At 60.2% G+C, this 56,957-nt stretch carries 55 protein-coding genes and 2 pseudogenes; 25 read left to right on the forward strand and 32 right to left on the reverse strand.

The window, feature by feature from the left end; genetic code table 11:
* From ACCD05_RS11910 to ACCD05_RS11920, 3 genes are all read left to right on the forward strand, one after another.
* Positions 1-321: cupin domain-containing protein (locus ACCD05_RS11910; protein WP_413392810.1), on the forward strand; the 321-nt coding region annotated here is incomplete at its 5' end.
* Positions 318-551 (forward strand): hypothetical protein, encoded by a 234-nt coding sequence (locus ACCD05_RS11915; RefSeq protein ID WP_413392812.1) that lies wholly within the window; start codon positions 318-320, stop codon positions 549-551. The genes ACCD05_RS11910 and ACCD05_RS11915, both read left to right, overlap by 4 nt.
* 50 nt (positions 552-601) lie before the next feature.
* A complete protein-coding gene (locus ACCD05_RS11920) occupies positions 602-1,723 on the forward strand; it encodes an acyltransferase family protein (protein ID WP_413392814.1) in 1,122 nt (373 codons plus the stop codon).
* A 39-nt stretch (positions 1,724-1,762) separates the two neighbouring features.
* Here the strand turns inward: ACCD05_RS11920 and galE are convergent, their stop codons facing one another.
* The 3 genes from galE to ACCD05_RS11935 form a co-directional block, all read right to left on the reverse strand.
* Positions 1,763-2,746 carry a UDP-glucose 4-epimerase GalE gene (galE, locus tag ACCD05_RS11925; RefSeq protein WP_413392816.1) on the reverse strand — a complete coding sequence of 328 codons (984 nt, stop codon included), beginning with the start codon at positions 2,744-2,746 and terminating at the stop codon, positions 1,763-1,765.
* 131 nt (positions 2,747-2,877) lie between these two features.
* Positions 2,878-3,216: a hypothetical protein gene (locus tag ACCD05_RS11930; RefSeq protein ID WP_413392817.1), complete on the reverse strand. Its 339-nt coding sequence runs from the start codon at positions 3,214-3,216 to the stop codon at positions 2,878-2,880.
* A 272-nt stretch (positions 3,217-3,488) separates the two neighbouring features.
* Positions 3,489-3,677, reverse strand: a complete 189-nt coding sequence (locus tag ACCD05_RS11935) for a hypothetical protein (protein ID WP_413392819.1) — start codon at positions 3,675-3,677, stop codon at positions 3,489-3,491.
* A gap of 325 nt (positions 3,678-4,002) precedes the next feature.
* Between ACCD05_RS11935 and ACCD05_RS11940 the strand changes: the two genes are divergently transcribed.
* A complete protein-coding gene (locus tag ACCD05_RS11940; protein ID WP_413392821.1) occupies positions 4,003-4,533 on the forward strand; it encodes a hypothetical protein in 531 nt (176 codons plus the stop codon).
* A gap of 109 nt (positions 4,534-4,642) precedes the next feature.
* Here ACCD05_RS11940 and ACCD05_RS11945 read toward each other — a convergent pair whose 3' ends face one another.
* Positions 4,643-6,349, reverse strand: a complete 1,707-nt coding sequence (locus ACCD05_RS11945) for an adenylate/guanylate cyclase domain-containing protein (protein ID WP_413392823.1) — start codon at positions 6,347-6,349, stop codon at positions 4,643-4,645.
* Positions 6,350-7,062: 713 nt separating this feature from the next.
* Here ACCD05_RS11945 and ACCD05_RS11950 point away from each other — a divergent pair.
* From ACCD05_RS11950 to ACCD05_RS11960, 3 genes are all read left to right on the forward strand, one after another.
* Positions 7,063-8,649 carry a Re/Si-specific NAD(P)(+) transhydrogenase subunit alpha gene (locus ACCD05_RS11950; RefSeq protein ID WP_413393067.1) on the forward strand — a complete coding sequence of 529 codons (1,587 nt, stop codon included), beginning with the start codon at positions 7,063-7,065 and terminating at the stop codon, positions 8,647-8,649.
* A 30-nt stretch (positions 8,650-8,679) separates the two neighbouring features.
* A complete protein-coding gene (locus ACCD05_RS11955; protein ID WP_413392825.1) occupies positions 8,680-10,113 on the forward strand; it encodes an NAD(P)(+) transhydrogenase (Re/Si-specific) subunit beta in 1,434 nt (477 codons plus the stop codon).
* Between the two features lie 257 nt (positions 10,114-10,370).
* Positions 10,371-10,610, forward strand: coding sequence for a hypothetical protein (locus tag ACCD05_RS11960; protein ID WP_413392827.1), 240 nt, complete (start codon positions 10,371-10,373; stop codon positions 10,608-10,610).
* A gap of 490 nt (positions 10,611-11,100) precedes the next feature.
* On the opposite strand, the gene ACCD05_RS11965 is transcribed toward ACCD05_RS11960, so the two are convergent.
* From ACCD05_RS11965 to ACCD05_RS11995, 7 genes are all read right to left on the reverse strand, one after another.
* Positions 11,101-11,877, reverse strand: a complete 777-nt coding sequence (locus tag ACCD05_RS11965; protein WP_413392829.1) for an SDR family oxidoreductase — start codon at positions 11,875-11,877, stop codon at positions 11,101-11,103.
* A gap of 14 nt (positions 11,878-11,891) precedes the next feature.
* A complete protein-coding gene (gene dgoD, locus ACCD05_RS11970) occupies positions 11,892-13,040 on the reverse strand; it encodes a galactonate dehydratase (protein WP_413392831.1) in 1,149 nt (382 codons plus the stop codon).
* A gap of 13 nt (positions 13,041-13,053) precedes the next feature.
* A complete protein-coding gene (locus tag ACCD05_RS11975; protein ID WP_413392833.1) occupies positions 13,054-14,682 on the reverse strand; it encodes a GMC family oxidoreductase in 1,629 nt (542 codons plus the stop codon).
* Between the two features lie 26 nt (positions 14,683-14,708).
* Entirely contained in the window at positions 14,709-15,599 is an 891-nt protein-coding gene (locus ACCD05_RS11980; RefSeq protein WP_413392835.1) for an aldose 1-epimerase, read from the reverse strand.
* 9 nt (positions 15,600-15,608) lie between these two features.
* Complete coding sequence (locus ACCD05_RS11985) at positions 15,609-16,616, reverse strand: ABC transporter permease (protein ID WP_113200980.1); 1,008 nt, start codon at positions 16,614-16,616, stop codon at positions 15,609-15,611.
* A 12-nt stretch (positions 16,617-16,628) separates the two neighbouring features.
* Positions 16,629-18,155, reverse strand: a complete 1,527-nt coding sequence (locus ACCD05_RS11990; RefSeq protein ID WP_413392838.1) for a sugar ABC transporter ATP-binding protein — start codon at positions 18,153-18,155, stop codon at positions 16,629-16,631.
* Between the two features lie 77 nt (positions 18,156-18,232).
* The gene (locus ACCD05_RS11995) at positions 18,233-19,213 is read right to left on the reverse strand and encodes a substrate-binding domain-containing protein (protein ID WP_111564576.1); all 981 of its coding nucleotides are present in this window, start codon (positions 19,211-19,213) and stop codon (positions 18,233-18,235) included.
* Positions 19,214-19,486: 273 nt separating this feature from the next.
* On the opposite strand from ACCD05_RS11995, the gene ACCD05_RS12000 reads away from it, so the two are divergent.
* Positions 19,487-20,251 carry a FadR/GntR family transcriptional regulator gene (locus tag ACCD05_RS12000; RefSeq protein WP_111564575.1) on the forward strand — a complete coding sequence of 255 codons (765 nt, stop codon included), beginning with the start codon at positions 19,487-19,489 and terminating at the stop codon, positions 20,249-20,251.
* Between the two features lie 252 nt (positions 20,252-20,503).
* Here ACCD05_RS12000 and ACCD05_RS12005 read toward each other — a convergent pair whose 3' ends face one another.
* The 8 genes from ACCD05_RS12005 to ACCD05_RS12040 form a co-directional block, all read right to left on the reverse strand.
* The gene (locus tag ACCD05_RS12005; protein ID WP_111564574.1) at positions 20,504-21,343 is read right to left on the reverse strand and encodes an HpcH/HpaI aldolase/citrate lyase family protein; all 840 of its coding nucleotides are present in this window, start codon (positions 21,341-21,343) and stop codon (positions 20,504-20,506) included.
* Positions 21,340-21,792, reverse strand: coding sequence for a MaoC family dehydratase (locus ACCD05_RS12010; RefSeq protein WP_413393069.1), 453 nt, complete (start codon positions 21,790-21,792; stop codon positions 21,340-21,342). Before ACCD05_RS12010 ends, ACCD05_RS12005 begins: the two co-directional genes overlap by 4 nt.
* Complete coding sequence (locus tag ACCD05_RS12015) at positions 21,792-23,651, reverse strand: acetyl/propionyl/methylcrotonyl-CoA carboxylase subunit alpha (RefSeq protein ID WP_413392841.1); 1,860 nt, start codon at positions 23,649-23,651, stop codon at positions 21,792-21,794. The genes ACCD05_RS12010 and ACCD05_RS12015 overlap by 1 nt, the downstream gene beginning before the upstream one ends.
* Positions 23,652-23,677: 26 nt before the next feature.
* Positions 23,678-25,273, reverse strand: a complete 1,596-nt coding sequence (locus ACCD05_RS12020; protein ID WP_413392843.1) for a carboxyl transferase domain-containing protein — start codon at positions 25,271-25,273, stop codon at positions 23,678-23,680.
* Complete coding sequence (locus ACCD05_RS12025; RefSeq protein WP_413392845.1) at positions 25,273-26,436, reverse strand: isovaleryl-CoA dehydrogenase; 1,164 nt, start codon at positions 26,434-26,436, stop codon at positions 25,273-25,275. The genes ACCD05_RS12020 and ACCD05_RS12025 overlap by 1 nt, the downstream gene beginning before the upstream one ends.
* A gap of 105 nt (positions 26,437-26,541) precedes the next feature.
* Entirely contained in the window at positions 26,542-27,219 is a 678-nt protein-coding gene (locus ACCD05_RS12030; RefSeq protein ID WP_413393071.1) for a gamma-glutamylcyclotransferase, read from the reverse strand.
* A gap of 78 nt (positions 27,220-27,297) precedes the next feature.
* Positions 27,298-28,134 carry an alpha/beta fold hydrolase gene (locus ACCD05_RS12035; RefSeq protein ID WP_413392847.1) on the reverse strand — a complete coding sequence of 279 codons (837 nt, stop codon included), beginning with the start codon at positions 28,132-28,134 and terminating at the stop codon, positions 27,298-27,300.
* A gap of 511 nt (positions 28,135-28,645) precedes the next feature.
* The gene (locus ACCD05_RS12040; RefSeq protein ID WP_413392849.1) at positions 28,646-28,843 is read right to left on the reverse strand and encodes a hypothetical protein; all 198 of its coding nucleotides are present in this window, start codon (positions 28,841-28,843) and stop codon (positions 28,646-28,648) included.
* 340 nt (positions 28,844-29,183) lie between these two features.
* Here ACCD05_RS12040 and ACCD05_RS12045 point away from each other — a divergent pair, with 340 nt between their 5' ends.
* Entirely contained in the window at positions 29,184-29,363 is a 180-nt protein-coding gene (locus tag ACCD05_RS12045) for a toprim domain-containing protein (protein ID WP_413392851.1), read from the forward strand.
* 40 nt (positions 29,364-29,403) lie between these two features.
* Here the strand turns inward: ACCD05_RS12045 and ACCD05_RS12050 are convergent, their stop codons facing one another.
* A complete protein-coding gene (locus ACCD05_RS12050; protein ID WP_413392853.1) occupies positions 29,404-30,003 on the reverse strand; it encodes a hypothetical protein in 600 nt (199 codons plus the stop codon).
* A 372-nt stretch (positions 30,004-30,375) separates the two neighbouring features.
* On the opposite strand from ACCD05_RS12050, the pseudogene ACCD05_RS12055 reads away from it, so the two are divergent.
* A pseudogene (locus ACCD05_RS12055) lies at positions 30,376-30,534 on the forward strand (pyrimidine utilization transport protein G); the annotation flags it as partial.
* A gap of 193 nt (positions 30,535-30,727) precedes the next feature.
* Here ACCD05_RS12055 and ACCD05_RS12060 read toward each other — a convergent pair.
* Entirely contained in the window at positions 30,728-31,669 is a 942-nt protein-coding gene (locus ACCD05_RS12060; protein ID WP_413392855.1) for a helix-turn-helix domain-containing protein, read from the reverse strand.
* A gap of 14 nt (positions 31,670-31,683) precedes the next feature.
* Here ACCD05_RS12060 and ACCD05_RS12065 point away from each other — a divergent pair, with 14 nt between their 5' ends.
* The 9 genes from ACCD05_RS12065 (at position 31,684) to ACCD05_RS12105 (ending at position 41,351) form a co-directional block, all read left to right on the forward strand.
* Complete coding sequence (locus ACCD05_RS12065) at positions 31,684-33,000, forward strand: alpha-glucosidase/alpha-galactosidase (protein WP_413392857.1); 1,317 nt, start codon at positions 31,684-31,686, stop codon at positions 32,998-33,000.
* A 153-nt stretch (positions 33,001-33,153) separates the two neighbouring features.
* On the forward strand, positions 33,154-33,948 hold the full coding sequence (locus tag ACCD05_RS12070; protein WP_413392859.1) for a DeoR/GlpR family DNA-binding transcription regulator: 795 nt from the start codon (positions 33,154-33,156) through the stop codon (positions 33,946-33,948).
* Entirely contained in the window at positions 33,945-34,895 is a 951-nt protein-coding gene (locus ACCD05_RS12075; protein ID WP_413392861.1) for an N-acetylglucosamine kinase, read from the forward strand. Before ACCD05_RS12070 ends, ACCD05_RS12075 begins: the two co-directional genes overlap by 4 nt.
* Before the next feature lie 38 nt (positions 34,896-34,933).
* Positions 34,934-36,187: an ABC transporter substrate-binding protein gene (locus ACCD05_RS12080; RefSeq protein WP_413392863.1), complete on the forward strand. Its 1,254-nt coding sequence runs from the start codon at positions 34,934-34,936 to the stop codon at positions 36,185-36,187.
* Positions 36,184-37,101 carry a carbohydrate ABC transporter permease gene (locus tag ACCD05_RS12085; RefSeq protein WP_111564561.1) on the forward strand — a complete coding sequence of 306 codons (918 nt, stop codon included), beginning with the start codon at positions 36,184-36,186 and terminating at the stop codon, positions 37,099-37,101. The genes ACCD05_RS12080 and ACCD05_RS12085 overlap by 4 nt, the downstream gene beginning before the upstream one ends.
* The gene (locus ACCD05_RS12090) at positions 37,101-37,958 is read left to right on the forward strand and encodes a carbohydrate ABC transporter permease (RefSeq protein WP_111564560.1); all 858 of its coding nucleotides are present in this window, start codon (positions 37,101-37,103) and stop codon (positions 37,956-37,958) included. Before ACCD05_RS12085 ends, ACCD05_RS12090 begins: the two co-directional genes overlap by 1 nt.
* 11 nt (positions 37,959-37,969) lie before the next feature.
* Entirely contained in the window at positions 37,970-38,923 is a 954-nt protein-coding gene (locus ACCD05_RS12095) for an SIS domain-containing protein (protein WP_413392866.1), read from the forward strand.
* On the forward strand, positions 38,920-40,215 hold the full coding sequence (locus tag ACCD05_RS12100; RefSeq protein WP_413392868.1) for a D-tagatose-bisphosphate aldolase, class II, non-catalytic subunit: 1,296 nt from the start codon (positions 38,920-38,922) through the stop codon (positions 40,213-40,215). The genes ACCD05_RS12095 and ACCD05_RS12100 overlap by 4 nt, the downstream gene beginning before the upstream one ends.
* Before the next feature lie 68 nt (positions 40,216-40,283).
* Positions 40,284-41,351: an ABC transporter ATP-binding protein gene (locus ACCD05_RS12105; protein ID WP_413392871.1), complete on the forward strand. Its 1,068-nt coding sequence runs from the start codon at positions 40,284-40,286 to the stop codon at positions 41,349-41,351.
* A 55-nt stretch (positions 41,352-41,406) separates the two neighbouring features.
* Here the strand turns inward: ACCD05_RS12105 and ACCD05_RS12110 are convergent, their stop codons facing one another.
* On the reverse strand, positions 41,407-41,904 hold the full coding sequence (locus ACCD05_RS12110; RefSeq protein ID WP_413392873.1) for an RES family NAD+ phosphorylase: 498 nt from the start codon (positions 41,902-41,904) through the stop codon (positions 41,407-41,409).
* Between the two features lie 8 nt (positions 41,905-41,912).
* On the reverse strand, positions 41,913-42,263 hold the full coding sequence (locus tag ACCD05_RS12115; RefSeq protein ID WP_413392875.1) for a hypothetical protein: 351 nt from the start codon (positions 42,261-42,263) through the stop codon (positions 41,913-41,915).
* 487 nt (positions 42,264-42,750) lie between these two features.
* On the opposite strand from ACCD05_RS12115, the gene ACCD05_RS12120 reads away from it, so the two are divergent.
* Positions 42,751-42,993: a type II toxin-antitoxin system ParD family antitoxin gene (locus ACCD05_RS12120; protein ID WP_413393073.1), complete on the forward strand. Its 243-nt coding sequence runs from the start codon at positions 42,751-42,753 to the stop codon at positions 42,991-42,993.
* Between the two features lie 147 nt (positions 42,994-43,140).
* Here ACCD05_RS12120 and ACCD05_RS12125 read toward each other — a convergent pair whose 3' ends face one another.
* The 3 genes from ACCD05_RS12125 to ACCD05_RS12135 all read right to left on the reverse strand — a co-directional run bounded on the left by ACCD05_RS12125 (position 43,141) and on the right by ACCD05_RS12135 (position 45,050).
* Complete coding sequence (locus tag ACCD05_RS12125) at positions 43,141-43,338, reverse strand: hypothetical protein (protein WP_413392877.1); 198 nt, start codon at positions 43,336-43,338, stop codon at positions 43,141-43,143.
* Positions 43,339-43,759: 421 nt separating this feature from the next.
* A complete protein-coding gene (locus tag ACCD05_RS12130; protein WP_413392879.1) occupies positions 43,760-44,056 on the reverse strand; it encodes a hypothetical protein in 297 nt (98 codons plus the stop codon).
* 103 nt (positions 44,057-44,159) lie between these two features.
* Positions 44,160-45,050, reverse strand: a complete 891-nt coding sequence (locus ACCD05_RS12135; RefSeq protein ID WP_413392881.1) for a LysR family transcriptional regulator — start codon at positions 45,048-45,050, stop codon at positions 44,160-44,162.
* Positions 45,051-45,192: 142 nt separating this feature from the next.
* Here ACCD05_RS12135 and ACCD05_RS12140 point away from each other — a divergent pair, with 142 nt between their 5' ends.
* The 3 genes from ACCD05_RS12140 (at position 45,193) to ACCD05_RS12150 (ending at position 47,920) form a co-directional block, all read left to right on the forward strand.
* Entirely contained in the window at positions 45,193-45,990 is a 798-nt protein-coding gene (locus ACCD05_RS12140) for an SDR family oxidoreductase (RefSeq protein ID WP_413392883.1), read from the forward strand.
* Between the two features lie 129 nt (positions 45,991-46,119).
* The gene (locus tag ACCD05_RS12145) at positions 46,120-47,319 is read left to right on the forward strand and encodes a carboxymuconolactone decarboxylase family protein (RefSeq protein WP_413392885.1); all 1,200 of its coding nucleotides are present in this window, start codon (positions 46,120-46,122) and stop codon (positions 47,317-47,319) included.
* A gap of 31 nt (positions 47,320-47,350) precedes the next feature.
* Positions 47,351-47,920 carry a flavodoxin gene (locus ACCD05_RS12150; protein ID WP_413392887.1) on the forward strand — a complete coding sequence of 190 codons (570 nt, stop codon included), beginning with the start codon at positions 47,351-47,353 and terminating at the stop codon, positions 47,918-47,920.
* Between the two features lie 57 nt (positions 47,921-47,977).
* Here the strand turns inward: ACCD05_RS12150 and nadC are convergent, their stop codons facing one another.
* The 5 genes from nadC to ACCD05_RS12175 form a co-directional block, all read right to left on the reverse strand.
* Positions 47,978-48,829 (reverse strand): carboxylating nicotinate-nucleotide diphosphorylase, encoded by an 852-nt coding sequence (gene nadC, locus ACCD05_RS12155; RefSeq protein WP_413392889.1) that lies wholly within the window; start codon positions 48,827-48,829, stop codon positions 47,978-47,980.
* Between the two features lies 1 nt (position 48,830).
* Entirely contained in the window at positions 48,831-50,369 is a 1,539-nt protein-coding gene (locus ACCD05_RS12160; protein WP_413392891.1) for an L-aspartate oxidase, read from the reverse strand.
* Complete coding sequence (nadA, locus tag ACCD05_RS12165; RefSeq protein ID WP_413392893.1) at positions 50,366-51,337, reverse strand: quinolinate synthase NadA; 972 nt, start codon at positions 51,335-51,337, stop codon at positions 50,366-50,368. Before nadA ends, ACCD05_RS12160 begins: the two co-directional genes overlap by 4 nt.
* A 67-nt stretch (positions 51,338-51,404) precedes the next feature.
* Positions 51,405-52,304 carry an NUDIX hydrolase gene (locus ACCD05_RS12170; RefSeq protein ID WP_413392895.1) on the reverse strand — a complete coding sequence of 300 codons (900 nt, stop codon included), beginning with the start codon at positions 52,302-52,304 and terminating at the stop codon, positions 51,405-51,407.
* A gap of 45 nt (positions 52,305-52,349) precedes the next feature.
* Positions 52,350-53,360, reverse strand: a complete 1,011-nt coding sequence (locus tag ACCD05_RS12175; RefSeq protein WP_413392897.1) for a type I glyceraldehyde-3-phosphate dehydrogenase — start codon at positions 53,358-53,360, stop codon at positions 52,350-52,352.
* Between the two features lie 627 nt (positions 53,361-53,987).
* Here ACCD05_RS12175 and ACCD05_RS12180 point away from each other — a divergent pair.
* On the forward strand, positions 53,988-54,476 hold the full coding sequence (locus tag ACCD05_RS12180; protein WP_413392899.1) for a hypothetical protein: 489 nt from the start codon (positions 53,988-53,990) through the stop codon (positions 54,474-54,476).
* 229 nt (positions 54,477-54,705) lie between these two features.
* Here ACCD05_RS12180 and ACCD05_RS12185 read toward each other — a convergent pair whose 3' ends face one another.
* Positions 54,706-56,205: a L,D-transpeptidase family protein gene (locus ACCD05_RS12185; protein WP_413392901.1), complete on the reverse strand. Its 1,500-nt coding sequence runs from the start codon at positions 56,203-56,205 to the stop codon at positions 54,706-54,708.
* Positions 56,206-56,481: 276 nt separating this feature from the next.
* On the opposite strand from ACCD05_RS12185, the pseudogene ACCD05_RS12190 reads away from it, so the two are divergent.
* Positions 56,482-56,741, forward strand: a pseudogene (locus tag ACCD05_RS12190) (WGR domain-containing protein).
* Positions 56,742-56,957: the final 216 nt, after the last annotated feature.

The raw sequence follows: 56,957 nt of genomic DNA on the forward strand, positions 1-56,957 counted from the left end.
TGGGGCGGCTACACCTCGATCTTCAACGGCGACCGCTTCCAGGTGAAGCGCATCTTCGTCACGCCGGGCAAGAAGCTGTCGCTGCAGAAGCACCACCACCGCTCCGAGCACTGGATCGTCGTCAAGGGCACGGCGGAAGTGACGATCGGCGAGAACGTACAGATGCTGCGCGAAAACGAATCGGTCTACATCCCGCTTGGCGAAGTGCATCGTCTCGCCAATCCGGGCAAGATCCTGCTCGAACTCATCGAAGTCCAGACGGGCTCCTACCTCGGCGAAGACGACATCATCCGCATCGTCGACGAGTTCGGCCGTAGATGACGACGAAGATTGACATCCAGAAACTTGGAGGCGCGCAAATGGGTAACAGCCTGACGGAACATTCATCCCAGACGAGGCAACAACCCGCCCTTGTCGGATTCAGTCGACTCCAGCGTGAAAGCCGGTTCTTTCAAGAAGATTTGGACTGCGGATCGGCTTGCGGCGGCGACAATGCCATCCCTGAATTTGAACCGTTACGACGGCTCAGAATTGGAAGGGTGGATTTTTGAGCGCTTGGCGGTGGCTCAAGCGCCGATCCTCATAGACCGGAGATCAACCGATGCAATCACTCATCAAAACGCAATGGCTCAGACTGCGTGGCGAAATCGAGCGAGGCGACTCGAAAGGACATCGATATGAAGGTTTGGACATACTAAGGGGCGTCGCCGCGCTCGCTGTCCTTTTCAAACACTTCCACTCTCGTCTCGATCTTCCCTATCTCGCTCCAAACGGCTACCTCGCGGTCGATTTCTTTTTTGTTCTGAGCGGCTTCGTCATCGCCAACGCGTACGGGAAACAGCTCGAGGATGGAACGCTATCCACAGGCACCTTCTTTTGGAAGCGATGGATCAGGCTCATGCCGCTGATTGTCGTGGGTATGATGATTTCTGTGATCGCGCAGCTTGGGCGACCCGATCCCGATCAGACGCGGCATTTGAGCGATGTAGCAATTGCGCTAATCTTTGGTCTGAGCTTGATGCCGATCCTTCAGACGTCGTTTTTCAAGACGCCGACACTTGAGCAATCGATATTCCCGCTGAACACACCGATGTGGTCCTTGTTCTTTGAGGTTTTCGCCAACATTGCTTTCGCGGTCTATATAAGGCTTCGACTGCCGCCGTGGTCTGTTTTCGTGATCGTTGTGGTAAGCGGTCTTTGGCTATTGATTGGGATCAGCAGTAGAGGTGACGTAAACTTTGGTTTCAATACAAGTGGCTTTTGGTTCGGCTTTCCGCGGGTGATCTGGTCATTTTCCATCGGCATGCTGATCTATCGGTATCGTTCATTCGCCCCCAGGAACATGTTTTTCCCGGCGATGGTCGTCCTGGTCGCCATTCTCCTAACGCCCACGCTTGGCCTCTCCAGGGTGGCAGCCGATATGATCGTCGTGATGATTGTAATGCCGGCAATTGTCTTTGCATGCTTGAATGCCGATCTCGGCAGCCGCGCTCGGCTGTGCGCGACCTGGGGCGGTAACCTCTCCTACCCGCTGTATGCGCTCCACTATCCGATCGTCCAAGTCTTGGGCTACGTGGCAAAAGCGCAGAACTTGCCATGGATAATGCAGGCTGGTGTCGTGATCGGAGGAACGGCCTTCCTTGTTGGCCTGTCTGCGGTCGTCTACACAATGGTAGATGTTCCGCTGAGAAGACGCATATCGATGCTAGTGCGGCGCGCTTGAGCGCTTCTTCGATCGCTCTGGGAGCCGTGTCACAGCAAATCAGTGATGGTTGGATTTCGAATGCCAGTTCCAGGCCGAGCGGATGATCTGGGAGAGATCATGCTGCGGCACCCAGCCGAGCACTTCGCGTGCCTTGTCGTTGTTGGCGACCAGCGTATGCGAATCGCCTTCGCGGCGGCCGACATATTCGACGGGGAATGGCTTGGCGGAGACGTCTTCGATCGCGCCGAGCAGTTCCTTCACCGTCGTGCCGGTTCCGGTGCCGAGATTGAGCGCAACCGATTCACCGCCACGCAGCAGATGCTCGACGGCACGGACATGCGCATCGGCAAGATCGAGCACGTGGATATAGTCACGTACGCAGGTGCCGTCGCGGGTCTCGTAATCGCTGCCGAACACCTTGAAGCCGTCGCGCCGGCCAAGGGCCGCATCGATCGCGAGCGGGATGGCGTGGGTTTCCGGCTGATGCCACTCGCCGATACGGCCTTCGAAATCGGCGCCGGCGGCGTTGAAGTAACGCAGCACGACCGAGCGGAAGCCGGTGTACTTGTCGTAATCGGCAAGCGCCTGTTCGACGATGTATTTCGTCTGGCCGTAGGGATTGATCGGCACCTGGCGGTGGGTTTCATCCAGCGGCACGCTCTGCGGCAGGCCATAGGTCGCGCAGGTGGAGGAGAAGACGAAAGCCTTGATGCCGGCTGCCTGGGCCGCTGCCAGCAAGGTCAGCGTGCCGATGACGTTGTTTTCGTAGAAGGCGACCGGGTCCTTGACGGATTCACCGACCTCGATCAGGGCGGCAAAATGCAGGATGGCTGCGGGCTTGTGCTTGGCCAGAACCTCGTCGAGGCGCGCGCGATCCCTGATATCGCCTTCTTCGGCTGGACCCCATTTGACGAACTCGCGGTGCCCGTTGGAGAAGTTGTCGTAAACGACGGGCTTGAAACCCTTGTTGGCGAGATCGAGACATGTGTGGGAGCCGATATAGCCTGCACCGCCAACGACCAAAACTGTTTCATCTGCCATGCACCACCTTCTACAGTGCCACCATCACAGGGTAATGGCCACGTTCTTCTCATCTGGCAAGGGTCATCCGGGTGCCATCATCTCGAAAGCAAGCGCAACAAAGGCCGCAATTAAACACTTACCGCCCATCCTCAGGCATTCATCAAGCGGTCTTGAGCGGCTAGCTTCGCGTAACGGGGAACATTGACGTTCTCGAAGGCAGTAAAAAGAAACAGTTTTAACGCAGTGACCTCTATTTCCATCGCAGCCGCCTGTGCTGGATCAGAAGCAGTCCATTGCCGCACGGTTGAGATCGACCTGCTCAGTGCGCCTGGAGAGGTAAGGTTGGCTGCGTCAAACTTCCCGCTATCCGTTACATACCAAACGAACAGGCGGATCGCGACATAGGCTGGATTGTAGTAACCCTCCGCGCAAATATTTTCATGCTCCTTGCGCAGCATAGCGGATGTTTCGCGTTTTAGTCCACGCATGTCCAACCCGAGCTCGCAAAGCTTATCGGCGACACTTTCCGACTGAGTTTCAGGCCTAAGCCTTGCGAGTATGGGTCTCATTTCCATACGCACAGCGTAACGCGAGATTGGCGAGTTGAGAACGGTGCTTACATAAGCAATTTGGCTAATGTAGTGCAGCAAAAATACAGACCGCGATCTTCTATCCAGATCTCGCGGAATTCGCATCGGACATACCGATCAAGTATGGTTAATGTCTCTCGAAATCCGCTGGGCCTTTGAGGCGCTTTGTTCTATTGAACTTTCCTGGACCCTTGGTCGGTGTCAACCACGATCCCGTGCTTTAGGGCTTCGTCCACAATTTCCTCGATCGCTTGCCTTACGCGGTAAACTGCGATGTCAAATCCGGGGTCTTCCCTAGGGGCTATGTCACCGGCGATAATAAGTGTTAAAATCAACTGTGCAATACTGGATTCGTTCATGAATATCGCCAACATTTAATCGTCGAGTCTAGCGGCAATACTCCTATGCTGCAATGCACAATACCAGAATGCGCTTGCGAAATTGCAGTGGCGATGTCTCCGAGGTCAGACTGCGATCCGTTCAAGCGGCCCCACAGTCCTCACTCCCATCACTGTACCGGATATGCGGACTCCTCGCTGTTGACTTGCACCGAGAAATGACCCGGCATTGCCGGGGATGCAGACCTAAAACTTAGATCACCGAGCGGTAGCGCAATCCTATCTTCCGGGGCCTCGAGGAGACCAACATGGTCCCATTCGGCGGCTTCCTTCCCACACGGTTGAAGTGGATGCATCGACCGAGGTGCTGGCAACCTACATTTCGGACTTCCCGATCTTTCCGCCGGAAACGTCTTGGATGCGAGAACCAAAATCAAACACTCCGGCCATCACCATCAAAACCACGTCCAACGGCGGCAAGCTCATTTGGTTCGTGGCCGACTTGGACCGTTGCTATGGGCGTGACGCCAATCCCGACCACGCGCTGATCATTGCGAACGCAGTGAATTACGCGATCGGCGACGAACGAAAGGTGGCGCTGTCGGGCACCCACGGTGTTATCATTGCTGAGCTCTACCGTCAGGGAGGCCGCAAGATCCTTCACCTGAACAACAGGCTTCTGCTCTCGAACGTCCCAGGAAGACAATATGACCTCGTTCCGATCGGTCCGGTCACTGTCCGCCTTCGCATCGAGAAGGCGCCCGCGAAGATCGACCTGCGTGTTGGTGGGAAGACCGTGGAAGGAAAGACCGACGGTAACTACGTGACCTTCGTTGTCGACGCCATCGCCGACCATGAAGTTGTCGTGGTGAACTGACGAGGCTAGCCAAGCGATGGGGGCGGTGTGCTTCCATCGCTACCCCAGTCTGTCGGCAGTGGCTTTGCTTGCTGAAATCCGCGATCCCACCCCCGACGATCTGGCGCGTTCACCTCTCCGGCAAGCCAGCTTTCCGGAAGCCATCGATGAAGTGGTCCCGCACATCTATGTCGCGCAGCGGCTGGGAGTTTAACCAGTGGTCGATCGTGAAATGAGGGTGGGCGATCAGGAACAATTCCGCTTCTCGGTGCGCTTCCTCATGGTCGCCCAACTGCGCAAGCGTAGCGGCCAGGAATTTGCGTGAGTTGGTGCGATATGTCTCCTCCCTGCGGAGTGTGGCTTTCGCCGCCTGATAGTCGTGCGCGGCGTATTGCGCCTGTCCAAGATGGCAAAGGTACCAGCAGGCTGGATAGGGATTAAGCCGCAGGGCCTTTTCGATCTGCGCCAAGCCGGCGGCAATCTTGCCATCCAGCACGGACATGTCCGACATGGCAGCCCAGGTGTCGGCGTGGTTGGGGTCCAGCTCCAGGGCCTTTGCGAAGGCTGTCTCGGATTCCTCCCATCGCCGCTCATAAGCCATGATGGTCCCCAGAATGTAACGGCAGTCGGCATCGTTGGGATCCATGTCGACCGCTTCCTGCGCCAGCGTCACTGCCATCGCCCGGTTTGGATCTTCCGGCTCGCCGAAATGAGTCCAGGCAAGCCAACGATTATATGCGAGCAGACCGAGCGCCTCGGCATATGATGGTTCGAGCTGAACCGCGCGCTGGAGCAACATGTAAGCCTCGCGCTCGGTTTGCGGCGACTCTTCCGTCAGGAGGCGGGCGCGGACACACAAATCGTATGCCTCGACGTTCTTCGGACGATTGCGTTGCGCCGGAGCGGTCAGCCGGCCGACGAGGGCTTCGACGATCTTGGCGTTGACTTCGTCCTGCAGCTCGAAAACATCTTCGACCGTCCTGTCAAACCGGTCGGCCCACAGGTGCTTGCCGCCAAGCGCGTCGAACAATTGCGCGTTGATGCGCACACGCCCCATCGTGCGTCTGGCGCTCCCCTCAAGAACGTAGCGGACGCCGAGTTCCTGGGCGACCAGCCGTACGTCGACCGCTTTGCCCTTGTAAACATAGACGGAATTGCGCGCGATAACGAACAGGCCGGCCGTACGGGACAGGTCGGTGATCAAGTCTTCCGTCAAGCCGTCGACAAAATGCGCGTCAGCATCATCTCCGCTCATATTGGTGAACGGCAATACGGCGATCGAGGGCCCTTCGGGGAGCTGCAATATGCTCTGCAGCGCATCCGGCCAATGCCACACGTGGACCGGGCGGGTCAGGTTCTTCAGGTAGCGTTCGCCCGCATCGAAGAACCGCTCGTTGATCTTGCCGACGATTTCGCCGTGGACGCCGGCTGAAATGCAGATGCCTCCCGATGCGGCCTGCGTCTGAAGGCGCGCGGCGACGTTTACGCCGTCACCGAGGATGTCCGAGCCGTCGCCGATGACATCTCCCACATTGACGCCTATGCGCAAAGGCAGGCGGCGGTCTCCAACCAGTTCAACAGCGGCAGTGGCCCGCTGTATCTCCAACGCCGCGGCGACCGCGTCCAACGCGCTCGCGAATTCGATGAAAAATCCGTCGCCCATGACCTTGAAAATGCGACCGTTGTGGCGCATCGTGGCCGGTTCAATAGCGCCGGAACGGAGTACCCTGAGGTTCTCCACCGTCGCGACTTCATCAGCCTCCATCAGGCGAGAATATCCCACCACATCGGCAACGACGATGGCGGCAAGGCGCCGCTGAAGAGATAGATCCGTCATCTGAGGACAAGCCTAACGACTGAGCTCGCAGGTTATTGTTCAGCCGTATGTGAGTCAACAAGTCGTGAGAGGTGCAATATCTACTGTCGGCATGAAGTCGCCATGGGGGCTCCCGCGCTTCCCATTGGCGCTTCCATGATCATCCATCCAAACATGCCGAATAAGCCTTCAACTTTCGAAGCTCGGTCGATATGAATCGAGTGGATGTCAGTCGAGGTCACCGACCTATGGCAAGTAGAAAATGAGTTGCTGCAGCTTTGATAACAAATCGGAAACAGGGTCGCTTCCGGATCGCGCGACTGTGGTCCAGCCCGCTACGTCTTCTCCACCATGCGATGTCAAGGAGATCCCAGGCGGTCGTGTTCACGTCGGGACAGCTAAGTTGCTTCTTACCTTTGTCGGCGAAGGGCCGCCACGCGTGAAAGCCCCAGGTTACTGACTTCAATCTCGATGGGGCCGATCCGCTGCGGCCTTGGGATTGCAATTGTTTTTGAGTGAGATGCCACACTCTCGCTATCTTTTGTCGCACCTGCATCCAGTGGCAATTAAAATTAAAATCGATTAGCAGATTCATGAAACGACAGAAATGCCCGGATTCGCGTTTTCCGGTACTGGACAGGTATTGACGTCTTTGGTTGATCAGCCTCGGCCATAAACGCCGTTCAATGAATAAGCGCGACCCGGTCGCCGTTAGGGGTACAATAAACATGACATTGAAAATTGGAGCTCCCAAGGAGCTTATAGCCGGCGAATCGCGCGTGGCGATGACACCGGAATCGGCGTTGCAACTGCAGAAGCTGGGTTATATCTGTCTGATCGAGGCTAGCGCCGGCTCTCTGGCCGGCTTTTCCGACAAAGCCTATCGCGCAGCGGGCGTGGAGGTTGTCGAAACAGCCGAGGCCCTGTTTGAACAAGCCGATATCATCGCCAAGGTGCGCCCTCCCGAACCGCGGGAACTGGAGCGCCTGCGTGCCGGTCAGACGCTGATTTCGTTCTTTTATCCGGGGCAAAACGCCACGCTGCTGGAGCAGGCCAAGGCAACCGGTGCCAACGTCATCGCCATGGACATGGTGCCGCGCATTTCGCGCGCGCAGAAGATGGACGCGCTTTCGTCGATGGCCAACATCGCCGGTTACCGCGCCGTCATCGAGGCGGGCAACAATTTCGGCCGCTTCTTCACCGGCCAGGTCACCGCCGCCGGCAAGGTTCCGCCGGCCAAGGTGCTGATCATCGGCGCCGGTGTCGCCGGACTTGCCGCGATCGGCACGGCCACTTCGCTCGGCGCCATCACATACGCCTTCGACGTCCGCCCGGAAGTGGCCGAGCAGATCGAAAGCATGGGGGCCGAATTCGTCTTCCTCGACTTCAAGGGCGGTCAGCAGGCCGAGGGGCAAGACGGCGCGGCGACCGGCGGCTATGCAGCACCGTCCTCGCCGGAGTTCCGCGAAAAGCAGCTGGAGAAGTTCCGCGAGCTGGCGCCCGAGATCGATATCGTCATCACCACGGCGCTGATCCCGGGGCGTGATGCGCCAAAGCTGTGGCTGGCCGATATGGTCGCCGCCATGAAGCCGGGTTCCGTTATCGTCGACCTCGCTGCCGAGCGCGGTGGTAACTGTGAGCTTACCGTTGCCGACCAGCGTATCGTCTCTGACAACGGCGTCGTCATCATCGGCTACACGGATTTTCCGAGCCGCATGGCCGCGCAGGCATCGACGCTCTATTCGACCAATATCCGCCACATGATGACGGACCTGACGCCCGCCAAGGATGGCAAGCTCGTCCACAACATGGAAGACGACGTCATCCGTGGCGCAACCGTCGCCTTCGAGGGCGCGGTGACCTATCCACCACCGCCGCCGAAGATCCAGGCGATCGCCGCCCAGAAGCCAAGGGAAAAGACCAAGGAGCCGACGGCTGAGGAAAAGAAGGCCCGCGAGGCGGCCGCCTTCAAGGCGCAGACCAAGAGCCAGGGCTTCCTGCTTTTGATCGGCACCGCGCTGCTGCTCCTGGTCGGCGCTTATGCCCCGGCGAGCTTCATGAACCATTTCGTGGTCTTCATGCTCGCCTGCTTCATCGGTTTCCAGGTGATCTGGAACGTCTCGCACTCGCTGCATACGCCGCTGATGGCGGTGACCAACGCGATCTCGGGCATCGTCATTCTCGGCGCGCTGCTGCAGGTCGGTTCGGGCAACTGGCTGGTCGTCATCCTGGCCGCTCTGTCGGTTCTGGTCGCGACGATCAACATCGTGGGCGGTTTTCTTGTCACGCGGCGCATGCTCGCCATGTTCCAGAAGTCCTGATCGGGCCAGGGATATCAAGGGATTTTCAATATGACGATTGGTATCGTTTCGGCCGCCTATATCTCCGCGGCTGTGCTTTTCATCCTCTCGCTCGGCGGCCTGTCGGGCCAGGAAAGCGCCAAGCGCGCCGCTTGGTACGGCATTGTCGGCATGGCGCTCGCCATTGTCGCGACCATTTTCGGCCCTGGTGTCAGCAACTGGTTCATCATTCTCCCGATGATCCTGGCCGGCTCCATCGCAGGCTACTACGTGGCCAACCGCGTGCAGATGACCGAGATGCCGCAGCTCGTGGCGGCACTTCACTCCTTCGTCGGCCTCGCCGCCGTCTTCATCGGCTACAACGCCCACATCGAAGCATGGCGCGTTGCCGGCATGGATGAGGCGGCACGCGCTGCACTCGATGGCTTCGCCGGTATTCTCGCGCACAAGACCCCGGTCGAGCTCGCGATCATGAAGGTCGAGGTCTTCCTCGGCGTCTTCATCGGTGCGATCACCTTCACCGGCTCGGTCGTCGCCTTCGGCAAGCTGGCCGGCAAGGTCGACGGCAAGGCCAGGAAGCTGCCCGGCGGGCATTTTCTCAATGCCGCCGCCGCGATCCTGTCGCTGATCCTGCTCCTGATGTACGCCAACGATGCTGGTGTCTGGACGCTGATCCTGATGACGTTGCTCGCCTTCTTCATCGGCTACCACCTGATCATGGGCATCGGCGGCGCCGACATGCCGGTCGTGGTGTCGATGCTGAACAGCTATTCCGGCTGGGCGGCCGCCGCCATCGGCTTCACGCTCGGCAACGATCTCCTGATCGTCACCGGCGCGCTGGTCGGCTCCTCGGGCGCGATCCTCTCCTACATCATGTGCAAGGCGATGAACCGCTCGTTCGTCTCGGTCATTCTCGGCGGCTTCGGCACGACGACCGGTCCTGCCATGGAAATCGAGGGCGAACAGGTCGCCATCGACGCCGAAGGCGTGGCGTCCGCGCTCAACGATGCCGATAGCGTCGTCATCGTGCCGGGCTACGGCATGGCGGTGGCGCAGGCGCAGCAGGCCGTCTCCGAACTCACCCGCAAGCTGCGGGCCGGCGGCAAGACCGTGCGCTTCGCGATCCATCCGGTCGCAGGACGTCTGCCGGGCCACATGAACGTGCTGCTCGCCGAAGCCAAGGTGCCCTACGACATCGTGCTTGAGATGGACGAGATCAACGACGACTTCCCCGAGACCGATGTCGTCATCGTCATCGGCTCAAACGACATCGTCAATCCGGCTGCCCAGGAAGATCCGAACTCGCCGATCGCGGGCATGCCGGTTCTCGAAGTCTGGAAGGCCAAGCAGGTCTTCGTCTCCAAGCGTGGACAGGGCACCGGTTATTCCGGCATTGAGAACCCGCTCTTTTACAAGGACAACACACGGATGTTCTATGGGGACGCAAAGGCGAGCGTTGGAGCGCTGGTGCCTCTTCTCGCATAGTTAGGTGACGAGAGGCAGCCTACCGTGACTTCCAACACTTCGTGAATAGACTATGCCGGGCGATCTAAAAGCGTCCGGCATTTTCCCGTCGGGTTGCGTTTTGGCGGACGTTTCTGGCGGCCCACGGCCGCCAGAACATCATTCTCAATGTAGCGGTTTTGAAAAATCCTGCGACAAACTTCCTACAGACCCGGCAAACCCCCGCGACAACTCTAAAGTAACTTCCGCTTACCGATAGTCCTAAAAGGGAGACGGATATGCGTGGAGAACTTTGGCAGGTGATCATTATGCGGCAGGTGCTCAACGAGTTCCGCGCTCAGCATGATCTGTCCGTCAAGGATCGCCCCGCGATCGAAGCGGCTGAACTGCTCATGCGGTTTGTGGCGGAAGGTGAATTGGATCCCGACGAACCGCGGACGCGTCTCGATGACGTGATGGTGGATTACCCTTTCGGCAAGCGGCCCCAGCCCGCAGCGCAAGACGGCGCCGACGCCTAAAGCCTTTTCGCGTTCACAGTTATAAAATAACGAAGGCGGAGCGACCTGAAGGATGGCTCTGGTATCCGCGTTGAAATTCATTGATGGAAAATTCAGGCGTCAGCCTTCCGTCCGCTTTCCAGGCTATCAACGAGTTGTCATGGAATTGTGCCGGATAGTATGAAAAGTGTAACGGGATTGTCTCAACTGGCTGTACGATGCGATCGTAATTCATTGCGTCCGCTGCCACTTTACCGCATCAACGCGCGGCCATGGAACGCGTGACGCTGTCGCGTCAGAGAGCGGGTGCTGACCGCGAAGGGTGGTCGGCGATGTCGTGCTGATCTGGCGCTTCAGACGTGAATAAGTAAGCCTGACGTTTTCATGATCGATCTGCTCGGACGAGACGCCTAAGATAGGCGCTCCGTCACTGTGCGCGGTTGTCGGAGCAAGGCAGTGGCGGCGCATTCGTGCGGCCCGCTACTGCTATCTATACCGCACCAGGCAATGGCTATGGATGCTGTTGCACGCTCAGACCGCCATCGATGGTCAGGCAGGTCGCATTCATGAATGGGCATTCGTCCGAGATCATGAAGACCGCGGCCAGCGCGATCTCCTCGGGCGTCGCTATGCGCCCGCCCGGGTGCAGCTTCATCGTCTCGGCCTTGGCGGCGACGGGATCTGGGAAGCTGTCCCAGTAATCGATGACCTTCTGCGTCGCCACGTAGCCCGGTGCCAGGGCGTTTACCCTGACATTGTGGGCCGCATATTCGAGCCCGAGCGACTTTGTCATTCCGAGCAGTGCGTGCTTGGCCAGCGGATAGGGGAATGTGTGGGGTATGATGGTGAAGGCGTGGGTCGATGCGATGTTGAGGATGACGCCACCCCGCATCGCAATCATGTCAGGAAGCACAGCCTTGCAGCAATTCCAGGCACCCTTCAGGTTGATGTCGAAACACCGATCCCACTCCTGATCGGTGGTCTCCAAGGGATGCGAGAAGACGTTGACGCCGGCGTTGTTGACCAGGGCGTTTATCGCGCCGATTTCATCTGCTGCCTGCTTGACCGCGGCGGTGACAGCCGTTGCATCGGTAATATCAACCGAGCAGTAGCCCACCTTTCCGCCAAGCTGCTTGAGACGCTCGGCTTGTTCGGCCAGGAGCGCTGCATCCCTGTCGATCAGGAACAGCGAGGCATCCTGCCGGAGAAACTCCTTCGCGATAGCCAGGCCGATGCCCTGCGCCGCGCCGGTGACAAAGATTTTCTTTCCACTTAATCGACCGGACATATTCTCGCTCCAACCTACCATTCGGCAAAGCTGCCGTCGCTATGGCGCCACACTGGGTTGCGCCAACGGTGGCCTTCCTTGGCCTTCTCGATAACGTATTCCTCGTTGACTTCCACCCCAAGCCCCGGCCCTTGAGGGATGCTGACGAAACCGTCCGCATAGTGGAAGACCTCCTTGTTGGAGATGTAGTCGAGGATGTCGTTGCCCTTGTTGTAATGGATGCCGAGGCTCTGTTCCTGGATGAAGGCGTTGTAGCTGACAGCATCGACCTGCAGGCAGGCGGCGAGCGCGATCGGCCCGAGAGGGCAATGCGGGGCGAGCGCCACGTCATAGGCTTCCGCCATGGTGGCGATCTTGCGGCATTCGGTGATACCACCGGCATGGCTGAGATCGGGTTGAAGGATATCCACATAGCCCTCGGCCAGGATGCGCTTGAAATCCCAGCGCGAGTACAGCCGCTCGCCGAGCGCGATGGGCGTCGAGGAGTGATTGGCGATTTCCTTCAGCGCCTCATGGTTCTCGGAAAGCACCGGTTCTTCAATGAAGAGCAGCTTGTAGGGCTCGAGTTCCTTGGCCAGCACCTTGGCCATCGGCCGATGAACGCGGCCATGGAAATCGACGCCGATACCAACATGCGGCCCGATGGCCTCACGAATGGTCGCTATGGTCTCGACCGCTTTTTCCACCTTGTCATAGGTATCGACGATCTGCATCTCTTCGCAGCCATTGAGCTTGATGGCCTGGAACCCACGGGCCACCACCTCCCGGGCGTTGTTTGCGACATCCGCGGGGCGATCACCACCGATCCAGGAATAGACCTTGATCCGGTCTCGCACCTGGCCTCCGAGCAGCGAGTGTACCGGCTGGCCGAGTGCTTTGCCTTTGATATCCCAGAGTGCCTGGTCGATGCCGGAGATCGCGCTCATGTGGATTGCGCCGCCGCGGTAGAAGCCGCCGCGATACATGACATTCCAATGGTCTTCGATCAGAAACGGGTCCTTGCCGATCAGGTAATCCTCAAGCTCGTGCACGGCGGCCTGAACCGTGAGCGCGCGCCCTTCGACGATTGGCTCGCCCCAACCGACAATCCCCTCGTCCGTTTCGACCTTCAGGAAAAGCCAGCGCGGCGGAACGATGTAGGTGGTCAGCTTGGTAATATTCATGGCGTGGGTCCGATCAAGCGAGAATGAGGTCGGCCGCCTTGGCGGCGGCGGCAAGGACAGCGGCATTGGTGTTGCCGCTAACGATGGTCGGCATGAGCGAGGCGTCGATCACGCGCAGGCCGCGTGTTCCATAGACGTTCAGGCTTGCATCCAAGACGGCCTCGGGATCGCTGTCGCGGCCCATTTTGCAGGTGCCGACAGGGTGGTAGCCGGTTTTTACGGTGCGTTTGCAGTGGGCGGCGACGGCCTCGTCGCTCGAGACATCCGGGCCCGGGAAAATTTCCTTGTCGATCAGATCACGCAGCGGCGAGGCTTGGAGGACCGTTCGAGCGAAGCGAAAGCTTGCCATCGTCAGCCGCAGGTCGTCGGGGTCGGAAAAGATCTGCGTGTCGACAACCGGATCGGCAAATGGATCCGCCGACGAAAGCGTTACGGATCCGCGTGCCTTGGGGCGCAGCAGCAGCGAATTGATGGTGACGCCGTCTCCCGGCTCCGTGCCCATCACGTCGCGATCGAGGTAGACCGTGGGCACGCAGAACATCTGGATCGTCGGTCGGTCGTTGTTGCCGTCGGGGTCATAGAAGGCGCAGGTCTCGACGCCGGTGGTGGAAACGGGGCCGGACTTGAACAGCAGATATTGCAGCCCTGCCTTGATCATCGGCCAACCCCGGTCGGCGCCGTAATATCCGAACGATCCGCGGGTCGTGGCGACGACCGGGCACTCATAGTGGTCCTGCAGGTTCTTGCCGACACCGGGGAGCGCCAGCCTCGTCTTTATTCCGTGCCTTGAAAGTTCATCTTCCGGTCCGATGCCTGAGATCATCATCAGCTTCGGTGTCTGATAAGCGCCGGCGGCCAGAATGACCTCGGCGCCGGCTGTCGCCGTTTTGCTGCTCCCGCCTTTCATGTAGTCGACGCCTGTCGCGCGGTCGCCTTCCATGCGAATGGCGGTTACGGTCGCACCAGTCTCGATCTTCAGCAACGGATTGTCCATCACCGGCTTCAGGAAGGCATCGACCGCGCTTGAACGCTTGCGCGTCGCCCAATCGATCGTGTGTTGCATGAAGCCGACGCCGAACTGATGCTCGCCGTTGAAATCCGGGTTGTAGGGAATGCCCATGCCCTGCAGCGTTTTCACATAGGTGCGCGTCATCGGGCTTGTGTGGCCCAGATGCGATATTTTCAGCGGACCGCCGAAGCCATGATACACACCCGCCAGATGATCGTTGTCCTCCTGGCCTTTGAAGTAGCCAAGCATGTCCTGATAGGACCAGGCGCCATCGTTATCGGCACCGGCCGGTGTCACGAGTTCGTTCCAATGATCGAAATCCGCTGCCTGGCCGCGCATGTAAACCATGGCGTTGACCGTGCTGCCGCCGCCGAGAACGCGACCCTGCGGTACGATCGGACCACGACCGCCCAACTGTGGTTGCGGTTTGGTCTTGTGCATGGCGAGGTACGTATCCTTCGCCAGGAATTTCATGTATCCGGCGGGGAAATTCATGATTGGGTTGGGTTTGGCGGGGCCGCGCTCGAGGATGAGCACGCGCGCCTTGCCATCGGCCACAAGTCTCGCGGCAACGACGCAGGCGGAACTGCCTCCGCCAACAATGATGTAGTCGAACTGACCGGTACCGGGCATGCGATTCTCCAGCTATGCGCGACGTATTAAATGTCTTGTGGCCGAAGCCGAATGGATCCCGAGAGCGTCTCGCCGGGTTCCAGCCGCCTGAGATCACCGAGACTGGGAAGATTATGCCCGTTCGCCAGATGCGACATTGGCTCGAAGCAGAAATAATCCCGCTTGAATGAAGGATCGAACGCCGTATCGGAAACGAAGACGAAGGCGTGCTTGAACACGGGGTCCGCCGTCAGATGAAGAGCGGTGTGGCGCTCTGGCCATGATACGATCGCCTCGCCGCACCAGTCCTCGAATCCGTTGTTTACCCACCGATGCGGAAGTTCGGACGGCCTGCTGAAATCGAGGTCCTCGGGAATGTTCGTCGCCTCTCCGGGCAGCCAGCCCTCGACCTCGGTCCAGAACTTCGAAGCCGGGGCGAAGAGCGTTGTCTCAGCTGTCATCGGAAAGTATGGATGCCAGCCGATGCCGAACGGCAAGGCCACTTTTCCGCGGTTCTCCACGGCCAATGTCAAAACCAGTGCGCCATCCTTCAACGCGAAGGACTGCGTCGCATGATATGCATAGGGCGTATGGCCACCTCGGTGCGTGAAGCCGAGCTCGAGGTGATCATTGCCCTGGCCATCGATCGCCCATTCCGACTGCCATCCCTCGCCATGGAGGTAATGCTCATCCCATGAGGTGTTTGGCGTGAATTGATACGCCCTACCCTCGTACACGAAGCGGTTTTGCCGAACGCGATTTCCGAAGGGCACCAGGGGATAGCATCCTGATGATAGCGCGTCGGCATCATCAGACCGAGCCGGGCGCAACAGCGGCACCTTGCCCATGTCACTGTCTTGCCAGAAGCCGAGCACAAGGCCGCCCGTGGTCGATACCTTCAGTGACAGCGAGCCTGACGTCAGTTCAATTGCGGACATGATATGCGCTCAGCCCTTGTTTCGCGACATGCTGCGCTTAATCGCCTGGATGTTTGCCAGCACGGCGATGACGATAATGAGACCACGCACGACCTGCTGGAAGAACGGGTTGATACCGAGCAGCACGAGGCCATTACCGATCAGTGTGATGACGAGCACACCAAGAAGCGTTCCCAGCATGGACCCGCGGCCGCCGGACAGCGATGTGCCGCCGACCACTACCGCCGCGATCACGTCGAATTCCAAGCCGGTGGCAGCCGTTGCATTGCCCGATCCCAGACGCGAGACGAGCAGGATGCCGGAGATTGCCGCCATGGCGCCGGCAATGGCAAACAACGCGACCCGAATTTTCGATACGCTGATGCCGCTCAGGAACGCGGCATGCGCATTGCCGCCGATCGCGAATACCGACCGACCGAAGGCTGTCTTTCTGCTGATGAACGCGAAGGCCGCAAACAGCACCAGCATGATGATTGCTGCCGGCGGAACGCCGAACAGCGAGCGATCAAGCGCGTCCAGCATGTCGTTGCGACCGATGGAGACAGGCAGCGCATCCGTGACGAAGAGGGCCGTACCGCGCAGCGCGCTCCACAAGCCGAGTGTGGCAACGAAGGATGGCACGTCGCAATAGGCGCGCAGGGCGCCTGCGATGGATCCCAGCAAAGCACCGACCACGATCGCGAGCGCAAAGGCCAGCGGTGTCGGAGCACCCCACTGCAGGAAGAAAGCCAATACGACGGAAATGAACGCCACCATCGGTCCGACGCTGACGTCAATTTCGCCGGCGATGATGATCAGCGTGGCCGCCCAGGCAGCGATGCCGATCGTGGCGGCATCGCGCAGGATGTTGATCTGGTTGTTGAACGACAGAAAGCCGTTCGCGGACGAGGTAAACACGACGTAGAGAACGATGATGGCGACGAAGAGGCTCAACTCGTTCATGTGTTGCGACAGACCAAAGCCCGACTTGCTGGATTTTGATCTTGAGGACGGCTTGGCCGTCTGTTCGAGTGACATCTGGTGCCTCCCTCAATGTCCGCTGATGCAGGCGGCCATCACGGCATCCTGATCGATGTTGGGTGATATGAACTCGTCTTTTAGCGTGCCGTCTCTGAGGACGAGGACGCGATCGCACACAAGCGGGAGTTCCTCGATTTCGCTGGAGACAAAGATCACGCTCCGGCCCTCGGCCGCGAGTTGACGGATGATTGCATAGATTTGCGCCTTGGCCTCTACATCGACGCCACGCGTGGGTTCGTCGAGAAGCAGGATACGGCTGTTGGCATAGACCCAGCGGCCGATGACGACCTTCTGCTGGTTGCCTCCGGAGAGCGTGCCGATCGGCGTGTCGGTGCGCGCTGCCTTGATATACAGCCGATCGATCACGCGCCGTGTTGCTTCCGCCATCATCCGGCTCGACAGGACACCTGTCTTGCTGACACCGGAGAAGTTGGTCGAGAGCGTATTCTCATCGACACCCAGCAACGGGACGATGCCTTCTTCCTTGCGGCTCTCCGGTGTGTAGCCGAAGCCACGGCGCAGCATCTCCTTGTAGCGGCCAGGCTTCACGGTCGCGCCATCGACAAGCAACTGGCCGGCATCAAAACGACGCACACCGGCGATCGACTGCAGCAGCTCCGTTCGCCCGGAGCCGAGAAGGCCGGCAATGCCGAGCACCTCGCCTTTCCTGAGTGCGAAGGAAACGGAGTTCAGCTTAGGCGCAAGCGCCAGATCCCGCACCTCAAGGACGACCTTGTCACTGCCGGTGTTTTCAAGAGCGGCCGCCCGCGAAGCTTCCGATCCCAGCATGAGCCGAACGATCTCGCGCGTGTCGGCGCCCTTGACGTCAACCGTGTCGATGATGCGCCCGTCACGCATCACGGTCGCCGAATGCGCGATCTGGCGGATCTCGTTCATGCGATGGCTAACATAGATCACGGCTATGCCCTCGGAAGCGATGCGCGTCACCGCGGCCATCACTTTTTCCGCTTCGGCCGCTGCAAGCGAGCTTGTGGGCTCGTCCAGAATGACGATCGTCGGCTTGCCGACGAGAACACGGGCAATCTCCAGAAGCTGCCGTTCGGCGGGGCTGAGGCCAGCAACCAGTCTGTTGGGAGGCAGGTCGAGGCCCAGCCGTCCCATCGCTTCGGCTGCCGCGGCTTCCATCTCCGCATATTGGATAACGCCGCCCTTGCGCGGCCAGCGGCCGAGGAACAGGTTCTCGGCAAGCGTCATTCCTGGTACCAGGCTGAGTTCCTGATAGACAACCCGAACACCCTTTTCGAATGACTCCTGAGCGCGCCCCGATCCGGCATGCGACAGTTCCGCGCCGTTGATCGAAACCGATCCGCTGTCCGGGATTTCGGCACCGGTCAGCATGCGGATGAGCGTCGATTTTCCGGCGCCGTTTTTTCCGAGCAGCGCCCGGACTTCACCGGCCGCCACCTGGAACGTGGCGTTGTCGAGCGCAAGCACGCCAGGGTAGCGACGCGTACAGCCGATGACGGATGCAACGATGGGCGATGACGCTGGCTGAAGATTGGTGGCTTGTGTCATAGGTCTTTCCACTCATGGAGCGATGCCGCCGGTGGGCCGGCGGCCTCTTTCTTCAAGGCAAGCGAGAGGATCCGCGATCAGGGGATGCCGTCCGCGTGTGCCTTCAGCCAAGCCTTTCCGTCGTCGGAAGACTTGTAGAGGTCGATGTCGTAGGCAACCTTGATGTCGGCCGGAGCCTGCCCGTCAATGGACTTGATCGCCTGGGCCAGAGCCAACTTGCCCAACCCCTGGCCGGAGATGTCGACCACGGCCTTGATGACCGTGAAGTCTGAAAGTTCTTGTGCGATTTCAGTGGTCATGTCGCCACCGAAGACGACAACCTTGCCGGTCTTGCCCTGGCTCTTGACCGCGCGAGCGGCGCCGAGCGTGGCGCCACCGGCCTCGCCGAAGAACGCATCGATATCCGGGTTCGAGGAAAGCATGGTGCTGGCGACGGATACCGCCTTGTCCAGAACGGCACCTTCCTGGTTCGCGACGATCTGGGCGCCGGGAACCTTGGCTTTCAGGGCATCTTCAAAGCCCTTGCGGCGCGTGACGCACACTTCGACAAATTCACAATTGAGGACCGCGATCTTCGGCGCATCCTTTTTCTCGGCGATGAAGTAATCGGCCGCTGCCTCGCCGAGCTTGTGTCCAAAGTCGTAGGGGTCTCCGACGGCATAGGCGGAGATATATTCCTTCATGTCGGCGTCGTTGAGGCAGGTATTATAGCAGACCACCGGGATGCCGGCGTCATGCGCGCGGCGGATCGCGCGGTAGGAGCCGTCGGCGGAAACGGGCGAGACGATGATCGCTTGAACGCCGGCGGAGATCAGTGAATCGATGAACGACGATTCCTTGCTGACATCGCCCTGCGCATTGGTTTCCACCACGTCCAGTTTGCGCCCGGCGTCGTTGGCGCCAGTCTGGATACCCTTGCGGACGCCGGCATAGAAGCCCTGGGCATCCATGTAGATCGCGCCGACCTTCAGGTCCTTGTCCTGCGCAAAGGCAGGGGCTGCGCTTGACGCAGCAAGGGCGCTAATCGCCGCCAATGCGACGCGGCTGAAACGTTTCATTTTTTCCTCCCAACAAAATTGACCACCGGCGAAGGCCAAGGCTCATCTGCCGCCCTCTCCACGACGACTGGAAACTATTCATCATCGTACAAATGTCAATATAAATACGATTTATTTTCGGAGTTTTGCCTGGATTTGACGCTGGGTCGCCGAAAAGACCCGAGTTCTCGTCAAATTCACGTATAATAAATCGTATTTATTTGACGGTTTATCGGCGATTGACTACTGCTGCATGTTGCGGGCATTTGCAGGAGATGAATCGGGAGGACACGAGTGGCAGGCGCAAGGACGGCACGCAATCTGACGGAAGACGGCGACCCAATCGCAGCACGCGGAAAGCGCAGTGTCCGCGAGGCACTTCTGCATCACTTCGTCGAGAAGATCGTTTCCGGCGAGATGGCGGAGGGCTCCACCTTGCCCAACGAGGCTGAGCTTACCGAGCGATTTGGCGTCAGCCGCACGAGCTTGCGCGAGGCGATGCAGTATTTGTCCGCGCTCGGGCTTGTGCGGTCGCGTACGCGGGCGGGAACAACGGTGCTGCCACGCGAGAACTGGAACTATCTCGATCCGCTGGTTCTGGATGTGCTGCTGTCCATCGGCACCGACGAGAACTTCTACATGTCACTGATCGACGCCCGCCAGTTGCTTGAGCCCGCGGCCGCCGCGCATGCGGCCGCGAATGCAACCGCACGCCAACTCTACCAGATCTCCAAGGCCTTCGAGGACATGGTCGAGGCCAATTCACGTGACAACGAGGCCTGGAGTCGCGCCGACCTCGAGTTCCATACCGCCATTATCGATGCGAGCGGCAACTGGGTCTATCGCCAGTTCGCCAGCGCAATCCGCGCCGCGCTTCTGGCGAGCTTCCGTCTGACGAACCGCGCCAGCCAGTCACACGAGCAGGCGATCCTGAAGCACCAGGACGTGCTTGAAGCAATCAGAATGCGCAGGCCGGAGGCCGCTCGGCACGCGATGGAGCAGCTGATCGGTGTCGCCCGAAGCGAGATCACCGATGCGCTTCGCAAGGTTCGCGTGTGACTACAAGGCTGTTGTCGCGGAGGCTTCATTCTTCCGGCCGGTGACGTCTCATTGATTTGACCGCGCTATCGCTCGTGTCCAGCAGTGGCGACACGATTGGCAACCCCGCTTCGGCAAGCGACCGGTTGGCAACGACCGGATGCTCAGATGAAAGGATGAGCGTCCCCTCACCGTTCCGCCGGAATGTCAGCGCGGCGGCCTGGCGGCGTCGGATAGCCACTCGAAACCGACAGCGGCTTCGTTCGCAAGCATTTACGCTGGTTCCGTCGCAAGCTCCAGTATGCGCCGCGCCTGCCGCAGGTGCGGTGCATCGATCATCCGGCCATCGAGTTGAAGCACGCCTTTTCCCGGATTCGCTTCGAATGCCGCGACGATGGCTCGGGCCTTTTCGACGTCGGCCCGCGTCGGCGAGAAGGCCTCGTTGATAACGGGGATCTGAGAGGGATGAATTGCCATCATCCCGGTAAAGCCATCGCAGCGCGCCCGGTGCGCGTAGCGCCGCAGGCCCTCTAGGTCGCCGAGTGCCGGGTAGATGGTCTCGATGGCAGCGGCGCCGGCGGCGTGACCGGCAAACAATGTCAGGGAGCGCAGCATTTCATAGGGATGGGTATAGCTGCCATCCTCATTTCGCGACCGTGTCGCACCGATCGCCGCTGGCAGATCTTCCGCCCCCCAGGTCAATCCCAGGATCAGGTGACGAACGGCCGCATAGCTTCCGAGCTGGAAGATTGCCGCGGGCGTCTCCGTCGCGATCGGCATGATTGGCACACCGGGGGCGAGCGCCGCCAAGACCTCGACACTTGTGCTGCCCTCGGCCTTCGGCAAGACAAGCGCGTCGGGCCGGGCATCGAGAATGGTCGCGAGATCCTGCTCCAGAAGGCCACTCCCCAGTGAGTTCACCCGCACAAAGAGCTTGGTCCGCCGTTCGGCCGATCGCAGGAACGTCGCGACAGCCTCTCTTGCCGCGAGTTTCTCGACAAGCGCAACGGCATCTTCCAGATCGAGAATGAGGGCATCGGCGGAAAGCGCGAGCGCCTTCCACATGCGATCCGGACGATCTCCTGGCACAAAGAGCAGTGAGCGCAACCTCATGTCGGTCTCCTTTGCACCAGTGCGGTGCGCAGGCATCTGCAAACCACTTCGCCGCGCTGATTGATCAACTCGTGCTGGAAGGTAACGATGCCGGCCGTCGGCCTAGATCGGCTGTCCCTCAGATCGGCGATTTCGGTTTCGGCGCGCATCGTATCACCGATGAAAACGGGTTTCGGCATCACGAGCTTATCATAACCCAAATTCGCAACCAGCGTCCCCAGGGTCGTATCACCGACCGAAAGACCGATCATCAGCGCGAAGGTGAAGGTGCCGTTGACCAGTATCTGGCCGAATTCGCTGGCCTTGGCCGCTTCCACATCGATGTGCAGCGGCTGCGGATTGTGGGTCATGGTGGAAAAGAGGAGATTGTCTGTCTCGGTGACCGTGCGACGTATCTCGTGCGCAATTCTGTCGCCGATGGTCCAGTCCTCCAAATGACGCCCGGCCATCACTGGTCTCCTTCCAGCTGCATGAGGACACTGCCTTCGACGACCTGGGCGTCGGCAAGGACCTTCATCTCCGAAACGACGCCATCGAAGGGCGCGCTCAGCGTCTGCTCCATCTTCATTGCCTCGATGACGACAAGGGGCTGCCCTCTGGTCACCCGATCTCCCTTGTCGACCATCAACGCGGTCACCCTGCCCGGCATCGGCGCAACGATCGCGCCATCGAAATGGCCGGCGCTACCGCCGGCATGACCGGCGCGTGGCGGCCCGAAAGCCCAGGCTTCGCCGTCCAGAAACAGCACGCCGGCGTGGGTCGCGGCCGGCTCGCCACCATCATCGCGCAGTTCCACCCGATATGCCGCACCGCCGACCTCGACGCCGATTTCCCGCGACGCCGGCGCGTTCATCCGCAAGCCGCTTGCCATCGTCCATATATCGCCGCCCAATTTCGGCAGGATCGCCCGTGCCGCCGCTTGCAGCACGCGCTCGCTGGGTTCGGTCGGCGGGATGAGATCGGTCGCGTGTCTTTCGATGAAGCCGGTATCGACCGTGCCGGCCTTAAAATCGGGATGGTCAAGCGTGCGCGCGAGGAAGGCTGCGTTGGTGCGCACGGGCCAGACCTCCACGGAACCGGCCGCGCGGGCCAATCGCCGCGCCGCGTCTTGGCGTGCTGCGCCGTGGCTGATCAGCTTGGCAATCATCGGATCGTAATAGGAGCTGATCTCATTGCCTTCCTCGATACCGCTATCGACCCTGACGCCCTCGGGAAACCTCAGATGGGTCAGCCGCCCGATCGACGGCAGAAAGCCGGTGGACGGGTTCTCGGCATAGAGCCTCGCTTCCATCGCCCATCCGTTGATCGATAATTGCTCCTGGCGCAGAGGCAGCGGCTCGCCGGATGCCACCAGGATTTGCCACTCCACCAAATCCTGGTCGGTGATGGCCTCGGTCACAGGATGTTCGACCTGAAGCCGGGTATTCATCTCCATGAACCAGATGCGATCGGCGCGAAGCCCGTCTGACGCATCCGCGATGAACTCGATCGTTCCCGCGCCGACATAATCGACCGCGCGCGCTGCCTGGACCGCGGCCTTGCAGACAGCCTCTCGCGTCGACGCATCCATGCCCGGCGCCGGCGCTTCCTCTATGACTTTCTGATGGCGTCGCTGCAGCGAACAATCACGCTCGAACAGGTGGACGAAATTTCCGTGCGTGTCGCCGAACACCTGGACCTCGATGTGCCGAGGCGAGAGGATATATTTCTCGATCAGCACCCGGTCATCGCCGAAGGCGGCAACGGCTTCACGCCGGCAGCTGGCAAGCGCCGCTGGAAATTCCGCTGCGCTATCGACCCGACGCATCCCCTTACCGCCGCCACCGGCGACAGCCTTGATGAGGACAGGATAGCCGATCGCTTCCGCCTCGCGCCGCAGTCGTTCGTCCGTTTGGTCCTCGCCGAGATAGCCTGGCGTGACCGGGACGCCCGCCGCGATCATCCGCTTCTTGGCTGCATCCTTCAGGCCCATGGCCCGGATCGAAGCCGCCGGCGCGCCGACCCAGATCAGACCGGAGGCCGTGACCCGCTCTGCGAACTTGGCATTTTCCGACAGAAAGCCGTATCCCGGATGGATCGCCTTCGCGCCAGTCCTGATGGCGGCCTCGATGATCCTGTCGGCATTGAGATAGCTCTCCTTGGCCGATGCCGGGCCGATGCATACCGCCTCGTCCGCCTCGCGAACGAAGGGCATGTCGCCATCGATCTCGGAGTGCACGGCGATCGTGCGGATCCCGAGCCGTTTCGCCGTTTTTATGATCCTCCTCGCGATCTCGCCGCGATTGGCGATCAGCAGGCTGTCTATCACGGTCTCTCCTCTCCCTGCCTTCGCGACTACATGCGAAACAGGCCGAACTGGGCGCGCTCTGGTATCGGCGCATTCAGCGTCGCCGCGAAGGCGAGACCGAGTACGTCGCGTGTCTGCGCCGGGTCGATGATGCCGTCGTCCCATAGCCGCGCGGTTGCGTAGTAGGGGTTGCCCTCGTCCTCGTATTTCCGCCGGATCGGCGCCTTGAACGCTTCGGCCTCATCGGCGCTCCAGCGTTCGGCATCGCGATGCACGGTCGCCAGAACCGAGGCCGCCTGCTCACCGCCCATGACGGAAATGCGCGCATTCGGCCAAGTAAACAGAAAGCGCGGCTGATAGGCTCGGCCGCACATGCCGTAATTGCCCGCGCCGAAGCTGCCGCCGATCAGCACCGTTACCTTCGGCACCGATGCCGTTGCCACCGCTGTCACCAGTTTCGCGCCGTTCTTGGCAATCCCCTCGGCTTCATATTTTCCGCCGACCATGAAGCCCGAGATGTTTTGCAGGAAGAGCAGCGGGATGCGCCGCTGGCAAGCAAGCTGGATGAAATGGGCGCCCTTCAGCGCACTCTCGGAGAAAAGCACGCCATTATTGGCGAGAATGGCGACCGGGATACCCCAGATACGCGCGAAACCGCAGACCAGCGTGGTGCCATAGAGCGCCTTGAACTCCTGCAACTCCGATCCGTCGACGATACGGGCGATGACCTCACGGACGTCGTATGGCGTGCGCACGTCTCGCGGAACAATGCCATAAAGCTCCTCCGGATCGAGCTTAGGCGGCTGTGGCTCGGCCACCTCGATATCCACCCGCTTCGGCCGATTGAGCGTGGCGACGATGTCGCGGACGATCAGGAGCGCGTGCTCGTCGTTTTCGGCGACATGGTCGACGACGCCGGATTTCCGGCCGTGCGTATCGGCGCCGCCGAGTTCTTCGGCGGATATGATCTCACCCGTCGCCGCCTTCACCAGCGGCGGGCCGGCGAGAAAGATCGTTCCCTGGTTGCGCACGATGACGGTTTCATCGGACATCGCCGGCACGTAAGCCCCACCCGCCGTGCAGCTCCCCATGACGCAGGCGATCTGGGCGATGCCCGCCGCCGACATCTGCGCCTGATTGTAGAAGATGCGCCCGAAATGATCGCGATCTGGAAAGACCTCGGCCTGATGCGGCAGATTGGCTCCGCCCGAGTCCACCAGATAGATGCAGGGCAGTCGGTTTTCCCAGGCGATCTCCTGCGCCCGCAGGTGCTTCTTCACCGTCATCGGAAAATAGGCGCCGCCCTTTACGGTCGGGTCATGCGCCACGATCATGCATTCGACGCCCGAGACCCGACCAATGCCGGCGATCATGCCCGCGCCGGGCGCCTCGTCGTCATACATGCCATTGGCGGCAAGCTGGCCGATCTCGAGAAACGGCGAGCCGGGATCAAGCAGGCGCTGGACCCGGTCGCGTGGAAGCAACTTGCCGCGTTCGACATGCCGCTCGCGATGCTTTTCGGAGCCGCCGAGCGCGGCGGTTGCCACCTTGGATCGGAGCGCCTCCACGAGAGCCAGATTGTGCGCATGATTGGCGGCGAAGGTTTGCGAGCTGGAATCGAGCATCGTCTGCAGCTCCGGCATCAGCCCCTCCCCTCAGCACCTATGACTTCGCGCCCGATCAGCATGCGGCGCACTTCATTGGTGCCGGCGCCGATGTCGAGCAGCTTGGAATCCCGCCAGTAGCGCTCGACCGGCCAGTCCTTGGTATATCCCGCGCCGCCCAGCGCTTGGATCGCCTGTTCCGCCACTTTGACCGCACTCTCCGAGGCGTAGAGAATGGCCCCGGCCGCATCATGCCGCGTCGTCTTGCCAGCATCGCAGGCTCTTGCCACCGCATAGACGTAGGCGCGAGCCGAATTCAGCGCCACGACCATGTCCGCCACCTTCGCCTGGATCAGCTGGAAACTGCCGATCGGCGCGCCGAACTGCTTGCGCTCCCTGATGTAGGGAAGCACCACATCCAGGCAGGCCTGCATGATGCCGAGCTGAATACCTGAGAGCACGACGCGCTCGTAGTCGAGCCCGGACATCAGCACTTTAACCCCGCCGTTCAGCGGCCCCATGATGTTTTCTTCCGGAACGAAGCAGTCGTCGAAAACCAGTTCCGCCGTCGGCGATCCGCGCATGCCGACCTTGTTGATCTTCTGGCCGATCGAAAAACCCTCAAAGCCCTTCTCAATCAAAAAGGCGGTAATGCCTTTGGAGCCGCCATCGGGCACGGTCTTGGCGTATACGACCAGCGTCTCGGCATAGGGCGCGTTGGTGATCCAGAATTTGGTGCCGTTCAGGCGGTAACCGCCATCGACCCTATCGGCGCGCAGGCGCATCGAGACGACGTCCGAACCGGCGCCCGCTTCCGACATGGCAAGGCTGCCGACATGCGCGCCTGATATCAGCGGAGGGAGATATCGCTGTTTCTGTTCGGCCGAGCCCCAGCGCGAAATCTGGTTGATGCAGAGATTGGAGTGCGCGCCATAGGACAGGCCGACCGATGCCGAGGCGCGGCTGATTTCCTCGCACGCAATAACGTGTTCGAGATAGCCAAGCCCAAGGCCGCCATGCTCTTCGGGCACTGTAATGCCGTGAAGGCCAAGTGCGCCCATCTCGGGCCAGATTTCGACCGGGAACAAGTCTTCCTCGTCAATCCTCGCGGCAAGCGGGGCAATACGCTCTGTCGCAAACCGATGCGTCGTCTCACGGATAGCCTCCGCCATTTCGGATAACCCGAAATCCAACTCCAGCATGTCGCCAGTCCTCCCAGACCGCGATCATGCTACCGCGACCAATGCGATTAGTAAAATCGTATCAACGCCATCGCCTCCTGGCAGGTTGCCGGTAAGCACAATGGGCTACGCGTTCCGCCGCGCCAAAATCTCGGCTGCGACCAGCGCCTGCAGGCGCCATAGGTTACGGTCGCGGATGCCCTCCGCCTGAAGATCGACGATCGTGTTGTGTAGATACTCGGCGCAGGAGCCGCCCTGACCGCAGGCTGCCGCGATCAGCGAGGAAGCTTCCGCCGCCGGCAGCGGTTTCGTCAGTCCGGCCCGCTTGGTGCTGGCCCAGAATGTCAGGGCTTTTTTGGCGCCGCGTTCAGTTCTGACCGGAAGCCAGCGCACCATGTCGATCACTTCACTATACTTGATCTCGCGCGCGACGAGCGCGCGCAGATCCTGGCGGCGGCGATCGGCTGAAAGCTCGAAGGCGATACCATCGCACTGGCCGCCGCGCTCAAGCGCCATCATCAGCCCGGGCTGGTCGCTGGTTGCGCGCCAGCGCTGAATTTTCAAGGAGAACGACCTGTGCCAGCCATAAGCGGTTGCTCGTTCGCGGCTGGCGGGTTCGAACTCCGGGTTCCAGATCAGGGACCCATAGGCAAAGACGAGAAGAGGCTCACCTGCCGCTTCGCGTTCAATCCTATCGACGAGATCGTCAAGCTCAGCTTCCGAAAGCGGCGTCCAGCCCGGCTCCGGTCCGTCATCACGAACATCTCGGATGGTCAGGGCAACAAGTTCGGGCGTCAGCTGCATGGTGGTATCGATCTGTATCAGGTCAAGGAAATGGAGCAACTGGCCGTGGCGGGTGTCCGCCACGGCCAGGTCTTTTCGTTAGGACTGCACGAAAGCGAGCAAGTCGGCGTTCAGCACATCGGCATTGACAGTCAGCATGCCGTGCGAGAAGCCCGGGTAGGTCTTCAGCGAACCGTTCTTCAGAAGCTTGGCCGACTTCAGCGCGGAGTCCGCGATCGGTACGATCTGGTCGTCTTCGCCGTGCAGGACAAGCGTCGGAACGGTGATCGCCTTCAGGTCTTGCGTCTGGTCCGTTTCGGAGAAGGCCTTGATGCCGTCATAGTGCGCCTTGGCGCCGCCCATCATGCCCTGGCGCCACCAATTCTGGATCACGCCTTCCTGAACCTTGGCGCCATCACGGTTGAAACCGTAGAAGGGGCCGGCCGGCACATCGCGGAAGAACTGCGCGCGGTTGGCGGCAAGCGCGGCACGGAAGCCATCGAACACTTCGATCGGCAGACCCTCGGGGTTGCTTTCGGTCTTCAGCATCAGCGGCGGAACGGCCGATACCAGAACAGCCTTGGCGACACGGCCGGCCGGCTGGCCGAACTTCGCGACATAGCGAGCAACTTCACCGCCGCCGGTGGAATGGCCGATATGGACGGCGTTCTTCAGGTCGAGCGCCTGGACGACGGCAAATGCGTCGGCTGCGTAGTGGTCCATGTCGTGTCCGTCGGCAACCTGGGCGGAGCGGCCGTGACCGCGGCGATCATGGGCAACGACGCGGTAACCCTTCGACAGGAAGAACAGCATCTGCGCGTCCCAGTCATCCGACGACAGCGGCCAGCCGTGGTGGAAGACGATTGGCTGTGCGTCCTTCGGACCCCAATCCTTGTAGAAGATTTCGACGCCGTCCTTGGTGGTGATGGTAGCCATTTCAGTATTTCCTTCTGTTTTAGTGTTTGCGGGCGCAGCGCTCGCTGCGAATGTAAAGGCGGGTGAGATTGCCATGGTCGTTGCGGCCGCGCCGGCGGAGAGCAGTGCGCCGCGACGCGTCATGGAAGAAAAAATCTCGGTCATTTCATATCCCGTAATCTTGTCGTTTCAAGCTTCAGACGACGCTGTTGCTCGGCTGATGACTGGAAATTGCCACGGATCGAGGGACGCAAACAATTGCACTAATGCTTTCGATTTAGTTGCCTAATTTGCAACAATGGAGAGGAAGGTTTCGGGTGACCGGCGATGAGAGACTTTCTGGTCGGTCACGAGCCGATCGCGCGTCGATCCCGCGAGCCGGTCGATCAAGGCAGGCGCTTCTGCCCCACCTATGCTTTGCTTACCTCAATTGCGTCAACTCTCTCACGCGATGTGGCAAGTTGTTTGGTTTGCCAGCTCGAACGGATCATCAGTCCTCAACGCCGGAAAGGCCCGGCTGCGAGCAAGCGTCTCAGCCGAAATCGGCCAATTCTTCGTGGATGGCCGAAATGATTTCGGCGCGCTGCTGCGCGGATCGACCGGTGTGAGCAGCGTAGGTCGGTGCCAGAAGTCTTACCGTGCTGAGGATTGTCGTATGCGAAGGACCGAGGGCGAAGCTCGCGACATGGCAGGACAGAACGACATTGGAATAACGCTGAGCCTCCAGCATCGAGGTGCGGTCGGTGATGGTGATGACATTGAGACGGCTCGTCGCGGCAGCTGAGAATCGGCCGCGAAATCGGCTGATGTGGCGGCAGCGTCACCAGGATCAGCACGTCCTTCGGGCCGGTCATGGCAAGGGTCCTCGGCCCACGATCCCTGATTGATGCCGAGGTTCATCACATTGTGACGAAGCCGCGCCGATCAGTTCGGCGGCCTGGCGTACTTTGTCGGAGCGCATCTCCTCGAAGGTCTTGGTCAAATTCCTCAGCTCAAGTTCCAAAAGGGCGCCGATCGTGCGGCCAAGCGCAACCTGTTCGGGCTGGGTGACGGAATAGCCATAAGGTTCGGTGCTTGGCGAGCGCCCCGATACTCAATTGGTCGCAGCGAGCGATAACAATTCTCAGGGTGACGTTTTCGCAGATCGACTGCGCGCTCTGGCGCAGGATGTCGGCTGCTCATATCGTCGATTGCGACAGGCCGCCGAGGACTGGAACGACGTGGTGAAACAGTCCGGAAGGTTCGCTTGACCTCCCTTTATCCTGCGGCATAGACGAGCCGTTTCGACGGTTAGTGTCTGTTCGGGTCGTTTTGAGACTGCTTCAATGGAAGATCGTTGGGGTCGGTGCTACGGACCACCCGTACGCTGCCGCGGATTGCGAGCCAGATGCAGCTCAGCATGGCAGCCGGCATTCCCCATTCGAAGATCACTCCGGCATAGGTCGGCCACGGTTGCCCGGCGCTCAAGCCGTCGATCAGATATCGGTATCCACCAAGAATGAACGACAGCAGGGTTGCCCAACCGATAAGCAGGAGGAGCAGGTTGAGCGCCTTCAATTGGAACAGCTTGGATGGTCCGCGCAGGGGGATGTAGCCGCGTTCCCTAGTGCGATCGATGAAGACTGCAACTCGCCGAGCGTCGTTGAAAAATCGATGGTCGGGACCCACGATCCAGCTGCAAAGCACGTGACGAGCAATTGCCAGTATGAAAAAAATGGATGTGATCGCAAAGACCGTGGATGCAAATCCCTTGCCGTGAGTAGGGAACAAATCCACCAGCGGGACGCCGATAATCCAGATCGGCAGGGTTGCGCCCACCACACGCAACGTCCCGAGATTGGCTTCGATGTTTCGAAGCCGACGAAGCTCGAAGATTGACTGTTGGGTCATTGAGGGCTCCCCCGGTTTGGATTTCGGTGATCCATATCATTGCCACAGTCTATGGGTTGTGGATGACCCCGGCAACCGGCAACTTCCTTCATGTGGACATTAAAATGCGTCGCCTCATATCGTCGCCCGCCATTGCCCTCGCGGCCACTGCATAGCTGCATTGCACAATAAATGTTTTCCAGGTGGTCAATATTCAGGCATAACGCCTACAGCTAATGCATATGACGGTTTCCTCCCAGTTCCGTCGCATTGGCTGTTCCCCTCTGGAGGTTTTTTGACCTTCAAACTTTATGGGCCGCGGCTTTCGCCGTCGGCCCTTTTTCTTCCCGCGACCCTGGCATCATTCTGATACGATCAGTTGCTCAAGAGGCGTCGGTCGGCGTCGTGCTCGTGCTTGGCGCCGGCAACTTCAAGCTTGAAGTCGCAGGATTCATGCTCGACGGCATCGGCACCGAAGCGATCGGTGCGATCGTGCTCTATCACGCCTTGGGCTGGTCGAAAGTCTCGGGTCGCACGAACAACAATGCGTAGTAGCGATTGCTCTGTGCACGAGCACAAGAGATCGAGGCCGCCTTCGTGAGAGGCGGCCTTTCTGCTCGTTTCTACCGTCATCTAGCCGGAAGACTGATTTCGGAAATTGATATGGATCTATCTGCGCCTAGACGATCAATGGTTCGCTTCCGACGGCCGAAAGGGAGTTGGCTCAACAAATCGAACACATAGCTTAGCCCGCTCTCATCCGCATCATCATGCGAAAGTTGCGAGGGGTGTCTTCCGTATGGTGTTTGAAAACAGCGTAGAAACGCGCGGGGGAACCGAAACCACAGTCATGTGCGATCTCAAGGATCGGGTCGTCAGTCTCCGCCAGCCGTTGCATGGCACGCGACAACCGAAACCGCGTCAGGTACTCCATGACAGATATCCCTAGCACGTTGCGAAACGCCCTGTTGGCGGTTGTGGGATGCACGCGAGCTAGCTTTGCGATCGATGCGAGGGTCAGTGGTTCACGGTAGCGCTTACTGATTATTTGCGTGAGAGCCTGCGTATAGCGTATACCCGGACCGGCGAGCGCCGTCGCTTCGCGGCGGGTGATGCCAGCGTCTGCATGGTCAAGGATAAGCCGGCGCACACGAAGAGCAACCTCATCGCTGACCAGTTGCCGCCGCGCCTGATCGCCAATGGACCATTCACGGACCCACCGGGCGCCTGAAAGCGTCGCGCCTTCGGCGGGATTGGGCTCCTGTATGAACGCCCCTTGCAGGATGGCCTGTCTGGCGGTTGCCTCGATCGGCATTGCCAGAAAGTCCGCGAGCGGAAGATAGGCGCAGACGAGTGGTGATTGTGGCGTCACGACAATCGTCTGATGGGGGATCGCCGCCCAGAACAAGACCAGACGCCCCGCCTCGACATGTTCCTGCTTTCCGTTGAAAAGGTAGGTCATCGAGCCTTCGCGAAGCAGATTGATCTCGATGTGATCGTGCCAATGCGCTGACGTCATCGTATCCGCCATATGCTCTTCAACGAGAAAGTCGCGTGGTGAGCCGAGCCACTTGCCTTGCGTACCAGCTTCTTCTCCGTTCACCGTTGTCTGCTCCGATCCGAGAATAATTTCCCTATTATCGAGAAGAAAGTCCCAATTAAAAGGGGCATGAAAGGTCGATCTCATCAAAGGAGAACCTTATGCCAAAGATTTGCCTCGTCGGAGCCGGAAGCACAGTCTTTGCCCAGAACATTCTGGGCGACGTGCTATCGACCTCGTCCGACCATGATTATGTAATCAGCCTTTTCGACATAGATCCGGAGCGTCTGAAGACGTCTGAGATTGTCGCGCGACGCATATGTGAGGCGCTGAAGTTGCCCTCGGTGCGGATTAAGGCGACGCTCAATCGTCGCGAGGCACTCAAGGGCTCGGACTTCGTTATCTTGATGATGCAGGTCGGTGGCTACAAGCCAGCAACGGTCACGGATTTCGAGGTGCCGAAGAAATACGGCTTGCGACAGACGATTGCCGATACCCTCGGCATCGGCGGTATCTTCCGGGGTCTCAGAACAATCCCGGTACTCGAGGCCATTTGCCACGACATGGAGGAGGTGTGCCCGAATGCGTTGTTGATGCAGTATGTCAACCCGATGGCGATCAACTGCTGGGCCATCAAGGAGATCGCTCCGACCATCCGCAATGTAGGCCTGTGCCATAGCGTGCAACACACCGCCGGCCACCTTGCAAAGTGCCTTGGAGAGAATGTCGACGACATCAACTACGTCTCCGCCGGTATCAATCACATCGCGTTCTTTCTCAAATACGAGAAGATCGGAGCGAATGGTGGCCGCGAAGATCTCTATCCGAGGCTGAAGGCGCTGGCGGATGAGGGCAAGGTTCCCGCCGACGATCGTGTCCGTTTCGATGCCCTGAAACGGCTCGGCCATTTCGTCACCGAATCCAGCGAGCACTTCTCGGAATATACGTCCTGGTACATCAAGGATCGCCGGCCGGAACTGGTGGAGCAACTCAACATACCGCTCGATGAGTATATCCGCCGATGCGAGGTGCAGATCGGCGAATGGCATGCGTTGCGCAAGGACCTCGAGGGTGGCAAGCCGATCGAGGTGTGCCGCAGCAACGAGTATGCCGCCGGCATCATCCACGCGGTCGTGACCGGAAAGCCGGCGCTGATCTATGGCAATGTTCCGAACAACGGCCTGATCGAGAATCTTTCGCCGGAATGCATCGTCGAGGTGCCCTGCCATGTCGACCGCAATGGCATCCAGCCGACGCGGATCGGCAGGATTCCATCGCAGCTCGCGGCCGTCATGCGATTAAGCATTTCGGTGCAGGAACTGACCGTAGAGGCCGCACTGACCGGTAAGCGGGACCGGATCTACCAGGCCGCGCTGCTCGATCCGCACACATCCGCCGAGCTGTCGCCCGATGAAATCTGGCACATGGTGGACGATCTCATAGACCAACACGGCGACCTGCTGCCAAAGTATCACTGAGCACACCCCTACCGTTTTCAGCGGCGCCTTGTTTAAGGCGCCGTTTTCTTTGTGCGCAAGGAAAACGATCATAAAAAATCATAATAGTGATTGACATTGATCTTTTCAAATGAAAACCTGATTGAAATTATAAAGCCAAAAAGGGAGCATGCCTTGAACCAGAGCGGCGGCCTCAAGACCGATCGGCAAGACCTCATCCGCAGTCATCTGTATGCGAACGGATTTTCCACGATCCAGGACATCGCGGATGCGGTCGGCGCCTCGCTCGCGACCGTGCGGCGCGATCTGCAGCTTTTGCAGGAGGCTGGTGCGATCGATCGGGTACACGGCGGTGCCCGCATCGCCGAAGGGTCCTCGGTGGAACTCGCGTTTCAGGAGCGCGAGAAGCGTCAATTGGCGGCCAAGCGCGCTATTGCCAATGCGGCCTACGAGCGGCTTCACCCCCGCACCGCAATCTTCCTCGATGCCGGCACGACGGTGCTCCAACTGGCCAAGCTGATCCGCATCAATCCCATGCCGCTGCGCATCTTCACCAACGGCCTGATCGTGGCGCAGGAGTTCATGAACGTCCCGAACCTCGACGTCGTCCTGCTCGGCGGGCAGTTGCGCAGCGAAAATGCATCGCTCGTCGGCCCCCAGGCCGAAGCCATGCTGGAAACGATCTGGTTCGACCAGCTGTTTCTCGGCGCGAGCGCGGTGAGCAATGATGGCGCGATCTATAGCGTGGACAGCGCCGAAGCGAGCCTCAATCGGAAGATGCTCACCCGATCCAGCCATCGCTTCGTACTCGCGGACTCCTCGAAATTCGGCACGACGGCAACCTACAAGGTGGCGCCGCTGAACAGTGCCAAGCTGATCACCGATGCCGATCTGTCGAAGGACTGGCGCGCGCAGCTTGGCGACCTTGCCGTCGAGACAATTTTCGCCGACCAGGGAGCGAAGTCTTGAGCACCGACCTGATCCTCGGCATCGACGGCGGCGGCACAAAGGTGATGGTGGCGCTTGCCGATCGCAGCGGACGCATCCTTCGTACCGGTTTGGGTGGTGGCGTCAACGCCATGGACAATCCAGCCTGGCGGATCGAACTCGAGGCGCGGATCGAACCGTTTCGCGGCGAAAGGCGATTGACCGCCGTGGCGGCCGCGTTGCCTGTTTACGGAGAGGTCGCCCATCTTTCCCAACAGTTGGAAGAAACCATCGCGCAAGCCTTCCCGAATGCGCGGACACGCGTTCTCAACGATGTCGATGCCGCCCATCTCGGCGCGCTCGCCGGCAAGTCGGGTATTCTCGTACTCTCTGGAACCGGTTCCATGGCCTGGGCGCGCAATGCAGGGGGCGAAGCCGCCCGGACCGGCGGCTGGGGCGACATCATCGGCGACGAAGGCAGCAGCTACTGGATCGGCAGGCTGGCGCTCAATCTTGTCAGCCAGAGCCTGGATGGACGTCTGCCGCCGACCGCCTTGGCAAAGGCTGTCTTTGATCACCTTCAACTCGACCCAACCAACCCGATGGACAGCCTCGGTGCCTGGGCGACGTCTGATGCGAAACGGTCAAGCATCGCTGCGCTGTCCGCCGTGGTCGACAAGGCCGCACTAAACGGCGACACGGCCGCCATTGTTCTCCTCGACCTCGCGGCGGACGAGCTCGCCAAGCACCACCGTGCGATCGCCGGCCACTGTGAACCGGGAGCCGACTGGACATTTGCCGGCGGCACGTTCCGAAGCACGATCCTTTTGAAAGCCCTCGAGCGACGCATCGGTCGCCCCCCGATTGCTCCGAAACTACCCCCGATCGGCGGAGCGCTCTTCGCTGCCGCCCAACTTCTCGACTGGCCCATGGACGAAGGCTGGATCGGGCACGTCGTCGCATCGGCAAATGCGGCGTTTGCGCAATAAAATCACGTAAATTCTTGATAACAAAGAAGGATGGGAACATGCGTAAAACAATCTTATCACTGCTCGCTTCAGCCGCCCTGGCCGTCGCTCTTCCGGCGGCCGCGCAAGACAAGCCGCTTGCCGGTGAATCGATCACCGTATTGATGCCGTCGCCGCAGGGGCCAGATATCGCCGCCGCGTTCGAAGCCGAAACTGGCATCCACGTCGACCTGCAGACGCTTTCCTGGGACGACATCCGCCCGAAGCTGGTGACGGCACTGGTTGCCGGCACGGCGCCGGCCGACGTGACCGAGTTCGACTGGTCCTGGACGGGCCAGTTCGCGGCAGCCGACTGGTATATGCCGCTTAACGATGTGATAGACGCGGACTCCACCAAGGACATCGGCGTTGCCAAGATCTTCACGGTCGATGGAAAGCTGCTTGGCGTCCCCTATTCGAACGACTTCCGCGTGATGCTCATCAACAAGAAGCATTTCGCGGATGCCGGCATCACCGAGACCCCGAAGACGCTCGACCAGCTGGTGGCAGCGGCCAAGAAAATCAAGGAAAAGGGCATTGCCACCTATCCGATCGGCCTGCCGGTGTCCGCGACAGAGGGTGCCTCAACGAGCTGGTACTTGCTGACCAAGGCATTTGGCGGCGAGCTGTTCGACAAGGATTTCAACCCGCTCTTCACCAAGCCCGGTTCCGCCGGCTACAAGGCGCTGGCATTCGAACTGATGCTTTTGAAGGAAGGCCTGGTCGATCCGGCTTCCACCGGTCTCAAGGATAGCCAGATCAACGAGGGTATGTTCTCTCAGGGTCTGACCAGCATCATGATCTCGGGCGAACCCGGCCGTCTTGGACAGATGAACGATCCCAAGCAGTCCAAGGTCGCCGGTCAGGTCGAGGCGATCCTGGTTCCGACCGAAAGTGGCGAGACTCGCAGCTTCGGCCTGCCGGAGGCGCTTGCGATCCCGAACGTCTCGCCCAACAAGGAAGCGGCTGTTGCCTTCGTCAAGTGGTTCACGAGCCGCGAATTCCAGAAGAAGAACATGGCGAACGGCTTCCTGCCGACCCGCACGTCGGCACTGGCCGAGCTCAACTCGGAAGGCAAGCTGAACAGCGGCGATGCGCTCGTGGCGCAGTCTAAGACGGTCGAGGCGCTGTTCCCGCAGGGCACGCCCCCTTGGTACCCGCAGTTCTCCAGCGGCGTGAACACCGCGATCAACAGCGCTGCCAAGGGTCAGATGAGCGTTGACCAGGCTGTCGAAAGCATCGCCTACGCCGCCAAGCAGGCGATGGCGCAATGACTGCTGTCGCCTATAAGGAGACCGCGGCCAAGAAGGGTGTCGGCTTGAATGCCGACACCATTCTCGGCGTGCTGCTGGTGTCGCCCATTCTCATCACCATGACGGCGCTCGTCTTCTATCCTATGGCGCGAACGCTTTGGGACAGCCTTCACCGGGTCAATCCGATGCAGGCCGGCACGCCCTTCGTCGGCCTGGAAAACTACACGCGCATGTTGTCGGACGCGCAGCTCGGCACGACCTGGGTCAACACGCTCATCTATGTCGTGCTCGCAGTGCTCGCGGAAACGGTCTTCGGCGTGCTCGCCGCCTCGCTGATCAATCAGTTGAAGGTCGGCCGGCAGTGGGTTCTCGCGGCGGTCATTCTTCCCTGGGCGCTTCCCGGTGTCGTCAACTCCGTGATCTGGCTATGGATCTATCAGCCTGGCGCGGGCCTGCTGAACGGCATCCTCACCTCGCTCGGCCTTCCCTTCGAAAACCACGTCTGGTTCAACGACCGGACGAGCGCGATCATTGCCGTCACCGTCGTGCATGTCTGGCGCATGATGCCGCTGACGATCGTCATCGTTCTCGCGGCGATGCAGAGCATTCCCTCGCATCTTTATGAAGCGGCACGCATCGATGGCGCGACACGCCCGCAGATGTTCGCGCTTGTCACGCTTCCGCTTGTTCGTAGCGCGATCGCGGTTGCCATGACCAACGCCACGGTTAACGCCTTCAATCTTTTCGACGAGGCCTGGGTTCTTGCCGGCTCCAGTCTCGAGACGCGACCGATCCTCGTGCAGATTTATCTGGAGACCTTCCAGAACTTGCGGTTCTCATACGGCATGGCGCTTTCCGTCGTCATCACCTTCGTCTCGCTTCTCGTCTCGCTCATTTACGTCCTTCGGGTCTATCGCAACACACGGTTCGACTGATGAAACCCACCCTTCTTTATCGCCTGATGATATGGATCGGCGTCGCCGTGCTATTGATCTGGTCGCTCGGTCCGATCTACTGGACGGTCGCCAGTTCGGTGACGCCGACGGACGACTTCTCCGTCCGGCCAATCAACTTCTTCCCTCAACATTTCACGCTAGATCACTACTCTCGGCTGCTCGGCATCAACGTCGATCGTATCGGCGGCGTTGAGGTGTGGCGGCAGTTTCGCGCGGCGCTCTTGAACAGCGTCGTCACCTCGGCGGCCGCGACGCTCCTTTGCGTGGCCATTTCCGCGCTGGGCGCCTACGCCTTCACCCGCATACGCTTCCCCGGCCGCAACGCGCTCTTCGGCCTTGTGGTCGCGACGCTGGCGATCCCGGCCTATGCGGTGCTGATCCCGCTCTACCAGATCATGATCAAGATGCATCTCGTCGATACCTATGTCGGCGTCGCCCTGATCTATGTCTCGGCCTACCTGCCGCTCTCGCTCTGGCTACTGCGCAGCGTCTTCGAGGCCCTGCCCCTGGCGCTGGAGGAAGCCGCGCAGCTCGATGGCGCGGGACGTCTCTACATCTTCTTCAACATCGTGCTGCCGCTGGCCGGTCCCGGCCTGACCGCTGCCGCGATCCTCACCTTCCTCGGCGCCTGGGGGCAATATCTCGTGCCCCTCATATTCTCGCCGCAGGCGACCAAGCCACTGACTGTTCTCATTCCCGAGTTCGTCACGAAAAACTTCATCGATTACGGGCTGATCACGGCTAGCGGTTCCATCGCGATCGTCATCCCCGCCCTCGTCGTCATCTTCCTCAACCGATACCTCGTCAGCGGTCTGCTGGCCGGCTCGGTCAAGTAATCGGAGCCACCATGAACACGACCGAAAAAGTCATCCGCGAGCAGTTCCCCTTCTGGGAGAAGGCACTGGGCTCTAACACCGCGACCACGCGCGACGACGTGCTCGTCTATGTCGGCTGCGGAACATCCTACTACCTCGCCATGTCGCTGGCGGCCCATGCGAACAATGCCGGTCGTCGTGCGATCGCCGTGCCTGGCGCTGAATGGCTCAATCGTCCATCATTCTTCTGGCCGGACTGGAAGAACACGCATGTCGTCGCGATCTCGCGCAGCGGTGAAACGACCGAGACGGTCGCTGCCGCCAAGAAGAGCCGGGAAAACGGCGCCTTCGTCACCGCGCTGACCGTCGAGGCCGAGAGCTCGCTTGCAAAATGCAGCGACGACGTCGTCGCCTCGCCGACCCACAGCGAGGAAGGCATCGTCATGTCGGTCTCGGCCAGCCTCATGCTGCTGCTTGGCTTGCAGATGATCGGCCATGAGATCCCCGCATCGGCCGTGGCATCCGCAAAAGAGCTCGCTGATGCGCTCGACGCTTCGCTCAGCAAACAGGTTCTCGATCGCAGCCATTTCGTTTTTCTTGGCGGCGGTCCGCTTTTCGGCCTGGCCGCCGAAGGCGCGCTGAAGCTGATGGAAATGAGCCAGGTCCTGACCCAGCCCTTCCATCCGCTTGAATATCGCCATGGCCCAATCAGCCTTGTGGACGAGAAAACCGCGACCGTCATGCTCTACAGCACCGACCAGAAGGATGCCGAAGCCAAACTCGTCGAAGAGCTGCGGGAAAAGGGCGCTATCGTCATCGGCCTGGGCGGACCTGGCGATATCGAACTCACTGTCGACGCCGATCTTTCGCTCGCCGCACTCGTCATTCTCCCTGCCCTGCAGATGCTCGGTGAGCGTGTCGCGCAATCGAGAGGCATAGACACGGTATCGCCGCGACACCTGACCAAGGTTGTAACGCTGGTATGAGCGACGCCCTCGATCAAAATCGTGAGCGCGCGCTCTCCAAGCTTTTTGGCGCGCGCCAACAAGCCTTGCCGCGCGGCATAACGTCAGTGTGCTCGGCCCATCCACTCGTGATCGAGGCCGCCTTGCGGCGGGCGGCACGGGAAGGCACCGTGGTCCTCATCGAGGCCACCTGCAACCAGGTCAACCAGGAAGGCGGTTATACGGGCATGACCCCGGCAGCCTTCCGGCGGTTCATTGAGCGGATCGCCACGGAGGTCGGTTTCCCACTGGAGAGGATCATCCTCGGCGGCGATCATCTTGGTCCCAATCCCTGGAAGAAGCTGGGTGCGGACGAAGCCATGGCTCGAGCCGAGGCAATGGTCGCGGCTTATGTCGAGGCGGGATTCGAAAAGCTGCATCTTGACACGTCGATGGGATGCGCTGGGGAACCGCCGGCGCTCGACGACGAGGTAACCGCCGAAAGGGCGGCACGTCTGGCACGGGTCGCGGAGGAAACGGCACGCCGGATTTGGCAACGGCCTCCGGTGTATATCATCGGCACCGAGGTCCCTCCACCCGGCGGCGCGACGCATGCGATCAAGGAGCTTGAGGTCACCTCTCCCGATGCCGCCCTGAAGACGCTCGCCATCCACGCATCGGCTTTCGAGAAGGCTGGCGCCGGAGCGGCCATGGACCGCGTGATCGGGATCGTCGTCCAGCCAGGCGTCGAGTTTGGGAATGCGAATGTCGTCCTTTACAAGCCGGACCGCGCCCGGGGATTGGCGTCGTCGCTTTCCCGGATGCCGGGACTCCTCTTCGAGGCCCATTCGACGGACTACCAGACCGTTGCCGAGCTTTCGGCTCTCGTCGATGACGGTTTCGCCATCCTGAAAGTCGGTCCCGGCTTGACCTTCGCACTGCGCGAGGCGCTCTACGGGCTTGATGCCATCAGGCACGTACTTGATGGCGGGTCGGATAGCCTGCATGCCGAGATGGACGCGATCATGTTGAGCCAGCCGCGACATTGGGCGGGTCACTACACAGGGTCGGCCGAGGAACTGAGGCTGCAGCGTCACTTCAGCTACAGCGACCGTATCCGCTACTATTGGCCCGACAGGCAGGCTGCCGGCGCGGTGGAAACGCTGATGAAAGCGCTTCCCGATCCGATCCCGGAAACGCTGATCAGCCAGTATCTCGCTCGTGTTTATCCTGACGTCGTGACAGGACGCGTGGCGCCACGAGCTCGCGATCTTTGCCTCGCCGCAATCGATGCGGCGCTCGGGCCCTATTCCACGGCCACGGCCAGCCAGTAAATTTCAAGTGGTGCGGCAGGCTGCAGGTACGGCGGCCGCACGTCACACAGTTTCAGTCGGAGAGAATTATGGCGTCAGTCAGCGTCGCGAATGCCCGCAAGAACTACGGTCACCTGGAAATCCTTCATGGGGTCGATATCGACATTCAGGACGGCGAGTTCGTCATTCTTGTCGGTCCCTCGGGCTGCGGAAAATCCACCCTTCTGCGGATGATCGCGGGCCTGGAGGAGATTTCCGGCGGACGCATCTCGATCGGTGGGCGTGTCGTCAACGACGTCGCGCCTAAGGAGCGCGACATCGCCATGGTGTTCCAGTCTTATGCTCTTTATCCGCATATGACGGTGGAGGCCAACATGGGCTTTTCCCTGAGGTTGGCGAAGGCACCGAAAGAAGAGATCAAGGCACGCGTGCGTGAAGCAGCTCAAATTCTCGGGCTGGAAAAACTGCTCGACCGCCATCCAAGAAACCTGTCCGGCGGCCAGCGCCAACGCGTTGCCATGGGGCGCGCTATCGTTCGCCAGCCGCAGGTCTTCCTGTTTGACGAGCCATTGTCCAACCTGGATGCCAAGCTGCGCGTCCAGATGCGCTCGGAAATCAAGCAACTGCACCAGCGCCTCAAAACCACCACCATCTACGTTACGCACGACCAGATCGAGGCGATGACCATGGCGGACAAGATCGTCGTCATGCGCGATGGTCATGTCGAGCAGATCGGATCGCCGCTCGACCTCTACGACAGCCCGGCCAACCTCTTCGTTGCCGGCTTCATCGGTTCGCCGGGGATGAATTTCATCAAGGGCCAGATCAGTGCCGACGGTCCTATCGAGTTCGTCGCCAACGGAGGTGCGAGGCTGCCCATCCCCGCCCACGTTCCATTCACCCGCGGCCAGCAGGTTATCTATGGCATCCGCCCGGAACATCTGACGATCAACCAGGGTGGCGCGCAGGCTGACGTCACCTTGATCGAACCAACCGGCGCTGAAACGCAGATCACGGCCGGCCTTGGCAACGTGCAGATCGTGGCAACCGTCCGGGACCGTCTTGCGCTGCGAGCCGGCGACTTAATTTCGATCGCACCAGACCTGACGAAAGTGCAACTGTTCGATGCAGTTTCCGAGAAGGCGTTGAGAGGGTGACGGGACCGTCTGACTGTGGCCAATGATAAGCCGTGCCGCGGCGGACGCTGCTAGACTAGCGCGACAGTCGCCCCTCATCGTCGATAAGAGTGATACGGCTGGGCATCGCACCACTCCATTTCCATAGCACCAGGTTGAGATCCTTTTTCGTCGCGCCATGCGCGAAGCTCGGAACGAGGAGGGCCCGATAGCCGCTGTCGGCCAGCTTTCGTGCGAAAATCTGCGTCTCGGCCGCGCCATTCGCCCTCATCTGCTCTCGCCATGCGGGACCGGCAAGCACGGCCTCATCAATCCCTTCAGCGAGCAGAGCTTGCGCGTCCCTGCAATCAAACACCCTGTCTATTTCGGCACTGTAAGATACGAGTGTCGTTGGCTGCAGCGATCCAACCTGATTGGCCTGCCGTAAAGCAGTCATCACCGACAACGAGGTATAGAGCGCCGGTGTTCCTTTCAGATTGAAGCGCCCACCATAAAGTTGCGCGCCACGACCAGACAGTGGTTCTCGTGCGTGGAATGGATTGAGCGCTCGATAAAGTGTTCCCCCAAACTGCATTTAAGAGTTCATGCGTGAATGCCAGCATCGACGGCGTCGATGTAGTCGAGAACATCCTCAGCACGACCGTCTCTCCCCAATTGCATGGCAGTGAAACCGGAGAATCCAGGCAAGGGCTCTGAGCGATACCAGGCATAGGCCATCAACGCCGAGCCGAAACGTGGCTCGACCTTGTTCATGATTTCCGCGACTTCACGCAGGCGGCGCTGCGTCTTGTCGGATCGAATGCGATCCTTGCGTTGGATGGCATCGCGCCCAAGCCCTGCCGTGCGTGCGATTTCCTCGCTCGTCGTGCGTAAGGTTTCTGCAAATTTACGTGGCGAGAATATGCCATCGTCTGCATATTGTGCCAGGCTCATCAAGCCATCTCCCCAAAATGCCGTGCATTCTGACGCAATATAACGTCACATTCTTGGCTTTATGGGAAAGGCATGACCCTTGTACCGGCTGGGTTTTGACGGAAGCGCGGAATTGCCTTTGTCTCTGAGCATGGGCAGGCTCTCCCCGTTGGCTTGGATCACCCAGATGTTCTGGTTGTCATGCTTAACGGGATTGGTGCAAGACGGCTTGGATCGTGGCAAGCCAGAACTGGTCAACAACGAACATGCAATCTGTGCTGGTATTGTTCACCGCGAAGAGATATGCGGCAATTCGCACAATGCGCGGGTCGATTGGGCGCGGAGACTGGCTGGCCGCTTTATTAAAGGGCCGGATCGCTCGCCGCGACACCCTTCCTCCGTCAAGGTAGCTGTATTTGACCGCCCTTCTTCATTTAGCAGCCAACCCTTAGATTTTGACAAGGTTTGCCAAGATCAGTTATGTAGATCGGATAGACGGAGGCTAGCTATGGCGACGATGAACGTCTCTCTCCCTGACCCGATGAAGGACTGGGTCGAGGCGCAAACCAAAACTGGGCGATACTCCAATGCCAGCGACTACGTGCGGGATCTGATCAGGCGGGACCAGTCGCGCAATGACAAGATTGCCGCAATGCAGCGCCTCGTCGACGACGGGCTTGAAAGTGGCGTCGGTACTCGATCCAAGGAACAACGCTTTGCCGAAGCCATGGTTCGCGCCAGCAACTCATGAGTTTCAAGCTCTCAGTCGAGGCAGAAGAAGATATACGTTTGATGCGTGAAGCAAAGGCGGCCGGGGTTCGGCGCGAAGAAAGCGGTTCGGCTCTACTCGGCGCCGCCGCCCGGTAACCCGGAGGATGGCGATGCACCTAACCCGGCTCTACTTGCTATCGATCCGTCGGATCAGCTCAAGAATTATCGGCGCAATCTCCCCGAACGCCTCAAGCTTTTCGTCGGCATCTTCGAGCTCATCAGAGAGGCGAGCCTCCTCTTCGCCGTCCTCGTTCGCCATATAGGCAGCGTGGGCTTTGGTGCATCGCTCCGCGGCGATCCTGAGTGCCTCGATGTCAAAAGTCATGCTGTTGCCCTCATTGATGATCGATTGAAGATACTATGGAACCATTTCTGTGAGAACATCAGTCGTTCGTGTGCCATCGCCCGTACAGATCGGAGGTGCCGAACTGGCGACATCATCACACAACTCCGTCGTCCGGCATAAGTATGTTTCATGGACTGCTATCGCAGCAGGGATCTCGCGGAGGACGCGGGCAAAGAGATAGAGCGCCTTCGCCCGACTATGCAAAAGGTGCGCAAATTACCGACGACAATGTCACCACGGAATGAAGCTCGTTCACCAAGCTCAACTCTGGTGTAGTCGTTGTTTTCTTTGCGCGGACTTTGGGAATCGAACGGCCCTACTGCGGACGCCGCCGCCTTTGGTGAAATCCCGCTCTTTGCTGTCCCTTGTGACGCGCTTGCCGCACTGGCGTCGATCTACGTTAGTCCATCCAGGGCAAGGTTGTCCGTGATATATGCAATCCGCCGAGCGGATCGAGCACCGCCATATCTCGAGAGGCGGTCAGCCAAGGCGCCGGCCCGACGTCGGCCAGATATTTCCCCGCAAGCTCGGCGTTCCCCTGGCAGGCGATGATCAGGAAGCCGTTCAGATCGCCGCGCAGTTGGATCGAGACGCCGGTTGCGAGCCGGTTGTCGTCGGAAACCTGTTGGCAGGTCGAAAGTTTTAGCGGGGTGCACCCGGCGTCCGCGCCAACACGACCGCTGCCGATCTTCGCCAACGGCTGGACCTGCCCCCAGGCTGGATCCGCTCATCGGGAAGCGCGTGAAAGCTGTGTCAGATCGCAACCAAGCCTGCGATCTGACCGGCAGCCGGATCATCCGTCAACGGTAGCGCAATGCATCGACAAGCAAGGCGAATGCAGGCGATGAGAGGCGGCGGCTTGGGTAGTAAAGATGATAGCCGGGAAAAAGCGGGCACCAATCCTCGAGAACCGAGATAAGTTTTCCCTTCTTCACCCACGGACCAAGGTGATCATCCGGCAGGCAGGCGAGCCCAAGGCCGCTTAGCGCCGCATCGACGATCATCGGCACATCATTGCAGATGAACTGGCCGTCGACGCGTACGTTGAGCGGACGCTTGTTTTGTTCGAATTCCCAGGTGTAGAGGCCGCCCAGTGTTGGCAGGCGCAGGTTGATACAGCGATGCTGCGTCAAATCATGTGGTGTCAGCGGCTCGCGATGGCTCTTGAAATACTCTGGCGACCCGGCCACGACCATGCGCAGTTCAGGACCGATCTTGACAGCGATCATGTCTTTCTCGACCTGTTCGCCAAGCCGAACTCCTGCGTCGAAACGTTCGGCGACAAGGTCGACAAACCGCTGCTCGATCGAGATCTCGATATTGATATCAGGATAGTCCCTCATCAACTTCTTTGCCGCCGGCATGACAATGCTCTCGGCTGCCTGACGGCTCGATGTTATGCGTAGCTGCCCGCCTGGGCTCTGACGCATGGAACTTAGCGACGCGACACGATCCCGAATATCGCTGAAAGCCGGCCGCAAGGTCTCTATCAGTTGCTCGCCAGCGTCGGTCGGGCTGACATTGCGGGTCGTTCTCGTCAGCAGCCGAAGGCCCATGCGCTCTTCCAGCCGTCTGACAGTGTGGCTGAGCGCGGACTGGGAGGTTCCGAGATGGGCCGCGGCGCGGGTGAAGCTGCGCTCTTCGGCAACGGTCAGGAAGGCGACAAGGTCGCCCAGTTCGTCTCTTCTCATTGATGAATCCGCAACATAGGTTCGTGCCGAACCTAGCATCTAATAGAGTAGGATCGCCAGCGCTAAATTGCCGCTGCGGTGGTACGGCTCCCGTCAGATGTTCACTTTAGAGCCGCCTGTCGCAATCGAGAAGGAACGGATCATGCAGGACAAGCCCTTCAACATTCTCGTCATTGGCGCCACTGGCAGCGTAGGAAGATATGTCGTTTCGGAAGCGATAAGCCAGGGCCACACCGTGCGCGCGCTCGTGCGCGACACACGCAAGGGGAGATTGCTGGGCGATGATGTCGAGCTATTAGTTGGTGACCTGACCGAGGCGGAATCGCTCAGCCGTGCGGTCCAGGACATCGATGCGGTGGTCTTCACGCATGGTTCCGACGGCGCCCGCAAGGTCGGCTCCGAGCGTGTCGACTACGGTGGCGTTCGCAATCTGCTTTTCGCCCTTGGTGGCAACAAGGCGCGCATCGCCCTGATGACATCGATCGGTGTGACCAACCGCACCGGTAGCTACAACCAGTCCACCGAGGCGCATGACTGGAAGCGCCGTGGTGAACGGTTGGTTCGCGCCAGCGGGATGCCATATACGATCGTAAGGCCAGGCTGGTTCGACTATAATGGACAGGATCAGCACAAGATCGTCTTTCTTCAGGGCGACAAGCGCCAGTCCGGCACGCCAAGCGATGGCGTAGTCGCCAGGAAACAGATCGCCAAGGTTCTGGTTGACAGCCTGACGTGCGATGATGCCCGCGGAAAGAAATTCGAACTGGTTGCCGAGGTCGGTGCGGGCCAGAGTGACCTGACGCCCTTGTTCGCATCGCTTGCCGCCGACGAAGCCGGCCTCTTGGATGGCGTGCGCGATACCGACAACATGCCGCTCGGCGATGAGCCCAGCCGGGTGACGGACGACCTGCACGCCGTACAACAACACGCGATGGCCTGACAAGATCGCGGGATGCCCCCACTCATGAATCGAACATATAGCCCTTTGCGGAATCCGGGGCCTAATCTCGCGTGGCCCACTCCCCATTTCCATCAGTGGGTCCCAACGCCGACTTGAGAGGAAAATCTTATGAAGAACATCGCAGCGAGTATTGCCATGACCGCGCTGGCGGCAACTGGTGCCGAAGCGCAGGAAGAACGTCGCCGCGTCGCTCCCGCCGCCGTTTACGAGGTCGCACCCGGTCTGGGCCATTTCACTGACGACGTTCTTTTTGGCGAGGTTTGGGAGCGCACCGAGCTTGCACCGCGCGACCGTAGTCTGGTGACCGTGTCGGCAATCGTGTCGACGGGCAAGACGGCGCAGATTGGCGGCCATGTCCGCCGCGCATTGGACAATGGCGTCAAGCCTGAAGAGATCGGCGAACTCATCACTCACCTTGCCTTTTATTCCGGCTGGCCAAACGCGATCTCCGCAGTCTTCGAGGTAAAGAAGGTATTCGAGGAGCGCAAGATCGCGCCGCTTGCCCACAGCGACGCGGCTCGTGTTGAATTGGAGGCGGCCGCCGAAGCGGCCCGTGCCGGCATGGTCAACAGCGCCGTGGCCCCGACTGCTCCCGTGCTCGCGAAGCTGACAAACCGCGTTCTCTTCGGCGACCTCTGGCAACGGCCGGACCTCGCCGCGCGTGACCGCAGCCTTGTGACGATGTCGGCGCTGGTCGCCATCGGCCAACCTGAACAGCTTCCCTTCCACGCCAACCGCGCGATGGACAATGGACTGACGCGTGCGGAAGCCTCCGAGGTGGTCGCCCATGTCGCCTTCTACGCCGGCTGGCCTCGCGCCATGTCGGCGGTCCCCGTCATGAAGAAGGTGTTCGAGACGCGTGAAAGCGCCGCTCAGCCCGCATCGCCTGCCACCGCGGACCTGAAGATCACCCGTGCCGGCGAAGGCAAGGCCACGGCGCCGCAGGAGAATTTCACGGGCAATGTCGAGACCTCCGGCTTCTATCGCGGCGATGCCCCTGCGCGCGTCGGCGGCGCAACCGTGGCATTCTCGGCGGGCGCTCGCACCGCATGGCACTCGCATCCGCTTGGCCAGACCCTGTTCATCGTCTCGGGCACCGGTCTGGTTCAAAAAGAAGGTGGGCCGATCGAAAGCGTGAAGACGGGAGACGTCGTGTGGATTCCGGCGAACGTCAAGCATTGGCATGGCGCTTCGCCTGACACGGCGATGACGCATTTCGCTATTGCCGAAGTGCTTGACGGCAAGGCCGTTACCTGGATGGAGAAGGTTTCCGATCAGGACTACGGCAAGGCCAGTGCAATCGACTGATCCTCGAGAAATTCGCTTCGGACGCCCTCTCATGTATGACAGCACCACGAGACGAAATATTCTGAAGCTTCTCCCCTTGGCAGGGTTGTCGGCGCTGGCGCCGGCAACTGCCCGATCGCAGGTGCCGGGCACTTCAGCCAGAACCCTGGTCGCGTTCTTCTCGCGCACCGGGAACACAGCACTTGTGGCAAGGCAGATTAGAAGAGCGCGAAACGCCACGCTCTTCGAGATCAAGGTCGCACGGCCTTATCCTGAAGACTACGACGAAACCGTCGCCCAGGCCGCGCGCGAAACCAGGGAGAATTATCTCCCGAAGCTCGAATATCTGGTGACGGATATTCGCCAATATGACGAAATCCATCTTGGCTTTCCTATCTGGGGAATGACCGCTCCGCCGGTTATACGCTCCTTCCTTCAGGGGCATGACCTCTCTGGGAAGCCGGTCACCCCCTTCATCACGCACGGCGGCTATGGTCTTGGCGATAGCCTTGATGTGGTCCGTTCGCTTGCGCCGCGATCCGATATTCGTCAGGCATTCTCGATGGAAGCCGATCAAGAACGCCGGACGCTGAAAGAGGTCACAGGCTGGCTCTCGCGGTAGTCAACCGCCTTCAACGCCGTTGCCATCGCCATCCATCCGTTCATCCTCGGTGCCTTATCAAGCCGGGAAATCAAGACCGATATCGAGAATGGGCGCGCTGTGGGTGATCCAACCGACGGAGATCAAATCAACCCCCGATGCCGCAATGTCGCGCGCGGTTTCACGGGTTATGCGCCCCGAAGCCTCCGTGATTGCACGCCCTCCGACCATAGCCACCGCGTCGCTGAGCTGCGGGGGACCCATGTTGTCGAGAAGAACCGCATCGACACCCTCCTCCATCACGTCCCTGAGCTGATCAAGCGTATCGACTTCGATCTCGATTTTCAGCATATGCCCCGCCGCTGCTTTCGCGCGACGCAGAGCCTCCCGGACACCACCGGCAATCACGATGTGATTGTCCTTGATCAACATCGCGTCATGCAGCGCGAAGCGGTGGTTCATCCCGCCGCCGGCACGCACCGCGTATTTTTCGAGCGCCCTCAGTCCCGGCGTCGTCTTGCGGGTACAGGCAACGGCCGCGCCGCTGCCGGCGACCGCTTCGACGATCGATGCTGTCACCGTCGCGATCCCTGACAGATGGCTGAGGAAGTTGAGTGCTGTGCGCTCACCGGTCAATATTCCTCTGGACGGCCCGCTGATGGTGGCGATCACGTCACCCGGTCCGACCGGGGCTCCCTCACGGATGTGCCGGGCGACTGATATCGCGGGATCGACCAGCTCGAATGCAAGGGCGGCCGCATCCAATCCTGCGACAATGCCGGGCTGACGCGCGGCAATGACGACGGTCGATATGTGATCTTCAGGAATGACCGCGGTCGAGGTGACGTCACCGGCCATCCCCAGATCTTCGGCAAGCGCTGTTCTGACCGCGGGTTCGATGACGAGACGTGGAAGAGATGTGACGTGCATTTCATGCACTCCTTGCGAAGTTTGATGCGCTTGCGGAACGGGCGATCCGCAACGCCTGTTCAAGCGTTATCCGGCCGCGCTCAGCAACCGCGTGCTTCAGCGGATAGTCGGTCCGGGCATGCGCCCCGCGCGACTCCGTGCGCAGGCTTGCGGAAACGGCGATCATCAACGCGACGATCGCGGGATTGGCCGCTATGTCATTGCCTTCCGCCATAGGCAACAGCTCCTCGATCGCCTGGTGAATGCCGACCGCGCCGCGCAGAACGCCAAGTTGGCGGGAGACAGTTGGGCGCACGGCCGTCGTGGCGGGTGTACCTGGCACGGTCGGGATTTTTCCGAGGAGAACCGACATCGACTCCGATCTCATGTCGTTGGCCGCACGCATGCCCATGACGGCGGCCTCCAGCAGCGAATTGCTGGCGAGCCTGTTGGCGCCATGCAATCCGGTCGAAGCGGCTTCACCCGCGACCCAAAGGCCAGCAACGGTACTGCGTCCGGCTCGATCCGTCGCAACACCGCCCATGTGGTAATGCGCGGCCGGGCGAACGGGGATCGGCTGCTCGGCGGGATCGGTCCCGGCCGAGCGGCAAGCGGCATGGATCGTCGGAAAGCGCGAGGCGAAGCGCGCGCCGATCGCGCGGCGCGCATCGAGAAAAACACGGCCACCGCGGGCGATCTCGGCGCTGATTGCACGCGCGACAACATCGCGCGGCGCGAGTTCAGCACCTGCAACATGCCTCATGAAGCGTTCGCCGCGCTCGTTGATCAGCACGGCGCCCTCGCCCCTCACCGCCTCGCTGATCAGGACCAGCGGGCGCCGATTGCCGTCAAGTGCGGTCGGGTGGAACTGGACGAATTCCATATCGGCGAGCACGGCACCCGCGCGCGCGGCGAGCGCGATCCCCTGGCCGAAGTTGCCGGCAGGATTGGTCGTCGCCTCATACAGTCCGCCAATGCCGCCGGTGGCGAGAAGAATGCGCGACGACGGCAAGACCATGCCCCCGCGAGAACTGGCGCAGAGCAAGCCGGAAACAACGCCATCAGTCGTTAATATCCCCCGCGCATCCACCCCTTCGATAACGGTGATTGCAGGATCGGCAAGGACAGCCTTTGTGAGGGCAGCGATGATCGCGGCGCCCGATCCATCCCCGCCGGCATGCACGACGCGCCGACGCGAATGGGCAGCCTCTAGGCCGAGCGCCAGACTCCCATTGCCATCTTGATCGAACGAGACGCCGAGACGCTGCAAGGCTCCGATCACGGACGACGCTTCAGCAATAATTTCGGCGGCTGCAGCGGCATCGCAAAGGCCATCGCCGGCAGCGAGGGTATCGGCAAGGTGCAGGTCCACACTATCATCCGCACCCATACATGCCGCGATGCCGCCCTGCGCCCACCCGCTCGAGCTCTCGGCGCCGAGATGTGCGCGGGTGACGAGCACGCAGGGCTCGGGAGACAGCGTCAATGCCGCGATCAGCCCGGCAAGCCCGCTTCCGACAATGACCGGTCGATCCGCGAGGTTTTGGAGGATCTCGGTCATATCGCCAGCATCCTTTCGACAGCGCGGCGAGCAGCAGTCGCGACATTGGCGTCGACGAAGACCTCGTGCTGGTTTTCCTCAAGCGCGGTTCGAATGTTGCGCAAGGTGATGCGCTTCATGTGCGGGCAGAGATTACATGGGCGAATGAATTCGACATCTGGATGATGCACCGCGACGTTGTCGCTCATCGAGCACTCGGTCAAAAGCACCACGCGGGCTGGCTTCTTCTCTCCGACATAGTCGGACATGACCGCTGTCGATCCCGCGAAATCGGCTTCCGCCACGACATCCGGCGGGCATTCGGGATGGGCTAGCACGGTGACGCCTGGATGGTTTTCGCGAAGCTGGCGCACATCCTCGGCGGAAAACAGCTCATGCACTTCGCAGTGTCCGTGCCAGGCGATGATCTCGACGTTCGTTTCCTTGGCGACGTTGCGTGCCAGATATTCGTCGGGGATCATCAAGACCCTGGGAACGCCGAGCGCCTCGACGACCTGCTTGGCATTGCCCGATGTGCAGCAAATATCCGAGGCTGCCTTCACCGCGGCCGATGTGTTGACGTAAGTGATTACGGGAACGCCGGGGTAAGCCTTGCGCAGCAGGGCGACGTCCTCGGGCGTGATGGAATCCGCCAGCGAACAGCCTGCCCCGGTGTCGGGGATCAGCACCGTCTTCTTGGGGTTCAGCAGCTTGGCCGTCTCGGCCATGAAATGCACGCCCGCGAGCACGATCACATCGGCATCGACCTCGATTGCCTTGCGGGCAAGCGCCAGGCTGTCACCGACGATATCGGCGACACCGTGGAAGATCTCAGGCGTTTGGTAGTTATGCGCGAGGATGACCGCGTTGCGTTTGCGCTTCAGCTCCAGGATTGCCTCGACATCCTCCTCGAAGCTCATCCATTCCGCCTTGGGAATGACCCGGCTGACACGGTTGTAAAGAGACGCGGCAGACACTGCGGTATTCATATTGTCCTCCATTATACTCATTTTGAGTATATCCAGAGCAAATAGATATTCTCACAATGAGCATATGTCAATTGCGGGCGAGAGGCAGCTTTGTCCCTGACAGGGCGCGTTCCTCGACAACCGTCTGCCGGAAGCGGAAGAGCTTGGCGGGGCGGCCCCCCGTTTCGCTTGCGATGCCGCCTGTTTCCTCGACAAGCTCCTGCTGCTCGATAAGGCGGCGGAAATTCTGCTTGTGAAGGCAAAGCCCCGCCAAGGCTTCGACCGTTCGCTGCAGCTGCAGCAAGGTGAAAGCACTCGGCATCAGCTCGAAGACGACCGGGCGGTATTTTATCTTCGCGCGCAGCCGCGCTATGCCGGTCGCCAGGATCCTGCGATGGTCGGCAAACATCGGCCGGCCGAAATTATCGCTCACATCACCCGCTTCGGCGACCAGCCCGGCTTCGTAGAGCAGCTCGTATCGTTGAAGCGTGAGATCCTCGTTCCAGCCCCCGTGATCAAGACCGAAGGTGAAGTCGGCGCGCTGGTGACGCTCGTCGCGCCGCCTTGGATCGGCGTCGGCCCAGACCCGGAGCTTCTCGATGATCGCATCGAGAACCTTGGGCCGCCCCTGCCGATGATCCTCCCACGGCAGATATTCGTACCATCCGTGCCATGCCGGACGGCCCGCGCCCGGCGCCTCCTGTTCGAGCACCAGCCCGAGATAGCTGATCGAGATCGTCCGTCCGCCGCGGATGTCGTTGTTGCGGTCTCGGTCGGCGAATGTGTAGAGCTGCTCGAGATAGCCGATCGGATGGCCGGTCTGCTCCTGTATCCATTCGCGCAAGCCGCTCTGCAGCGTGCGATGACCAAGCTCGAAGGGGCCGGACGGCAAGGCTTCGCCGGATCGCACCGTCATCACACGTGGCTCGTTGCCGGTGACGGCTGCCACAACAGCCATGAGTTCCGCGTGGGCAAGCCCGATCGTCAAGCAATTCTCCCTGAATTTAGCAACATCAATTGCATGCCGGCTACTCTACCGCCTGCCCGCAACCTTTTGCCCCAAGAGGTCTGCAACGTCGAGCATCCGGTTCGCGAAGCCAAATTCGTTGTCGTACCAGCCGAACACGCGAAGCAGTCCACCCGGCGCGATCGATGTCTCCGGACCGGAGACGACCAATGACTCCTGGCGCGCCCGCATGTCCACGGAAACCACCGGCTTCTCCGTCCAACCAAGAACACGTGACGCGGCGGCAGCTTTTTGCATCTGCGCGCGCGCATCGGCGAGTGACGGGGTGTCTCGCAACGACACTGTCAGATCGATCGCCGAAACGCTCGCCGTCGGCACCCTTATGGCACGCGCCTCGATCGCTCCAGCCAGCGACGGCAGGACCTTGCCGAGAAGCTTGTGCGCGCTGGTGGTCGTCGGCACCATGGAGAGCGCGGCGGCGCGGCTTCTCGCGAAATCGTCACGCGGCTGGTCAACCGTGGGCTGGCTCCCGGTATAGCAATGCACAGTGGTCATCTGGCCGCCCACCACGCCCCAGGCATCGTCGATAACCTTGAGCAACGGGGCAAGCGCATTGGTCGTGCAGGAAGCGTTGGAGACGATGAGGTGATCCCCAAGCATCTCCTCGTTGGCGCCGAGAACAACCGTCACATCGGCGGCCTCGGCGGGCCCTGAGATCAACACGCTTTTCGCGCCGGCTTCCAGCGCACGAGAAATGAACTCGCGTGTATAGGGCTGGCCCGTGCACTCGAGAAAGACATCGACATCCGAGAGGTCAAGCTGGCGGACATCGCGAACATTGTGGAAGGCGATCAGCCTGTCGCCCACCTGCAGCGCCTGGTCGCGGACCGCGACCTCTTCCGGCCAGGGGCCGAAAACACTGTCATACTGGAAGAGGTAGCCGCAGCTTTCCAGCGTCGCGACATCGTTGATCAGGACGAGTTCGAAATCCCCGCCCTTGCTCAGCAGGATACGCAAAACCGTTCGGCCGATGCGACCGAAACCATTGATGGCTATTTTCGTCTTCCGCTTTGTCATGTGTGCCCGGACTCACATTGCCTGTCATTGCTCGGTACGCCCGTCAGACGGATTTCGCAACATGGAGATCTGGCTTCCTCAGCCTCCGTGGCAGCGCAACCGCCGACTGCGCGGATATGTCCCTCCCGGGTCTGCGATTGATTGTTACAAATGGAAAAATCGGGGGCACATCTCTGCGACAAATCAATATTAGCTATGCGTCACGCAAAGCTGGCAGGCACGATTGAAATGCCAACGGCTGACTCGGGCCGCGGTCAATCACGGAGGCGACAACGACCGTTGAGTTCGATCGGATTGGTGGGCGTGCTGTTTGCCGCGAGCCGTTGGCCGATGAATGCCATGAACGGTGCGCGGCGACGACCGACGTGTGAAACAGACGAAAGAGAACGTGAATCATGTTAGAAATGATCCACGTCCTGCGCTTTCGCTCTCTACCTTGCGCAAGCGTGGTGTTGCTACCTAATTCCGGAAGATTGGAGCAGGCGTCGGGGACTGACAGTTTCAGTGGTTTCATCCCGACCGGTCGATAAAGAGCGACGAGAACACCGCGCGTTGCCACTCATGTCACCGCTCTCGTCAGCAGGGCCAGTTCATGTTCACGCTTTTTGAAGCAAAGAGCGTCAGCAGTTGAGCACGCCGTTCACGAAGATCTCGGGCAGCGCACGCCAGCGGCTCGGCGGACGCATCGTCCTTGCCGTCTGCATGGACACGCTCATGCTGCTTGGCCTCGCATACTGGTGGCTCGAAAACCTCGCCCAGGAGCTTTTTGGAACCGCGTTGTTCCTGCTTCTTGCAAGGCATATCTACCGGAACCGGAGCTGGTTTCGGAACATCGTCAAAAGGCATTATGGTTTACGACGCACGGTTGTCGTCACATTTCATGCCGCGCTCGCTCTGAACATGGCTGCGCTTCTGGCAACAAGTCTCGCCATATCCCAATCCCTATTCGCGGCTCTGCCACGGCCGGATAGCGCCGTGCTGACCGAAATACACTGGTTCTCTTGGGCCGTGATCGCGATCGGGTGCCATGTCGGGCCGCACTGGTCGAGGATCGGGGCAATCACGAGCGCCGCCCTCGATCTGCCGCCGGCCACACCGGCTCAGACACGGTCCTGACGTTACTCGCCGTCGTGCTTGTCGCAATCGGCATATCGTAGCCTTTCAGCGCTCGGTGTCCAAACGAAGCTATCCTTTGAGCTAAGTCCCAATTTCTGGGACTTCAGCACTTCGGTAACACCATTCTTTGTCCGCAGGACCGGTGTTCTTGCACTGCCCGCGATCGCAACCTATTGCGCAATGGATATTGTTCCACGCCTCCGAACGCGATCGAAGCTCTGATGTGACGCTAGGAGCGGCTTGCGCTCGTTGCGGCTATCGCGTTGAGCGTCTGCGCATCGCGACCATAGATGTCGTCGTAATAGTGAATGATGCCGTCGGCCGTCGGCCATGCCGTGAAATAGGAGACGTAAACGGGAACTTCCTCGGGAACCGGAACGTCCTTCTTCTCACCGCCCGCAATTTCCTGCGCGACCGAATCCACCGATGTTTTCAAGACGGCGGCGGCCATGGCTCTCGGATTTTCCAGCCGCACGCAACCGTGGCTGAACATTCTATCCTGCGAAGCGAATTTTCCGCGCGCCGGCGTGTCGTGCATGTAGATGGCATGCGGATTGGGGAACAATATCTTCAGCTGGCCGAGCGCATTATCGGGGCCTGGCGGCTGTACGACGGCGATATTCTCGAGCGGTTGCGCCCAATCGACTTTCGCCGAGGACATCGGCTTGCCGTTGACCGATACCTTGTAGCCCTCGCGGTCGAGGTAGGACGGATCCCGCTTCAGATGCGGAAGCATCTCGTTCTTGATGATCGACTGCGGCACCCCCCAATCGGGATTGAATTCGACTGTCTTGATCGAAGCATCGAAAAAGTTCGTCTGGTGATCTTGCTGCCCAATCACCGCCTTCATCGAAAGGGTGACATCGCCGTTCTCGGTGTAGTAGGCCATATAGGCCGGCTGATTGATGAATACGTACCGATCCGGAAACTCCTGCGGCAACCATCGCAGCTCCTCCATGGCGACAATCACCTTGTTCTTGTTGACGGTCGTATCCCCGCCCTGGCCTGATGTTCGCAACCAGTGCAATTCGGCGGCGAGCTGGGCAAACTTTGGACTGCTCGGCATGAAGCGGTCGACCGCCGACGCCAGGTTTTGCGCTGCTGCCAACTGAGCAAGCGTCGCTTTCAAATCGACGGGCTTACGCTTGAAGTCATAATAGTTCGACAGCTTGTTCGGATCGATGCGCCCCCTGAAATTATCCTGGAGAAACATCAGCATATTGTTTGAGAGGGACAGTTCGAACGCTGCCAAAGCTTTGGCGCGGTCGGGCGAATTCTGCTGCAAAGTCTCCGGAGATGGCGAAACGGCATAGTCCGAAACGGTTAGTCCCCAATCGTCGGCCTGCCGCAAGAGGTCAAGCGCTTGCCTCGCCTTGGCGTTCGGTCCCTTCGCGTCAGTCCAGATGAGCTTTGTTTTCGGCTGACCATAATAGGCTTCAAGCGCGGCGGCAATGTCGCTGTTCATCGATGGAGAAAGGCCAGCCATCTCCCGCAGGACCTTGGCCGGGTTTCCAGCCCCGCTTTCGAACAGCGTCGACAGCGCTGAATCGTCACCGTGACCGACGACATGCACGAGCCGGCGCTCGGGAACGGCATATCCCTTCGAGGCGGAGAGCTGCGCAGCGGGCGCGGCGGGCTGCGGCTCCGCACGTGCGCCTATCCCGCTTGCCATAATCGCGACCACGCTCATCAGAGTGATCTTCAGGCGTAAAGCTGATGTGTCTGCCATTCCAAATATCCCCAGCACTCGACGAGAAAAGCCACTCCGGATGAGCACACTATCTTCGCTTGTCGTCACCGCGGACTAGAGCGGCAACATTCAGGCGGAAGCTGGGCAAAACGCCATCACGAGAGGTTGAAAGCAGGACCACGACAAAAATGTCACGCGTATGAAATGCAGGCGCGACAGTATGGTGGGCGGGTCATCACTCAGGTGAATCGATCACCCTCGATTGATTCATAAGTCTCGTTGGACGCCAGCACCTGCTTCCCCGATTCTAGGGGCATGATCGCTCAGCCATATCATCACCATGTCGAACGCACGGACGCCGAGAGGAACATGGCCCGGTATTACATCATGAAGATCTCCCTGGCGCTATTCGGCGAGATCCGCCTGACACGCAGCTGGGGTCGGATTGGCCAAAATGGACAAACCAAGGAGCACCATTTCGAGCGTGAGACGGAGCAGTCGGTCTGTTTCTCGCGCTCGTCCGGCAGAAGCGGGCACGCGGTTATCGGCCGCGTGTCGCACCTCTCAGCCCATGAGACCGGGCCGCGGCTGGTCGATTTGACGCCGTGTCAGGCGCCACACTGGCGACGCCTGACACGATCATAGGCTCAGAAGTCTTCCCAGGCTTGGTCCACGACCGCTACCGCGGCCGGCCGGCCATCACGGCGCCAGGATATGATTTCATCGTGCATGGATGCAGTCCCGTCTTATATCGGCTGTCATTACACGGCATGCTCCCGTCGAATGCAAAA

Origin of the sequence: Rhizobium sp. Rhizsp42 (assembly GCF_047304155.1) — a bacterium.
Classification (GTDB): Bacteria; Pseudomonadota; Alphaproteobacteria; order Rhizobiales; family Rhizobiaceae; genus Rhizobium.

Coding starts and splice junctions, on each gene's coding strand:
- ACCD05_RS12085 (WP_111564561.1), top strand. CDS start 36,184: ATGACTGCTGTCGCCTATAAGGAGACCGCGGCCAAGAAGGGTGTCGGC.
- ACCD05_RS12040 (WP_413392849.1), bottom strand. CDS start 28,843: ATGCTGGAGGCTCAGCGTTATTCCAATGTCGTTCTGTCCTGCCATGTC.
- ACCD05_RS12010 (WP_413393069.1), bottom strand. CDS start 21,792: ATGGCCGGGCGTCATTTGGAGGACTGGACCATCGGCGACAGAATTGCG.
- ACCD05_RS11975 (WP_413392833.1), bottom strand. CDS start 14,682: ATGCCCGGTACCGGTCAGTTCGACTACATCATTGTTGGCGGAGGCAGT.
- ACCD05_RS11995 (WP_111564576.1), bottom strand. CDS start 19,213: ATGAAACGTTTCAGCCGCGTCGCATTGGCGGCGATTAGCGCCCTTGCT.
- ACCD05_RS11920 (WP_413392814.1), top strand. CDS start 602: ATGCAATCACTCATCAAAACGCAATGGCTCAGACTGCGTGGCGAAATC.
- ACCD05_RS12175 (WP_413392897.1), bottom strand. CDS start 53,360: ATGACAAAGCGGAAGACGAAAATAGCCATCAATGGTTTCGGTCGCATC.
- ACCD05_RS12100 (WP_413392868.1), top strand. CDS start 38,920: ATGAGCGACGCCCTCGATCAAAATCGTGAGCGCGCGCTCTCCAAGCTT.
- ACCD05_RS12065 (WP_413392857.1), top strand. CDS start 31,684: ATGCCAAAGATTTGCCTCGTCGGAGCCGGAAGCACAGTCTTTGCCCAG.
- ACCD05_RS12005 (WP_111564574.1), bottom strand. CDS start 21,343: ATGAGGTTGCGCTCACTGCTCTTTGTGCCAGGAGATCGTCCGGATCGC.
- ACCD05_RS12185 (WP_413392901.1), bottom strand. CDS start 56,205: ATGGCAGACACATCAGCTTTACGCCTGAAGATCACTCTGATGAGCGTG.
- ACCD05_RS12035 (WP_413392847.1), bottom strand. CDS start 28,134: ATGGCTACCATCACCACCAAGGACGGCGTCGAAATCTTCTACAAGGAT.
- ACCD05_RS11960 (WP_413392827.1), top strand. CDS start 10,371: ATGCGTGGAGAACTTTGGCAGGTGATCATTATGCGGCAGGTGCTCAAC.
- ACCD05_RS12030 (WP_413393071.1), bottom strand. CDS start 27,219: ATGCAGCTGACGCCCGAACTTGTTGCCCTGACCATCCGAGATGTTCGT.
- ACCD05_RS12150 (WP_413392887.1), top strand. CDS start 47,351: ATGTATGACAGCACCACGAGACGAAATATTCTGAAGCTTCTCCCCTTG.
- nadC (WP_413392889.1), bottom strand. CDS start 48,829: ATGCACGTCACATCTCTTCCACGTCTCGTCATCGAACCCGCGGTCAGA.
- ACCD05_RS11935 (WP_413392819.1), bottom strand. CDS start 3,677: ATGAACGAATCCAGTATTGCACAGTTGATTTTAACACTTATTATCGCC.
- ACCD05_RS11930 (WP_413392817.1), bottom strand. CDS start 3,216: ATGCGTGGACTAAAACGCGAAACATCCGCTATGCTGCGCAAGGAGCAT.
- ACCD05_RS12145 (WP_413392885.1), top strand. CDS start 46,120: ATGAAGAACATCGCAGCGAGTATTGCCATGACCGCGCTGGCGGCAACT.
- ACCD05_RS12115 (WP_413392875.1), bottom strand. CDS start 42,263: ATGAGCCTGGCACAATATGCAGACGATGGCATATTCTCGCCACGTAAA.
- ACCD05_RS11965 (WP_413392829.1), bottom strand. CDS start 11,877: ATGTCCGGTCGATTAAGTGGAAAGAAAATCTTTGTCACCGGCGCGGCG.
- galE (WP_413392816.1), bottom strand. CDS start 2,746: ATGGCAGATGAAACAGTTTTGGTCGTTGGCGGTGCAGGCTATATCGGC.
- ACCD05_RS12135 (WP_413392881.1), bottom strand. CDS start 45,050: ATGAGAAGAGACGAACTGGGCGACCTTGTCGCCTTCCTGACCGTTGCC.
- ACCD05_RS11985 (WP_113200980.1), bottom strand. CDS start 16,616: ATGTCACTCGAACAGACGGCCAAGCCGTCCTCAAGATCAAAATCCAGC.
- ACCD05_RS12140 (WP_413392883.1), top strand. CDS start 45,193: ATGCAGGACAAGCCCTTCAACATTCTCGTCATTGGCGCCACTGGCAGC.
- ACCD05_RS11980 (WP_413392835.1), bottom strand. CDS start 15,599: ATGTCCGCAATTGAACTGACGTCAGGCTCGCTGTCACTGAAGGTATCG.
- ACCD05_RS12060 (WP_413392855.1), bottom strand. CDS start 31,669: ATGAGATCGACCTTTCATGCCCCTTTTAATTGGGACTTTCTTCTCGAT.
- ACCD05_RS11945 (WP_413392823.1), bottom strand. CDS start 6,349: ATGACGGATCTATCTCTTCAGCGGCGCCTTGCCGCCATCGTCGTTGCC.
- ACCD05_RS12050 (WP_413392853.1), bottom strand. CDS start 30,003: ATGACCCAACAGTCAATCTTCGAGCTTCGTCGGCTTCGAAACATCGAA.
- ACCD05_RS11955 (WP_413392825.1), top strand. CDS start 8,680: ATGACGATTGGTATCGTTTCGGCCGCCTATATCTCCGCGGCTGTGCTT.
- ACCD05_RS11990 (WP_413392838.1), bottom strand. CDS start 18,155: ATGACACAAGCCACCAATCTTCAGCCAGCGTCATCGCCCATCGTTGCA.
- ACCD05_RS12160 (WP_413392891.1), bottom strand. CDS start 50,369: ATGACCGAGATCCTCCAAAACCTCGCGGATCGACCGGTCATTGTCGGA.
- ACCD05_RS12120 (WP_413393073.1), top strand. CDS start 42,751: ATGGCGACGATGAACGTCTCTCTCCCTGACCCGATGAAGGACTGGGTC.
- nadA (WP_413392893.1), bottom strand. CDS start 51,337: ATGAATACCGCAGTGTCTGCCGCGTCTCTTTACAACCGTGTCAGCCGG.
- ACCD05_RS12125 (WP_413392877.1), bottom strand. CDS start 43,338: ATGACTTTTGACATCGAGGCACTCAGGATCGCCGCGGAGCGATGCACC.
- ACCD05_RS12020 (WP_413392843.1), bottom strand. CDS start 25,273: ATGCCGGAGCTGCAGACGATGCTCGATTCCAGCTCGCAAACCTTCGCC.
- ACCD05_RS12080 (WP_413392863.1), top strand. CDS start 34,934: ATGCGTAAAACAATCTTATCACTGCTCGCTTCAGCCGCCCTGGCCGTC.
- ACCD05_RS11915 (WP_413392812.1), top strand. CDS start 318: ATGACGACGAAGATTGACATCCAGAAACTTGGAGGCGCGCAAATGGGT.
- ACCD05_RS12095 (WP_413392866.1), top strand. CDS start 37,970: ATGAACACGACCGAAAAAGTCATCCGCGAGCAGTTCCCCTTCTGGGAG.
- ACCD05_RS12105 (WP_413392871.1), top strand. CDS start 40,284: ATGGCGTCAGTCAGCGTCGCGAATGCCCGCAAGAACTACGGTCACCTG.
- ACCD05_RS12110 (WP_413392873.1), bottom strand. CDS start 41,904: ATGCAGTTTGGGGGAACACTTTATCGAGCGCTCAATCCATTCCACGCA.
- ACCD05_RS12025 (WP_413392845.1), bottom strand. CDS start 26,436: ATGCTGGAGTTGGATTTCGGGTTATCCGAAATGGCGGAGGCTATCCGT.
- ACCD05_RS12090 (WP_111564560.1), top strand. CDS start 37,101: ATGAAACCCACCCTTCTTTATCGCCTGATGATATGGATCGGCGTCGCC.
- dgoD (WP_413392831.1), bottom strand. CDS start 13,040: ATGAATATTACCAAGCTGACCACCTACATCGTTCCGCCGCGCTGGCTT.